We start from the raw sequence: 57671 nt of genomic DNA on the forward strand, positions 1-57671 counted from the left end.
CTAGGACCACCCGCAATGCTTAGACCATCATTGTTGATGGTGGTATCACCTGCCTTAACACTGTTCACATTCAGGTCTTTGGCAAGTTCAATTGCGACTTTTCCGTCTTGGACCTTGGTGCTGATGTTCTCATCTGCACCTACAACATCAACCGCTTCACCCAGTTTCTTCTGAACAGTGGTGCCATCTTGCGCGGTTAAGCCAAAGCCTTTGTCTGTTAAGTCCTGCCCTGCTTTATCTAATTGGCCTTTGTTCACCGCATCACTGGCTTCAGTTCCGTCTGCAACGTTCTTGACTTTATTGCCAGCCGCATCGATACCTGATTTAGTGACACTTGGACCACCAACAATGCTCATACCATCATTGTTGATCACGGTATCACCTGCAGTGACGCTATCCACTTTCAAGTCACGGTTCAGGCTGTACTTAATGTCGTTGCCTTCTTTGGTTACTTGTAAGTTTTCTTCGCCATCTGCTGTACCAATATCAACTGTATCACCTGCTTTCACAGCGCCAGCATTTTCTCCATTACTTTGTAGTGTCCAGCCTTTATCCAATGCTGTAATCGCATCACCGACATTGTTCACGGTATTGCCATTTACATTGTAGTTTGGGGCAGTCACAGCACCTGTTGCAGGATCATAGCTTGAACCTCCACCCAAAGCATCCGCTGTACTTTCACCCAGTTGGTCAACGCCATCCTGAACATTTTTTAATTGGCGGACGTTGACGGCATCTGTATCGGCTGCACCATCTGATAAGTTCTGGATACGTCTTTCATTGCCTGCTGTACCGACTGATACCACAGAAGCGGGGGCTGCTGTGCCTGTTCGATACGCTGCGCCTGTTGCAGTACTGGTTTGGCTCCCTGCACCTAATGCAACATCTTCGGCATTGGTTGCTACCGCATTCGAACCCAGTGCAATGCCTCTTGATGCCTGTGCATTGGCTGCATCACCGAGTGCAATCGCACCTGCCGCCGCAGCAGTGGATCGATTCCCCAGTGCAACTGATCCCTGACCAATGGCTTTGTTTTCATTACCCAATGCAACTGCACCATCTGCAGCAGTTGAAGCTGCATCATTACCCGCAGCAGTATTATTACGGCCCACCGCAACTGCACCATTACCATTGGCATTGTTGGGATCACCAATCGCAACCGCACCATCGCCTGCTGCTTTTTGATCACGTCCTATTGCAACCGCACCTCCATCCGCTGTGCCTGCATTGGCTGTGGTGGTCCCTGAACCCATTGCAACGTTCTGGCCTGTACTTCCTGTGGTAACCCCATTACCAACGGCAATGTTATTGCTTCCTCCACTGGCAGTAGCGGCATTACGACCCAGTGCAATATCGTTATCACCTTGTGCTTGCGAGTTGTCTCCAACAGAAACTGAGGATGCACCTTGAGCATTGGCTTGGTTTCCATATGCTGCTGAATTATTGCCTGTGGCTTTGGCCTGACGTCCAACAGCTGTCGTTTGATTACCTGCTGCTTTTGCACCAGTACCTACAGCCACTGAGTCAGCCCCATCGGCATTGGCGGCAGTTGCAGGATCATATTGAGCAGGACCTCCTGCATCCGAACCTGTACTACTACCAATCGCAATACCTCGTATTCCCGTGGTCGTAGCCGAATGGCCCAGCGATATAGCACCTGTCGCACCTTGAGCGACCGTAGCAGCATTCCCTTGTGCAATAGAAAAATCAGCATCCGCCCAACTTAGTCGCCCCATAGCAATAGACGTACTACCACGTGAACGGTTATTTACACCGATAACAACATTAGAGTTACTGGTCGAGACGTCGTTACCCACCCCAATAGCAGTGTTATAACCAGCCCCACCAACAAGATTTCCCTGACCAACGCCTATATTATGAAAACCATTTCCCTCTGAAATATTACTTGTACCAACTAGCGTTGCACCAGCCAAAGAATTTCTTACAATATTATCTTTACCAACTGTAGTTGCAGAACCCAAAACTTGTGCTTGCCCAGTTGGATAATTATTGTTTCCAGAGCCTCTCCGATTGAATAAAGCCTGTCCTCTAGTCGCATCGACTCCGCTAATATTATTTCCACAGCCTACCGCTAATCCACTGTTACCATTAACTGAAGCTTGACCACCGCTGCCACACTGTTGAGCCGTTGGTGAAATCGCCATACTGCTACCGTTACTATTACTAACAGCTCCACCACCTGTATTCACTTCGGCAAAAACACTACCACTAAAAAAAGCGGAGCTAATCGTCAGTGCAATTAAGGTCGGTTTAAGTTGAGATTGTTTAGATATCTCACCACAGGAGACAGCTGTTTTAATTGATGTATTTGTTGTTACATTCCGTTTTTTGGTTACGCCACGCGCATTTTCTGAAACGACAGTCCATAGACTTAAGCTTTTGTTCCAGACCAATCTGTATATTTTATTCATGAAATAAGTGCCTATAAAAAGGATTTAAGCACCTATAAAACTAAGCAAATAAAGTCGCTATACACTTAACAATTAAGACTAACTTTTAACAATTAGATCACTTTTTATCAAAAATCCATTGATTATTCCTCTAAAGAATACTAATAAACACTTATATCCAAAATTTTTAACAAAACAGGACTTTTAGCGAAGAATACTTAAAAATATATTTAGCTGCTGTATAACTGCTTTTAGATTAACATTTTATTTTTTGTCACGGAAAGCATGAAAAAACAACCACTTAGCATTTATAATGATTATCTAAAAATACTCGTAGATACAGCCACGACATTTGGAATTCCCAAAGGTGAAATCATTCGATATTGTCAGATTCCCTTATCTTTGCTAACGGATAACAACAACAATGATCGGATTTTTTTTGACCAATGGATTGATATTGTCACTCGGTTATTAGAGCTGATTCCAAATAAGGGACTTGGCTATCAATTTGGCTTAAATTGTAAATTGACTGTACACGGCGCACTTGGGTTTGTGCTCATTAGTAACAGCACTATCGGTAGAGTCTTAATTGACATGCAAAAATATTATAGTATGCGTGTCCATAAAATGGATTTATCCATTCTAAATAAAAACAATAAGATTATCCTTCGACTTAATCCACTGTATCAATTGCCCGCACATCTCAATGAAAGTAAAAAAAATATTGTCAATAAGTTCTTTCTTGAGAGTGCCCTGATTGATATTACAACCAATTTACAAATGATCACCAATTATAATCTTACTGGCGTCAATATTAATGTCGCTTGGGAACAAGAAGATTATCATTTGCTTTATGAAAAACGCCTCCCTATTATTCACTTTAACCAAGATCATAATCAAATTAGTTTCGACCTCAAGTGCTTAGATCTTCCTTTAACCTTTAGCTCTACAACAGCCTATGTACTTGCAATGGAGTTAGTCAACAAAGAATATCTTTTTTACCAAGATCAAGACAATAAAATCATTTTAAAGGTAAATCAACAGCTTAAATTCACTCCTGGTGTTGGCTTTCCAAGTTTGATTGATGTTGCCAGTAAATTAAAAATCTCTGAAAGAACTTTAAAAAGAGAGCTAGCCAATGCGAATACAACGTTCTCTTCATTACTGCAATCCAAAAAATTTGAACTTGCAAAAAAACTGATCGACTCCAATCGAAATATTCAAGAAATATCTGACCTGCTCGGTTATAGCCATATAAGCGCTTTTTCAAGAGCTTTTTTTGGCTGGACGGGGAAGAAACCAAGTGAATATATTCGAGAACAAAGAATATCAATAAAAAACTATTATCTTAAAAAGACTAAATATTAGATTTTAATAGCACCACAAAACATTAAGAACCTTAATTATTTACATTTAATGCATTTTAAACAAAAAACATTCCATTATTTAAAAAACAGAGATACATTATAAAAAAGCTTTCCCCCTCAGTTGCTGATACCCCGATTAGGCAACTGAGGCTTTTTATTTTATATATTATGCAATCTTTTATTCTATTAAATAATTACTTTCCTATATTTTAAAAATACTTTTTCCTTAACCATAACGACACACTTACCAAGGCAATTAATACAGGTACCTCAACCAAAGGCCCAATCACTGTGGTAAAGGCCACAGGCGAAGCTAAACCAAAAGTTGCAATTGCGACTGCCAATGCGAGTTCAAAATTGTTGCCTGCCGCAGTAAAAGAGATGGCCGTGGTTTTAGCATAATCATTTCCCATCCATTTGCTCATAAAAAAGCTTATAAAGAACATCACAACAAAATAGATGGTCAGTGGTATCGCAATACCTATCACATCTAAAGGTAGGCTGACGACATCTCCCCCTTTTAGACTAAACATCGCCACAATCGTAAACAGTAGTGCAAGCAGACTTAATGGGCTGATCTTCGGTAGAAAAATTTTGTTATACCAATCCAGACCTTTGGCTTTTACTAACACCAGACGGGTCATAAAACCCAAAAAAAATGGAAGACCTAAATACACCAAGACCGCATGTGTAATGGTCCAAAAATCAACATGGATCACTTGTCCAGCAACGCCAAAATACGGTGGTAAATAAGTCAAAAATAGCCAAGCATAACTACTAAAAAATAGAATCTGGAAAATACTGTTAAATGCCACCAGTGCAGCAACATATTGGTTATCACCACAAGCTAAACCATTCCAGACCAATACCATAGCAATACAACGTGCTAAGCCTATCAAGATCAGTCCAGTCATATATTCTGGGTAGCTGTGCAGAAAAAGAATTGCCAGTGCAAACATTAAAACTGGCGCAATCACCCAGTTTTGCACCAGTGATAAAGCCAAGGTTTTTTTGTCTTTGAATACTTGTGGCAATACAGCATAGTCCACTTTAGCTAAAGGTGGATACATCATCAAAATCAAACCGATCGCAATTGGAATATTAACGGAGTCAATACTCATTTCATTTAGCGTGGCTGAAGCTTGCGGGAGAAAAGTAGCAATCGCAATGCCCAAAGCCATGGCAATAAATATCCACAGAGTTAAGTTACGATCTAAAAAAGATAAAGTTTTCATACATTTTATTCACAACAACTTTTTATTACACGGCTTTGTAGCATTGGAAATACCGCCGAGTTTTGAGCATTCAACACCGCTAAAATCTCAGCACACCATGTAGGTAATTGGTCAGCAATACGGTAATAGACCCATTGCCCTTGACGGCGATCCTGCAATAATCCTGAAGTGCGCAACAAAGCTAAATGTCGAGAAATTTTTGGCTGACTTAACTGAAGTTTTTCGGTCAAATCACAGACACACAACTCCTGATGCTCTGTAACCAGCATGACAATATTCAGCCTTGTTTCATCAGATAAGCATTTAAAAAACTCAACAGCGTCCATCGCTCTTCTCCCCCTTGAATCGTTCATATCACAACGAGTATTTACTGAATTCGCTGACCATTTTGATCTATAACGTGTTCGCCATCTTCTTTGCTAAAAGCACCTTTTTGAGGAACAGGAAGAATATCAAGCACAACTTCTGAGGGTCGACAAAGACGTGTACCCAATTCAGTCACTACAAAAGGACGATTGATGAGGATTGGATATTTGAGCATAAAGGCAATGAGCTGCTGCTCTGACCAATCTTCACGCTCTAATTGCAAATCATGATAAGGGTCAACATTACTGCGAATTGCTTCCCTCACAGTTAAATTGGCATCCCGAATCAATCGGATCAACTCATCATGCATTGGTGGAGTAACAAGGTATTCAACAATGGTCGGTTCGAAACCTGTATTTCGAATTAAAGCCAACGTATTTCTGGAAGTACCACAAGCAGGATTGTGATAGATGATGATGTCAGTCATAAGGTGCTGATCTGATAAATTGAATAAAGCCAATATATATGATTTCCCATATATATGTAAATCCATATATTTAAATCCAATAACACACCTTAAAATATATGTTTAAAATTAGATAGATATGATTTTATAAGTTCTTAATTATTGTGCGCCTAAGACTACTTTTATATTTCAAACCGATCAAAGTGCTTACTAGAATGTGCTAAATCGTTCTAATTCATCAATCAGTTGTTTCTTTAGCTCATCATCATAAAGCTTGAATTTGAGTGTTTGGGTATAATTTTCAACAAAGATTAGACGACTAAACTCACTGTTCACTAGACCTTTAGCAACTAAGAATCCCTGATAGGCCGAAAGCAAGACATTCAATCGATGATTCAGCGGTTTTTGATCTCGTATTGTGAGCACTTTATTCTGCATATAAACAACTCCTCGATATTTTAAGCTTCCCCCTTTCATTGAAAATGATATAAAGTTCTTTGGATAAGTATTTTTCAATTTTTGTTGTTGCAATTTTATTATATAAATCACGATAATGTTTTTAGATGACGTTTTTATGACAGTTCTAACTTTCAGCAAAAATCAATGAACATCAGCTAGATAAGTTTTCCCTTATAGACTATGCTGCATAAGCCACTTAAAAGCGAAATATAGCAATGAGCGATACATGTCTTTTAACTGAATTAAATCTCATGATTAATTATTATGTTACGAGAAATGGCTATCGACCGACTCGAATTATTCTAGGTTATAAAACCTATGGCGCACTCATGCAAGATCAGGGGTTTGCCGATGAAGTCTTAAACTCAGCTCTTGATCCAAATAAACGTAAATATAAGAAACTTAAGATTAAAGTCACTAAAGATGATCATCAAATTGAGCTTGAATAAGCCGTATCTTCCCTTACACCATCATATCGACAGCTTCATCAAATACTCACTATAGAAATTGCTGCTGAAATACTACAAAATTGACCATGTTAAAGATCATCATCCAAATGAATACATGATTATAAAAGCGACCCAACAAGACCATTCGACCTTATTGGAAATATGGGAAAAATCGGTGAGAGCCACACATGACTTTTTACCGGAAGCCATGATTCATCAATTGAAACCATTGATCATGAATGAATATTTTCATCATGTTCAGTTGAATAAATACATGATTGATCAACAGATTGTAGGGTTTCTAGGTACTAGTGATGACAATATTGAAATGTTATTCATTCTGCCAGAATATCGTAGATCTGGAATTGGTCAGGCCTTAGTAAATTTTGCAATTCAACAACTTCATGTTTATAAAGTTGATGTGAATGAGCAAAATATTCAAGCGGTTAACTTTTATAAGAAAATTGGATTTCAAACTATTGGTCGTTCTGAGCTAGATGGCCAAGGTAATCCTTATCCACTTTTACATTTACATACCACACCAACGAAGGAAGAAAATCAATCCTCCTCTCTATAAAGTATTCCTTTACTGATTTTTAATGCATGTTTTAGCCGAATTGATCATTTTGGAAGAGAAGTTCAGCAAATGAGTCACTGAGCAAAATTATTTTTTCTTCTAATATGCGGCTATTGAATAGCAACCTTAGAGTTTTAGGTTCACATGACTCAATTGCCAAAAGTTAAACGTGGTTTTCTTAACTCGAAAACTGCGAAAAAAATACTCAATAGTCGCAACGGACTTCAAGCACGACATATCCTCTCGAATGCGACAGATCGTATTTTGCGAGGACAACAACTTGCGCTTTCTGGACGAACACCTTTTGATATTGTTTACCAACGTGAAATTATCAGCCTACGTCATTACACAACAACGGATACCGCAACAAAACACCGTATTCCTTTAGTCATTGTGCCACCTTTAGCAGCGAATATGCTGATTTATGATTTATTTCCAAACCGCAGTCTGATTCGTTATTTTTTAGCGCAAGGTTTTGATGTGTATCTGATTGACTGGGGTACACCAAGCCTACGCCAAGCCAAATATAATCTGGGCACGTATGTAAAAACCTTTATGCCTGACTTTATCGAAAAAATTCGTGAGCATAGTGGTCAACAACAACTTTCGCTTTATGGCTGGAGCTTAGGTGGCGTACTGTCACTGTGCTATACCGCCTTATTTAAAGATAAAAATATCCAAAATCTGATGATTTTGGCATCACCAATCAATACCCATAAATCAGGTTATATGGGTAAGTTTTACCAAAGCCTTACGGCTCCTGCACAATGGATTCGTAGTAATACTAAATTCCGTATTCATCAAGTGCCAAGCCGCGTATTCCATATTCATGGATGGCAAAATACCTTGGGGTTTAAATTGACTGATCCTATTGGTAACTTTAAAAATTACTGGGCATTGTTAAGAAACCTAAATGACCGCCAGTTTGTAATTAACCATGCGACCTCAAGCTCTTTTGTAGACAATATGCTGGCTTATCCAGGTGGTGTAATGCGCGATATTATTCTTCGCTTCTGGATCGACAATGAACTATCTACAGGTTCAGTTCAATTTGGCGAGCAAAGTGCAAATTTAAAAGACATCGATTGTTCGATGCTTGTCGTGGGTGGGAGTACTGATATTATCGTCACGGCTGAAGCCGTTCGACCACTGATGGATCTCGTCAGCAGTCATGACAAGCAATTTGAAATTGTTCCTGGCGGTCATATGGGCTTAGTGGCAGGTAATCAGGCACCTCAGTCTGTTTGGCCCGTAGTTACACAATGGTTAGCACAACGCTCGCAATAATTAGCTCAATAAAAAGGCTGTCCATTTCGTAAAAGACAGCCTTTTTTCAATCATTCATTAATCATGCAAAGTGTTGATAGCGATGTAGCAACAATCCTTCAACGTTGACAGGTGTGCCTAATAAATAGCCCTGTAACTGGTTGCATCCCAAACTGGTCAATATGTCCGCTTGCTGTTGGGTTTCCACCCCTTCAGCTGTGACGACCAAACCTAATTTGGCAGCAAGATGAATGATACTTTCTAGAATTGCTTCTTCTTTTGAATTAGGTTTAAGGTCAATCAAGAAACCACGATCAATTTTGAGTTCATCAACAGGTAAGTCTTTAAGATATAAGAAGCTTGAATAACCTGTGCCAAAGTCATCAATCGCAATGCGAATCCCTAGCTTACGTAATCGTTCTAAGGTCCGAATACTGGAGTCGATATGATGCATTGCCGTGGATTCAGTAATTTCAAGGATGAGATGATGCGGTTGAATTTGGTATTGTTCTAATAATTGTTCTAATACGCTAATAAGTTTCTTATTTTCAAATTGTAATGCAGATAGATTGACAGCAATTGGATAAAAAGGACTGTTGCTCCGCTCCCATTTCTGGATTTGTTGACAGGCTTGTTCAAGTGCCCAATATCCCATTGGAATGATCAAACCCGTTTTTTCAGCCCCCTCAATAAACATCTGCGGTGTCAGCAGTCCTAAATTTGGGTGCTTCCATCGAATCAGCGCTTCGACACCGCACACCTCATAATTCGATGTAAATTTAGGTTGATAGAACAAGACAAACTGTTGTTCATCGACCGCTTTATAAAGATCATTGATCAGTTTTGACTGACTGCGCACATCTTGCTGATCCGACATCGAGTGGAACATCGTATATGTATTACGCCCCTGATCTTTTGAGATCAGCATCGCTACATCTGCATTAATGAGTAGGTCTTGAACATTCAAACCATGCTCAGGATACATCGCAATCCCAACACTGGCAGAAATATTAATATCTTTTGCAGCGATCAAATAGGTTTCTTGGATGTAATGCAAAATATCTTCTGAAAGCTGCATTGCATCATTAATGTCAGTATTTTCAGAGATTAAAACAAATTCATCACCACCAATACGAAATAATTTATGGCTTACACCGAGTTTATTGTGTAAACGGTTCGCCATCTGTATCAGTAGCTGATCGCCAACATGATGCCCAAAGGCATCATTCACTGATTTAAAGCGGTCCAAATCGATATAGAGGAATGCCGCTTTTTGCTCGTGTAGGCGATGGTGGTTAAATACTACTTCTGCATGTTCAGTAAGATATAAACGATTCGGTAACTTGGTGAGAGTGTCATGTAAGGACTGTATTGCAAGTTCTTTATTGATCAGCGTTAATTGCTCATTACGTTCTTCTAAACGTGCCTCAAGAACTGCAACCGCAAAACCTGCAACTAAAACCAGACTGGTAATAAAAATAATCGTGAACAGTAAAACACTTTGTTCGGTCTGCTCAGAGGTCAGGATCTGCGCCAGGCTTTCGTCAAAGAAAGTCGCTGCCATACCCGTATAATGCATGCCCACGATGCTTAAAGCCATTAAGATCGCAACAACTGCTTTAAGTAACGTACGGTATGTCGCGGCAGTTTTATATTTAAAAATGAAAAAGAAACTTAGTCCCGAACCACTAATCGCGATGAGTACAGAACACAGCACCAATAAAGGATCATAATGCATTGCATGATGTTCAACAGTCAATGCTGCCATACCCGTATAGTGCATACCTGATATGCCTAGCCCCATGAATACCGCACCAAGAATCAGCCGCGGTATCGGTAAAGTCGGTCTTGAAGTCAACCAAACGGCAAAAATCGAAGCTGCTGCACCAATTAAGTAGGACAGTACAGTTAAATTAACATCAAAAGAATAGCCTTCTGGCAGATGGCTAGCCAGCATTCCCACAAAGTGCATTGACCATATCGCTAACCCCAAGATTAGCCCACTCGCAATTAAAATGCTTTTTTCAAACTTTTTATAAGCACCTTTAAAAACGAGTTCTTCCATCGAAACTGCAGCGTAACATGTCGCGACTGCAACCAAAATGGAAACGATGACCAATGTGCTATCGTAATCAACGTGAACCATAAAGGACTTCCATGATTATTCAGTACTTTTTTTTATATGATGAGCAAAGTGCTCGAAATCCGAACGACGTTTTACACACAAAAAAGCCATGAATATTGTATTCATAAACTTTCCTTAACAATAACATCATCTAGCATAAGGTCAAGTCTTTTTCACTTTATAAATCAATAGAATAAAAGCACATTTTCATTTCAAACCAATGAAAAGTCTTGTTTTTTTTATTACTGTTTTTTTACCAAAAGACTCATTTATTTTTACTAGATCATTTTAATTTTTAAGTCATGACAATTTGTTTGTTTTTAATCGTACAGATACCCCAAAGCATACAACACTTATTTCACTTAATCAGAAGCATAAACAACCAGCAACATGATCAAAACATAAACAATATAAGCTTATTTTTTCATCTTTATTGTTATAACTCTGTTATCAACACACATAAAAAAACCTTGTCAAATAGACAAGGTTTTTTTAACGCAGCTAAAGGAAATTAGTTCTTCTCTTTATCTACAATCTTGTTCGCTTGAATCCAAGGCATCATCGCACGTAACTTATTACCTGTTACTTCAATGCCATGCGCTGCGTTTTGACGACGACGAGCAGTCATTGATGGATAGTTCAACGCACCTTCTTGGATGAACATCTTCGCATATTCACCAGATTGAATGCGTTTTAAAGCATTTCGCATTGCTTCACGAGACTGTTCGTTGATCACTTCAGTACCAGTCACATATTCACCATACTCAGCATTGTTAGAAACTGAGTAGTTCATGTCTGCGATACCGCCTTCGAACATCAAGTCAACAATTAACTTAAGTTCATGCAAGCATTCGAAGTAAGCCATTTCTGGTGCATAACCCGCTTCAACCAAAGTTTCGAAGCCCATTTTAACCAATTCAACTGCACCGCCACAAAGAACTGCTTGCTCACCGAATAAGTCAGTTTCAGTTTCTTCACGGAAAGAAGTTTCGATGATACCTGTACGACCACCACCTACGCCTGAAGCATAAGAAAGTGCAACGTTACGCGCATTGCCAGACGCATCTTGGTGGATCGCGATTAAGTCAGGAACACCTGAACCACGTTGGTATTCAGAACGTACGGTGTGGCCTGGTGCTTTCGGCGCAACCATGATCACGTCTAAGTCTTTACGTGGAACAACTTGGTTATAAAGAATAGAGAAACCATGAGCAAATGCTAAAGTTGCGCCTTCTTTGATGTTTGGTTCAATCACATCACGATAAAGTTGAGATTGGAACTCATCTGGAGTCAAAATCATGACTAAGTCAGCTTGAGCAACAGCAGCTGGAACTTCAGATACTTTAAGACCAGAGTTTTCAGCTTTTTTCCAAGAAGTAGAACCAGCACGTAAACCAACAGTTACGTCTACGCCAGAATCTTTCAAGTTAAGTGCGTGCGCATGACCTTGTGAACCATAACCAATGATTGCAACTTTCTTGCCTTGGATGATTGATAAGTCACAGTCTTTATCGTAAAAAATTTGCATCTGTTTTCTCCGCTAAAATTTTTGTCATTTCCCTTGTTCTGCAAGGACAGATCTTTTGTAGGCTCCCCCACGATTACCGTTTAAGGTGATCTCGCTCTTTTCAAAGAGGGTTGGGGAAGATTTTTAAATTGTTAAAACTTTTTCACCACGTGCAATACCTGATACACCAGAGCGCACAACTTCAAGGATGGTATTTTCTGCAAGTGCATCAATAAAGCCATCAATCTTGTCGGTTGTACCTGCAATCTGAATAGTATAGGTCGTTGGTGTTACATCAACGATTTGCGCACGAAAGATGTCAGCTGTACGTTTAATTTCAGCACGAGCTGCACCTAAGGCTTTGACTTTGATCAACATCAATTCACGTTCAATGTGTGAACCTTCAGACAGATCAACGACTTTTACCACTTCAACCAATTTGTTGAGTTGTTTGGTGATCTGCTCAATCTTGTGATCATCACCATAAGTCGTTAAGGTCAAACGCGATAAAGTTTCATCTTCGGTTGGTGCAACATTCAGTGTCTCAATGTTGTAATTCCGTTGAGAAAACAATCCCACCAAACGAGAAAGCGCACCTGCTTCATTTTCAACGAGTACAGAAATAATATGTCTCATTATGTACGCTCCCCTTTGCCTAACCACATATCCTTCATCGACTGACCAGCGATCAGCATTGGATAAACATGTTCTGTGCGATCAACCATGACATTAATGAATACACATTTATCATTAATTGCCATCGCTTCAGCTAATTTAGCGTCTAGCTCATCAGCATGATCAATCTGAATACCCACGTGTCCGTAAGCTTCCATTAACTTGGCAAAGTCAGGTAGTGAATCGACATAAGAACTTGAATGACGTCCTTCGTAGTTCATGTCTTGCCACTGTTTTACCATACCTAAAGCTTGGTTGTTTAAGCAAAGGATCTTCACATTCAAGCCATATTGCTTACATGTCGATAATTCTTGGATACACATCTGAATCGATGCTTCACCTGTAATACAAACGACTTGCTGGTCTGGGAATGCTAACTTTGCAGCCATCGCATACGGCAAGCCAACACCCATGGTGCCTAAGCCACCAGAGTTAATCCACTGACGCGGACGTTTGTATTTATAATAGTTCGCACCAAACATCTGATGCTGACCGACGTCTGAAGTAATGATGGCTTCACCATTGGTCACACGATCTAATGCCTCAACCACTTGCTGAGGTTTCATTACACCATTTTGACCTGCTTCATAACGTAAGCCATGTACCTTGCGCCACTCATTAATCTGAGACCACCATGCAGCAATAGCTTCTGGGTTTGGCTTAGACACATTCATTTGTTTCAATTGAGCCAACATTTCTTGAAGTACTGGCTCTACCGCACCCACGATCGGGATGTGCGCCATAATCGTCTTCGAAATGGTTGCTGGATCAACATCAATATGGATTACTTTGGCATTGAGACAGAATTTTGCAGGGTTATTGGTTACACGGTCATCGAAACGTGCCCCAATCGCCAAAATCACATCTGCATTATGCATGGCCATATTGGCTTCATAAGTACCATGCATCCCTAACATCCCCACGAATTGTGGATCGTTACCTGGGAAAGCACCTAAGCCCATCAAGGTATTCGTTACTGGATAACCCAATAAATGTGCAAGTTCAGTCAATAGACCAGATGCATTACCTTGAACAACACCACCACCCGTATAAATCATTGGGCGTTTCGCAGTGATCAACTCATCAATTGCTTTACGAATTTGACCTGAGTGACCACGTGAAGGTGGTTGATAAGAACGCATCTTCACTTTTTCTGGGTATTCGTAGGCAAACTTTTCTGCAGGATTAGTCGCATCTTTTGGAATATCAACAACCACTGGACCTGGACGGCCAGACGAAGCAATATAAAATGCTTTCTTAATAATGGCAGGAATTTCACTCGCGTGACGCACCTGGAAACTGTGTTTTACGATTGGACGAGAAATACCAACCATATCTGTTTCTTGGAATGCATCCTCTCCAATAAGATGGCTTGCAACCTGACCAGACAAAATCACCATTGGGATTGAGTCCATGTAGGCTGTTGCAATTGGAGTGACGGTGTTGGTCGCGCCTGGTCCTGAAGTGACCAGTACAACGCCTGTCTTACCAGTTACGCGTGAATATGCATCTGCCATATGACCAGCAGCTTGCTCATGACGTACGAGGTAATGATTAATTTTGTCTTGTTGAAATAGCGCATCATAAATATGTAATACAGCGCCGCCTGGATACCCAAAAACATGCTCTACGCCTTCGTCCGCAAGGGCACGAACGAGCATTTCACCACCAGATAAAAGTTCCAACGTGATTCACCCTAGTATTTGCACAATTTATGGGAGACATAAATTGTGTTTCATTCATTAACTTTATGCACTTTTTATAAGTGTGCGTATTCTACTCGTTTTTGCTGCAATAGGAAAAATTTTCTGAGACTCATCAGCCGTATAAACTTGATGACATCTCGAATCAAAATGTGCTGGGATAAGCATATTTCAAAACAGCATTCTCTCGGCTAGAAAGAATGTCCATTGCAAGCCATGACATTTATTCGAAGGGTGATCAAATAAGCGCATATAAAACTTGAGAAAGCATTCTTGTTTCTTTCATAAGCAAAGTCAAGAACAAAGAAAAGGTTTTTAACGAATATTTTTTGGCTGTTGTTTTTTTAAACACATTTCACGGAATAATTTGGTCTTTTTAAACGCCCATTTATCACAAAACTATTTTCTTTTTATTGAAAAATAGGCATTGTAAACTGCTTATTTAGGCACTTTGATCGAATATAGACAACATTCTCTTGGGGAGATCAAACATGAAGTCATCTTATTTAAAAACAAGCTTATACACTATTTCAACAGCGGTCCTTTTGCTTTGCTCTAGCCAAAACTATGCACAACAATATTACAAATGGGTCGATGCCAATGGTTCAACTCACTACACCACAACACCCCCACCGAAAGGTTCAAAACGTTTGGATAAAGTTTCTACGTATGGCAATAGCCATCAAACAACGCCCCCTAGCACTCAGCAAGGACATCAAGCCACGCCAGACGTGACACCAAATGAACCTCAACATGCACCTCAAGCTATGCCAGAAGTTCCAGCACACACGATGAAACCGCAAAGTCCACCGCCAGCTTCAGCACCATCCAACCGCTAAACAAATGCATGATCCTGCAAGGCCCTACTCTACACTGCGGCCTTGCAGATAAAATCCCGATCTAAAAACTGACATTTCCTGCAATTTTGCGCTATGCTGTGCAGCAATCTTAACTTTACTTTTTTGTTGTATCGCATATCCCTATGACGACTTCTCACATTGACTCCGAATATCAAGCAAGTGCCATTGAGCCTCAAGTTCAACAAGACTGGGACAATCGCAAAGTTTTTAAAGTTGCAGACACTGTAGAGGGCAAACATCGCTATATCCTGTCGATGTTCCCGTACCCAAGTGGCAAACTGCACATGGGGCATGTGCGTAACTATACTATTGGTGACGTGATCAGCCGTTTCCATCGCTTAAAAGGTGAAACAGTACTACAACCAATGGGTTGGGATGCTTTTGGTTTGCCCGCTGAAAATGCAGCGATTGCACATCAAGTTGCACCAGCAAAATGGACTTTTGAAAACATTGCGTACATGCGTGACCAATTAAAAAAACTGGGTCTGGCTGTCGATTGGGATCGTGAATTTGCAACCTGTACACCAGAGTATTATCACTGGGAACAATGGTTATTCGTACAGCTTTATAAGAAAGGCTTGATCTATCGTAAGCTTTCAACAGTGAACTGGGACCCAGTAGACCAAACTGTGTTGGCCAACGAACAAGTTGAAAATGGTCGTGGCTGGCGTTCAGGTGCATTGGTGGAAAAGCGCGATATTCCAATGTACTACTTCCGCATCACCGACTATGCACAAGAATTATTAGACGATCTAGATACCTTGAAAGATGGCTGGCCACAACAGGTCTTAACCATGCAACGTAACTGGATCGGCCGTTCGACAGGTATGGACATTACCTTCCCTTCTGCAAATCCAGCAATCTATGCAGATGGGCTAACCGTTTATACCACGCGTGCAGATACTCTAATGGGTGTGACTTATGTTGCTGTTGCAGCAGAACATCCTATGGCACTCAAAGCTGCTGCCCTTCAATCAGAAGCAGGCAATCCTGAACTTGCTACATTTATTGAAGAATGTCGTATGGGTTCAGTGGCAGAAGCCGATCTAGCCACTGCTGAAAAGAAAGGTATGGCAACAGGTTTGTTCGTAAAACACCCTGTAACTGGTGAAGAGCTTCCTGTCTGGATTGCAAACTACGTATTAATGTCTTATGGTTCTGGCGCTGTAATGGCGGTTCCTGCACATGACGAACGTGACTTTGAATTTGCAAACAAGTTCAATTTGCCAATCAAACAAGTGATTGATGCTAAAGGTTCTGACGATGCAGATTATTCTGCAACTGAATGGCAAGAATGGTACGGCTCTAAAGACGGTAAATTGGTGAACTCTGGCGAGTTTGATGGTTTAGCATTCCAAGCTGCTTTTGATGCCTTTCTTGCAAAATTAGAACCACAAGCTTTAGCAAATTCTAAGGTTCAATTCCGTTTACGCGACTGGGGTGTTTCTCGTCAGCGTTACTGGGGTTGCCCAATTCCAATGATCAACTGTAATAGCTGTGGTCAAGTCACCGTTCCAGAAGATCAACTACCCGTGGTCTTACCGACCGATGTTGTTCCAGATGGTTCGGGTAACCCATTGAACAAGATGCCTGAATTTTACGAAACCAAATGTCCAAGCTGTGGTGGCGATGCACGCCGTGAAACTGATACCTTGGATACCTTTGTAGAATCATCTTGGTACTATGCGCGTTATGCATCTCCAGACTTTACTGGCGGTATGGTCAAACCTGAAGCAGCGCAAAGCTGGCTTCCAGTAAACCAATATATCGGTGGTGTTGAACATGCGATTCTGCATTTACTTTATGCACGTTTCTTCCATAAGTTGATGCGTGATGAAGGCGTTGTACAGGGTAACGAACCATTTACTAACTTGTTAACGCAAGGCATGGTTTTGGCTGATACCTTCTATCGTGAAGCAGAAAATGGCAAGAAAACTTGGTTTAACCCTGCTGACATCGAATTAGAACGTGATGAAAAAGGCCGTATTCTGTCTGCAAAATACTCAGGTGATGGTCAGGAAGTTGTGATCGGTGGACAAGAAAAAATGTCCAAGTCGAAAAACAACGGGATTGATCCACAAGCGATTATTGACCAATACGGCGCTGATACAGCACGTGTATTTATGATGTTCGCTGCACCACCAGATCAGTCATTGGAATGGTCTGATGCAGGTGTTGAAGGTGCAAACCGCTTCTTGAAACGCGTTTGGCGTTTAGCAGCTGGCTTCCTTGAAAAAGGTAATCAAGCGACTGCGATTGATACTACGAACTTGTCGAAAGATGCACAAGACTTGCGTCGTAAAACCCACGAAACCATCCAGAAAGTGGGTGATGACATCGAACGTCGTCATGCATTCAATACAGCCATTGCAGCATTGATGGAATTACTCAATGCCAGCAACAAGTTTGAAGCAAAAGATGATAATGATGTTGCTGTCGCACGAGAAGCGATCACGACGCTCCTTACCTTGCTTGCACCATTTGCACCGCATTTAAGTCAAACCTTATTGACTCAATTTGGTTTGGAACTCACCACTGTTCAATTCCCGCAAGTCGACGAATCAGCGTTAACCCGTAATACGCAAACGATTGTTGTACAAGTGAATGGTAAACTTCGTGGTAAGTTAGACGTCGCAGTCGATATCTCTAAAGATGACTTATTGGCTTTGGCAAAAGCATTGCCAGAAGTTCAACAATTCTTAACGGGTCCAACCAAGAAAGAAATCGTTGTTCCAAATAAACTCGTTAATTTAGTGGTTTAACATCGCTCCTGAGGAACATTGTTCCGCAACTCCGTTTATGCAAGGGAGAAGTACCCCTCTTTGAAAAGAGGGGTTCAGAGAGATTAAGCAATAGAGGAATAAATATGCACTTAGCGCAACGTGCAGCTGCTATCGTTCTCACTTTAGGCCTAAGTGCAGGTTTAGTCGGCTGTGGCTTTCATTTAAAAGGAAGTAACCCAACAGCGGCGCCACTGGTCTATAACAAGTTAACGCTTGCAATGCCTGCAAATACGGGCGAACTGGAAAATAAACTCAGTGTTTATCTCAGTGCTACAGGGGTTCAACTCAGTAACGCCAATGATGCTTATGTACTGCGCATTTTGGATTACACTCCTCGCCGCCAATTACTCAACGGTAAATTGACTGAAGTACTGTTGCGTTTAACCGTAACCTTCCAGATTGAAGATCGACAAGGTAAGAAAATTACCGAACCTCGTACTTTAACAGCCTCACGTACCTATCAATACGACGTTGCAACGGTGAATACTGATAACCAACAAGAAGCTTATCTGAATCGTATTGTAATTGATGACGTTGCCCAACAAGTGACTCGTCAAATTGCAGCCAATCGTTTACCTAAAGCTCAACCATAATCACGCATTATGAAACTGGACTATGTTCAAGCGTTAAAACGTGTTGGTGAGGCTCGCGGTGCATGGATCATGCATGGACAAGAGCCTTTGCTTGAACAAAACCTGCTCGATACCTTCCGTAAAAGCTGGCAACAACAAGAAGTTGAGCGCCAGCGCTACGACATCAGTAGCGTGAATGACTGGAAAAATGTCTTTAATGCACTGAATAGTCTGTCGCTATTTTCGCAACAACTCGCGATTGAAGTGCACGGCAACATCAAACCTGATGCCAATGGCTTAAAACTGCTTAAAAGTTATATTCAGCATAATGAACATAACTTACTACTCATTGTTCTACCAAAACAGGACAGCAGCAGTTTAAAGTCAGCCTTTTTCCAGGTAGTTGAAGCCAATGGTGTGGTGGTTCCACTCACTGCGACCTACCCACAAGATCGTCAGCGGATCTTAAGCATAGAAGCAGAAAAGCTCGGTATCCAGCTGAATAATGATGCTTGGCAATGGTTGATGCAGCATCACGAACATAACCTGCTCGCTGCAAAAAATAGTTTAATGCGTGTTGCAGACACCTTCCCAGATATTCAACAAATTCAGATTGAACAGCTGTACGCCTGCTTACAAGATCAGTCTCGCTATACCACTTATGATTTAAGTGATGCCTTGCTTGCAGGAAACTTGGCACAATCGGTCAAGATTTACCAATATCTGATTGCTGCGGGTGAACCTGATAGTTTGATTTTATGGACACTGAGCAAAGAAATGCGCTTATTGATGCAGTTATTTGAGCAACCGCACAATGCCATCCAGCTCGGGATTTGGAAAACCAAGGTTTCACAATATCAACAAACCCTGCGCCGTTTAAATCCAAGACAATTTTTAACTTGGCCTGATTTATTATTGCGTATCGATGCTTCAATCAAAGGGATGTCGAAAGAAAATCCAGAACAGTTAATGTTGCAAGCTTTAGCTGAACTCTGCGGCACAACTTTATTTACGCAACCTGCTTAAACACTAAAAATTAAATCATAAAAATAATGGATTGCCCTATGCCATTTCATTTAAATCCAAACCAAATCGAACATATACAACGTCTATTTAAACATGCAGACAGCCTGATCATCAGCGCAGGTGCAGGTATGGGTGTCGATTCAGGTTTACCAGATTTTCGTGGCAATCAAGGCATGTGGCAAGCTTACCCAGAGCTTGGTAAGCAACGCATCGATTTCACCGAAATTGCCAATCCAGCTGCTTTTAAACGCCATCCACGTTTAGCTTGGGGATTTTATGGACATCGTTTAGATCTCTATCGTCAAACCCTACCCCATCAAGGATTTCGTTTACTGCGGCAATTAGCTAAAACATTAGAACTGCCTTATTTTGTATTTACCTCAAATGTCGATGGACAATTTCAAGAAGCTGGCTTTGATTCCAAACAGATTTATGAATGTCATGGTTCAATTCATCATTTGCAATGTCTTGCCACATGTCAACAAGAGATCTGGCCAGCTGATGAATTAGCACCAGACATTGATCAGCAAGATTGCCAATGGCTAGGCCAACTGCCCTTGTGTCCAAACTGCGGACATTTAGCTCGACCCAATATTTTGATGTTTGATGACTATGCATGGCTCAGCCAGCGCCAAAAACAACAAATGCAGCGTTTAGACACTTTCCTAAAAATACATCACCAACCACTGGTGATCGAAATAGGGGCTGGCACCGCAATCCCGACCGTACGTTATTTTAGTGAACGCTTTGCCCCTGATTTAATTCGGATCAATCCCCGTGAATTCGCACTGCCCACTCAAGGAGGCATCGCACTTGCAACAAATGCTGAATCGGGCATCCACAGTATTTATCGGATATTTATAGAATAACTCAGCAGAAAAATAGAAAATAATTCTCATTCTAGATTAAAAATATTCACGCTTTATCCTTATTTCACTTTTATACTAACTCCAGTTTTCCACTTTTGACCTGTCGCCATGCCAAAAACAACCATTAAAAAAATCCAGCCTCGCAAAATCATTATGATTGCTATCGGAGTACTGATCATTGCAGTACTCGGATGGATGTTCTTTAAACCGAAAGCTCAAGCACCCCAGTATATTAGTGCCGAAGTCTCCAGAGGCGACATTGAAAACTCTGTATTGGCAACGGGTGTGCTTGAAGCGACCAAGATGGTGAGTGTCGGTGCACAGGTATCAGGTCAGGTGAAGAAAATGTATGTGCAACTAGGTGACCAAGTCAAACAAGGTCAACTAATCGCGCAAATTGATTCGATTCGTCAAGAAAACGAACTCAAAACAGCAGATGCCAGTATTAAAAACCAACAGGCACAACTCGCAGTACAACAAGCCAATTTAGCAAAAGTTGAAGCAGAATATAAACGTCAACAAGCCATGTTTAGTCAAGATGCGACTTCGCGTGCTGAACTTGAAAGTGCTTTGGCAAACTTCAAAACGGCACAAGCTCAGATTGCCTCGATTAACGCACAAATTGAACAATCTCGCCTCACACTCGCAACAGCTAAAGAAAATTTAGGTTATACCCGTATTGTTGCGCCCATGGATGGCACTATTGTGGCGATCGTGACTGAAGAAGGCCAAACTGTAAACGCCAACCAAACTGCACCGACCATTGTGAAATTGGCCAAATTGGACACTATGACCATCAAGGCTCAGATTTCTGAAGCGGATGTCATGAAAGTTGAAAAAGGCCAAACCGTATATTTCACGACTTTAGGCAACAGTGATAAAAAACATTATGCAAAACTACGCCAAGTGGAACCTGCACCGAATTCAATTAATACCGAAACCAGCAGTAACAGCAGCTCCTCAACCTCGAATGCAGCGGTTTACTATAATGCTTTATTTGATGTTCCCAATGAAGATGGTCAATTACGTATTGATATGACAGCACAAGTTTATATTGTGTTGGCAGAAGCAAAAAATGCACTGACCGTTCCTGCGGCAGCAATTCAAACTCAGCGTGGTAATCGCAGCAAAGATCATCAAGGCAATGCTTCAGCTCAGCAAGCGAAAAAATCAGAGAGTGAAAAAGCACAACGTCCAAAACGTCTTGAACTGAGTGAAGAAGAAAAAGCGCTGGTCGCACAAGGTAAAGCATCAACAGGCATGGTTCGTGTATTACAAGCTGATGGTACGGCTCAACCACAACCTGTATTGATTGGTCTGAATAACCGCGTTACAGCTCAAGTGCTTAAAGGTTTAAAACAAGGTGATCAAGTGGTCATTGCCGATGCTTCTGACAGTTCAAACGAATCAGCAAAACGCAGTAATCAACGTGCAATGAGAATGTAATATGACGCAAAATCAAACACATTCATCACAGCCATTGCTTGAGGTCAGCAACCTTACTCGCGAATTTCCTGCGGGTGAAGGAACTGTACAAATCCTCAAAGGGATTGATTTAAAAATTTATGCAGGTGAACTGGTTGCCATTGTTGGTCAATCAGGTTCGGGTAAATCCACCCTGATGAACATCTTGGGTTGCTTGGATAAACCGACTGAGGGAAGCTATCGCGTCAGTGGTCGAGAAACGCGACAACTTGAACCGGATGAACTAGCCCAATTACGCCGTGAATATTTTGGTTTTATTTTCCAACGTTATCATTTGCTTGGAGATTTAAGTGCCGCAGGTAACGTTGAGGTCCCAGCAATTTACGCAGGCGTCGACAGCCATATGCGTCAGGAACGTTCTGCGGAACTGTTATCTGAGTTAGGGTTAGAAGAACGGTTGCATCATCGACCAAGTCAGCTTTCTGGTGGTCAACAACAACGTGTCTCCATCGCCCGCGCCTTGATGAATGGCGGCGATGTCATTCTTGCCGATGAACCAACAGGTGCATTGGATAAGAATAGTGGTATTGAAGTGATGCGCATTTTACGTGAGCTGAATGCCAAAGGTCATACCATTATTCTGGTCACCCATGATCTCAATGTCGCTAAAAATGCGACCCGAATTATTGAGATCAGTGATGGTAATATTATTTCAGACCGTGCCAACGTGCCTGAAAATGCAGATTCCGATTTAGAACATCAAACCCTGCAACGCACACCGCAGAAAAAAACCTCAGCTTGGCGCTCTTTCTTTGATCGTCTCGGTGAAGCATTCCGCATGGCACTGCTTGCCATGAATGCCCACCGTATGCGGACTTTCCTGACCATGCTCGGGATTATTATCGGGATCGCATCCGTGGTCTCGGTGGTTGCACTTGGCAATGGCTCACAAAAACAAATTTTAGAAAATATCAGCAGCCTCGGTACCAATACCATTACCGTGTATCAGGGTCGTGGTTTTGGTGATAACTCGCGTGCTTCACAAGTCAAAACACTGGTTCCAGCTGATGCAGAAGCATTGGCAGAACAGCCTTACGTCGATGGAGTCAGTCCGTCCGCCAATACCAGTGTGACACTTCGCTATAAAGATACTGAAGCATCGGCAACAGTAAATGGCGTCAGTGCTGATTTCTTCTATGTCCGTGGCATGACCTTTAAATCAGGCCAGCCTTTTGACAAGAGCAGTGTTACTCAGCGTACTCAAGATGTGGTCATTGATACCAATACCGAAAAAACCTTTTTTGCAGATGGGACCAATCCCGTTGGCCAAGTATTGTTATTGGGCAGTGTACCCAGCCGTATTATTGGAGTCATTGATGCCCAACAAGGCTTTATGGGAAGTTCAGATAGCTTGAACGTTTATCTGCCCTACTCCACAGTGATGAGTCGTATGTTGGGTCAATCCAATGTACGTAGCATCATTGTCCGGATTAAGGATGAATACCCAAGTAGTGCCGCTGAAAATGCGATTCTCACCTTACTGGAACAGCGTCACGGTGCACAGGACGTGTTTACCCAAAACTCCGACAGTATTCGTGAAACCATCCAACAGACGACGGCAACCATGACTCTGTTAATTTCTGCAATCGCCGTGATTTCTTTAGTCGTTGGTGGGATTGGGGTAATGAACATTATGCTGGTTTCTGTGACTGAACGAACTCAAGAGATTGGCGTACGTATGGCGGTCGGTGCTCGACAAAGTGACATTTTGCAGCAATTCCTGATTGAAGCAATTTTAGTCTGCTTATTGGGCGGTGTACTCGGTGTACTGCTTTCTTTAGGGATTGGACAAATCATTGGCCACTTCGCCAAAGGCATCATTGAAATGAGTTATTCAACTACGTCCATCGTAGCGGCCTTTGTGTGTTCAAGCATGATTGGTATTGTATTTGGCTTCTTGCCAGCACGAAATGCAGCACAACTCGATCCAGTTGCTGCTTTAGCGAGAGAATAAGGAATTTGAGTATGTCTTTTCAATTCACAAAATTAGGACTTGCACTGGTACTCACTGGTTCCTTAGCTGGCTGTTCTGCTGTGGTGAAAACCCCCTATAACGCCCCAACAGTCCAAGTGCCGCAACAGTTCCAATACGATGCACAAAAAAGTAAAAATGTGAATCTAACTGATCAGTGGTGGACATTGTTTAATGACACCCAGTTGAATCAATTGATCGATCAGGTTCTCGCTAAAAATAGTGACTTAAGTGTCGCAGGGATTACCCTTAAACAAGCTCGTTTACAGGCAGGTCTGGCTGAAAATAAACAAGGGATTCGAACCAGCTCAAGTGTTTCAGCAGGTCATAATTATGATCTGCGTTCTGGCGATGGCTCTGATCGTGGTTTATCGACTAGCGTTGGCGTCAGCTATGAACTCGATTTATTTGGTAAACTTGCTAGTCAAACTGAAGCAAGCCGATGGGAAGCTTTAGCCACTGAACAAGATTTACAAGCCACAGCTCAAAGCTTGGTTGGCACAACAGCAAAACTGTATTGGCAGTTGGGCTATCTGAATGAACGCTATCAAACCATTCAGCAAAATTTAGCCTCAACTCAAAAGACCTATTCTTTGGTACAGTCACAATATAAAGCAGGTGCAGTATCGGGTTTGGACTTAACACAAGCGGAACAATCGGTACAAAGCCAAAAGGCTAGTCTGAGTCAGATTGAACAGCAACGTGTTGAAACCCGTACTGCCCTTGCCGTTTTACTGCATGAGCCAGTGCAACAATTGAATATCAAAGAACCGGCACAATTACCGCGCAATGCTTTGCCAAGTATCGCTGTCGGACTCCCTGCTGATATTCTATCGCGTCGCCCCGACCTACAAGCATCTGAGTTACGCTTGCGTAAGACCTTAGCAAATAAAGACGCAACCAAAGCCAGCTACTATCCTTCGATTAATTTGACTGGAAATGTTGGTTCTTCCAGCACTTCTTTAACGCAATTGTTAAAGAACCCTGCTTTAACTTTAGGCGCAAGCTTAAGCCTGCCTTTCCTTCAATATAATGATATGAAGAAAGACATTGCGATCAGTGATCTTGAATATGAAAAAGCCATTACCCAATACCGTCAAACCATGTATCAAGCATTTGCTGACGTGGAAAATGCTTTGTCAAACCGTACTCAACTGAATCAGCAAGTACAGTTACAGCAACGTAATGTTGAGCTGGCAGATAAAACCGAACGTTTAACCGAAGTGCGTTATCGCAATGGCGCAATTGCCTTAAAGAACTTACTGGATGCGCAGGAAACTACACGTAATGCACGACTCAGCTTGGTCGAAACCAAGCAGAATCAATACAATGCGTATGTGACATTAATGCAAGCACTCGGCGGCAGTCCTGTAAAAGAACTATCAAAACAATAGCCCTCGCGCTATTGTTTTGCGCGCTTATTCTTTCACCAGATCTGGATTATTCTGGATCTGTTGAATACGTTTAATCTTGTCCTGATCATCAAAAACAACCTCATATGAAAGTTGCTGACCATTGAAATACATCTCGGTTGGAGAGCCAATCACTTCCCATAGACCAATGGTGGCTATATCTGCAGTCGTATGCCATAACGTTCGGCTGATTCTAGCTGCTTTTGAGTAGCCTTGCTGGAAGGTATAAATCTCTTTACGTTCGCCATTCACGGTTTCTGAAGTAACGGGTGCACCCAATTCAGAAATCACATAATTTCGATGTTTCCCCACTTCTAAAACCGTCATATTCTTTTTATGCGGTTGATTACTTGCCATCACTGCGGCACAACCTTGAAGTGAAAGAAGAGTGACTAATCCCAAAACAACAGCTATTTTCTTCACGTTTGAATGACCTACCCCAGAAGCTAAAAACAATATGTTTATCGATATTTTCTTTAAAAATTTTCGATTAAACAAAAAACCAGCCTTAATTAGCATATAAAGGATAGGATGACAAATGGTTAGTTATATTCGTCAGTTGATTTTTTAATATATTTCTAACACTGATAGAAATATGTCATATCTAGAACAGTAATAAATTTCTTTATAGAGATCGAATATGGATGAAAAAGTTAAGGCATCTTGGGAACGAGCACTTCATCCTACAACACTTAAAACGAATATTATTACTGCATCAATATTTTCAATGGCTTTCGAAATACTCAAAAGCAGTATTATTGAAAAGATTGAGAGCTTCTTTACAAATGGATTTAATGAAAATGGAATGATTGTTGATCCAGAATATAAAGAAAAGGTACTTTCACTCAATAGAAGTCCTCTATACGCATCATTGAAATGGTTGCAAGATATGGATGCCATTGATGATAATGACTTAGAGAGATTCGAGCATATTAAAAGATGCCGTAATACCTTAGCTCACGAAATGCTTACCTTTGCCTCATCAGGAGTCGACTTTGATGTAACGGAGGCATTTGATGAGATGATCGGCCTACTACGTAAAATTGAAATTTGGTGGTTTGAAAACTTAGAAATGGCAATCACCCCAGAAGCTTACCCTGAAGACCTTGACTTAGATCTAGTGATACCAGGTCCAGTATGGACTCTTCAAATGCTTATTGATGTAGCACTTGGTCCAGAGGAAGTTGCGAGAAAATATTATGACTACTTTGTCGAAAATGCAGATAAAACTTAACAAGGGGCTGCAGTCAAACAGACTTCCTCTACATAATTAAGTTTTTTCTAAAAAACAAAGCCGCTATAAAAGCGACTTTATTAAATCATTTAGAGCAATCTAATTATTCATCATCCATCATCGACTGGCTCATACCGACCGTATTAAAACCACCATCGACATACATGATTTCACCCGTAATACCGGAAGCCCACGGCGAGCACAGGAATAATGCTGCATTGCCCACTTCTTCAATGGTCACATTACGTTTAAGTGGAGCAATTTTTTCATTGGCATCTAACATTTTACGGAAAGACTTGATGCCTGATGCTGCCAAAGTACGGATTGGGCCCGCAGAAATCGCATTCACACGAATACCATCGACGCCTAAGCTTGATGCTAAATAACGAACGCCTGCTTCTAACGATGCTTTCGCCATACCCATCACGTTATAGTTCGGCATCACACGCTCAGAACCTTGATAAGTCAAAGTCAACAAACAACCTTGGCGTGCTTGCAATAATGGTTTTGCAGCACGAGCCATCGCGATAAAGCTATACGCGCTAATGTCATGTGCAATTTTAAATCCGTCACGATCCGTTACGTCAGTAAAGTCGCCATCAAGCGTATGCGCAGGTGCGAAACCAATCGAATGCACCACACCATCCAAACCATCCCAGTGTTTTGCCAACTCGACAAAAGCATTGTCAATTTCTGCGTCAACAGCAACATCACAAGGAAAAACCAGTGTTGAACCAAACTGTGCTGCAAAATCATCGACACGCTTTTTCAGCTTTTCATTTGGATAAGTAAACGCAAGCTCAGCACCTTCACGGTGTAACGCAGAAGCAATACCGAAAGCAATCGATAATTTACTTGCAATACCTGCAATTAAAAAACGTTTACCAGCTAAAAGTCCTTGTGACATCTTATTCTCACTCGAAAAATTTTCACCACATGATGCCAATAATCAGCGCATTGCGGAATTGCATAATCCATCTTTTTTACAATCTTGCATAAAAAAATCGCCTTCACTTGAAGACGATTTGTATTTTTACTTGAATCAGAACTTAATCATCACCGCGGAGCAGACTCAATAAACGGAGGAATGAGTAATACATCCACACCAAAGTCGCCAATAAGGCAATCGCACAGATCCATTCAAATGCTTTTGGTGCACGTTGCGCAGCCGCATTTTCAATCAAGTCAAAATCTAGGATCAGATTCAATGATGCAATCACAGCAACAAAGGCAGCAAAGCCAATACCCAACCAGTTACTTTCAAAGATATAAGGAATGCTTGAACCAAATGCTAAACGTAGAATGATTTGCACCACAAATACCAAGGCAATCGCAATCGAAGCTGAAATCACAACTGCTTTAAACTTTTCAGTGGCACGAATGATCTGAAATTTATACAAAGCAAACAGCACCAAAGTCGTCACGAATGTTGCCAATAATGCCTGTAAAGGAACACCTGGATATTTCAACTGGAAAATAAACGAGACACCACCTAAAAATGCCCCTTCAAATAAAGCATAAGGAATGGCCAAAGCTGGTGCGGTATTCGATTTAAATGTAGTAATGAGTGCGAGAATTAAACCACCGACTGCACCAATAATTGTTGCAGCGTATGCAATCGAAAGATTCGCTGTCATCGCACAGTAGAAAAATAAGGCCATGCCTAAAACGGCAGCAATCACGGTTAAAAGTACAGATTTTTGAATTGCACCTTGAATGGTCATTGGCTCAGCCAAATCTTGATAGGTTTCTACCCGCGTTAAAATGGGATTGGTACTTTGCATATAGACTCTCTTTTTTTATAGTTTGCAATTAAAAGCCGAGTTTAAGCGATTTTTTGATCAAGCCCAAACTTTTTTAACCCATTAAAAAAGGAGCCTTAGCTCCTTTTATGTATGATTCAATAATCGATTACTTATCGTTATTCATGATAAAAAAGTATTCACGGTAATATTTCAATTCTGCAATCGAATCACGGATGTCATCCATGGCTAAGTGCGACGCATTTTTCTTTAACCCGCTCATAATTTCTGGTCTCCAGCGTTTAGCCAGCTCTTTTACAGAAGACACATCCAGATTACGATAATGGAAGAATTGTTCCAGTTCGGGCATCAAACGATGCAAGAAACGGCGGTCTTGGCAAATTGAGTTACCGCACATCGGGGAAGATTTTGGACTCACCCATTTCTTCAAGAACTCAAGGGTTTGCTGTTCTGCATCTTCAGCCTTTAACTTACTACGGCGTACTCGCTCAATCAGACCCGACTGGCCATGTTGTTTGGTATTCCACTCATCCATCGCATTTAGAATCAAATCAGATTGATGTACCGCTAAAACAGGTCCTTCAGCCAAGATATTCAAATGGTCATCTGTAATAATTGTTGCAATTTCAATAATCTTGTCGTTATCGGTATCGAGGCCTGTCATTTCCAGATCGATCCAAATTAATCGTGTATCAGGGGTGCTACTCATGGATGGCGATTCTAAAGTGCTTAAAAACATCAATAGTAGCAAATTAATTACATCTTGGCTGTAATTCTATAGTGGCTTCGTGCTATTTTTGCGGTCTTCAAAGTGTGGATTTTTTGGGATATGAATGGCTTTAATTCGTAAGCGTCGTTTAACCGAACAACAGCAGCGTCGTATTGAGAAACAGCATAAATCGCGTCAAGACGACATTGATACATCGCAAGATTTAGATGGACTGGTTGTTCAGCATTATGGTCGTCAACTCGAAGTACAAGCCTTATCTGTGCCTGAACAGCACCCTGAAAAACCACAAGTGGCTGAAGGTGAGCCAGAACCGTTCTGGAAACCAATCGAACTCAACAGTATTTGGCGTTGTCATACACGTACCAACTTAGAACTGTTGGTAACTGGAGATCGGGTAAAATGGCAAGCAGATCCAATTACAGGTTTAGGGATCATCACTGCGATTTATCCTAGACAATCGTTACTGACCCGCCCCGATCGCTATCACAAAGTGAAGCCTGTTGCGGCGAATATTAGTCTGATTGTGATTGTGTTCGCGCCTTTACCAGAACCTGCACCCACATTGATTGACCGCTATCTGGTGGCATGTGCCGATGCAAATATTCCAGCGTTATTGGTGCTGAACAAATCCGACTTGCTCACTGAAAATGATCCGATTCTTACCCTACTCAGTGAATATGAATCTCTAGGCTATGAAACCTTAATTTGTCATTCACAAGGTGACTTATCTGCACTTTCAAATCGCATTGATAATGAAACCGTTGCCTTTGTTGGGCAGTCTGGGGTTGGAAAAAGCTCACTGATTAATACCATCGTTCCTGATGCAGCACAGAAAACCAATATCATTTCTGAGAACTCTGCACTCGGACAGCACACCACAACCTCAACACGTTTGATTAAATTTGGAACAAACGGTGCGTTAATTGACTCTCCTGGAATCCGTGAATTCGGTCTATGGCATCTCAGTTTAGAAAAGGTCCGCACAGGTTTTCCAGAGATTGAAGCACATTTGGGCCTATGCCAGTTCCGTAACTGCACCCACACGCATGAGAAAAATTGTGCGCTGAAACAAGCGGTTGATGCAGGTGAAATTTTACCGCGTCGCCTCGAGAGTTATTTACGACTGCTCGATGAAATTCAAGAAGCGCAGCAAAAAAGTTAATTTTCTTCGCCATTTGCCCTTGAACTAAAGTTTTTGATCACCATTGAGATAAGTTATACTCAGGGTCAATTTTGATTTTAACTTTAGGTGACTTGTGGAACGCTGGTTAGAGTTTATGGGGAATCACCCCTTCTTATTTGGTGCGCTCGGCGTGTTAATCGTGTTGTTCTTTGTTTTAGAAGGACAACGCAACGGTCGTAAAATTTCACCACAATCTCTAGGTATTTTGGTCAAGGCAAAAAATGCTATTTTGATCGATTTACGTGATGGAAAAGATTTCCGTGATGGTCACATCAGCGGCAGTCGTAACATTCCGTATAGCCAAATCACCAGTCATTTAGATGAATTAAAAGCAAGTGATCGTCCACTGGTCTTTATTTGTAACTTAGGGCAAGTTGCAGGCTCAGCATTGCAAAAAGTTGGTCATGCCGACAGCTACCGTTTAGATGGCGGTATCAGCAATTGGAAAGCTCAAGGCTTACCTTTAGTGAAAAGCAAAACCAAAGCTTAAGGAGAGATAAAATGACTACTCAAAACGTCACCATTTATTCAACGCTTTCTTGCCCATATTGCGTACGCGCAAAACAATTACTTGAGCGCAAAGGCGTTGCTTATAAAGAAATTAATCTTTCCAATGAAGCACCAGAAGTTCGTCTTGAGTTAATGCAACGTACCAATCACCGTACTGTGCCGCAAATTTTTATCAAAGACCAATTTATTGGCGGTTTTGACCAACTTTATGCTTTAGAGCGTGAAGGCAAACTCGACCAATTATTAGCTTAACAACATCTAAATCCAAGATTTAAGGAAAAACAATGAGCGAAGAACAAGTTCAACCACAACTCGCGTTAGAACGTATCTATACAAAAGACATCTCTTTTGAAGTTCCTGGTGCGCAAGTATTTACTAAGCAATGGCAACCAGAGTTGAACATCAATTTATCTTCTGCTGCAGAAAAAATTGATGCTACTCACTATGAAGTGTCTTTAAAAGTTGTGGTTCAAGCAAACAACGAAAATGAAACTGCATTCATCGTTGATGTCACACAATCAGGTATTTTCTTGGTTGATGGTGTAGAAGAAGATCGCCTTCCATACATCTTAGGTGCGTATTGCCCAAATATCTTGTTCCCGTTCTTACGTGAAGCGGTAAATGATTTGGTTACTAAAGGCAGCTTCCCACAATTGTTGCTTACACCAATCAACTTTGATGCTGAGTTTGAAGCAAACATGCAACGCTTACAAACTGATGCAGACGCTCAAGGTCAAGCATAACGCTTGTATCGAGAAGCAAAAAAACCACAGCATCTGCTGTGGTTTTTTATAATAATAAAACAATATCAATAAAAAGAGAATCAGCCATGACCACGGCACTTTATCAACTTTGCCATCAGGTCTTTCCTGAACTTGTCCAAGTTCCTGAGCCAACTCATCCACACAACTTTTATCAATTTATGAATTGGTCCAATACTTTACACTCAAATATCCAATATGTTGAGTTAAAAGAATATTACGATAATGGCACGGACAAGTGTTATCAATTACAACAAGCTCAAGTTGATATCGAACAACTGAATAACCGGATTGAAGCAGAAGTTGAACAACTCTTTGCAGAATATACCGATACAACAGCGGATGAGCAAAATGAGATTGATTTTGCTGAACATATCTATGCCATCTTATTTAACAATATCTATGCAGTTGCGGAACAACATGGTCTAGCTCTGTTGTTGATCTCAAATGAAAATCCTTATTGGATGCTGGTTCCCGACCTTACTGAACAGATTGATCGTCTGATTGAAGCATTTAATGCGACTTTTTCTGATGTTGAACTTTATCATTATGTCTAATCTGAAAATAGGCTTATTCCACAATGGTTCTAAACGTCAGATTTACCCGTGCAGTATTGACTTTTTGGGTCGGCGGCAATCGATGTAACCAGTAAGTTTGTGTGGTGTCTTTCATCACCAATAAACTGCCATGCTCTAAATAGAGTTCAACTTTCTCTTTGCTCTGCTTATGTTTAAAAGCAAATTTTCGCTCCGCACCAAAGCTTAATGAGGCAATCGCACCATCTTTTTTGAGATCGGTTTCGCCATCACTATGCCACGCCATTCCTTCATCACCACTATGATAAAGATTTAGTAAGCATGAGTTGAACGTTTCACCTGTCAGCCGTTCAACCAGCTGTTTTAATTCAAGCAATTCCTTGGTCCACGGCAACGCATATTTATTCATATTGGAATAGGTATATTGAAAACGCTGATCCCCATACCAAGCCACTTTACGCTTAGTGATGAGCAATTTTCCAAAAATCATAGCCTGATCATTTTCCCATGCAATCGTCTGCATCAGTTGATCAAAATAATAATCAGCTGCCGCTGTCTGCACCACTTTGCCGTAGTACTGTACAGTCCCATCATAGGGTAAATGATTGTGGTTTGGATCAGCTTCAATATCAAATAGTTGCATCTTTCCACTTCTTATAGGCTTGCTTCATACAATGTGCGCAAGGCCGATAACCTTGTGCAATTGCTTCATGTTCATCAACAAAAAATACCCGATTCTTTTTCAGCATGCGCTTACCTGAAGCACAGGTCAATCTGCCATAAATCTTAAGCTGTACATTGCCTGCAAATACAATCTGGTGCTGCTTCAGTTTCTGGTGTAACTCGGTCTGCGTTAATTCACCATGTCGCCACATCAGACTAACTCACAGCATCATGGAAAATAATGCCAAGACTATAGCGTTCGCCTTGGTGAATTGGGCTCACCCCATGCTTGATATTGACCCGATAATACCCCTGACTGCCTTTTTCAGGTTTAAATTGAGTGGTGAAAATCAGCATATCGCCTTGTAGGGGCTGTATCACCACTGCTTTAGACTGTGCTCTTGGGTTTTGTTGAGTAAAGACCAGTTCCCCACCTGTAAAATCGACATTGGGCTGACTCAGCACTATCACCAACTGTAAAGGGAAATAAACCTCACCATATAAATCCTGATGCAGCGTATTAAATCCGCCCTGCCCATATTTCAAGATCAGTGGTGTTGCGAGCATTTGTCCATATTGTTGGCATTGCAGTAAAAATTCAGGATGTGATGATGGAAATGAACGTTCTAGCTTCAATACCCTAAACCATGCATTGGCGATCGGCACCAAATAGGGATAGATCTCATGTCGTATCAGTTCAACCAAACTCGGCAAAGGATAGGTAAAATACTTGTATTCACCTCGACCAAAGCGATAGCGTTGCATCTCAACAGTTTTACGATACAGCTCCGTTTGCGGATATGCCTGTTTCAGCATTTCACACTGCTCGGTCGATAAAATCTGCTCAATCAAGACAAAGCCCTGTTGGTGCATTTTTTCAGTAATATCATCCCAATCCGCTGCTTGAATCTTATCGATCACCGCTTGGATTTGAGCGAGTTCAGATGGTTGCATGTGTTTGCGCACCTTCCCAACCAATCAATGCTATTTTACGAATAGTTCCCCATTCGTATCCACCCAATGCACCTGAAGATTGGATGACACGATGACATGGAATCAAAAATGCCACAGGGTTACTGCCAATCGCTGTACCAACAGCTCGTGCTGCTTTTGGATGATCAATGGCCTTCGCCAAATCGCCATAAGTGGCCAACTGTCCCATTGGAATTTTAAGTAAGCTTTGCCAAACCTTGAGCTGAAATTCTGTACCTTTTAAATGCAGTTTAATATCAGACAGTTGCTGTTGATCCTTTTGAAAGAAGGCTAAAGCACTTTGTTGAAAAACATCAGTCTGCTCAATAAATACTGCTTGCGTAAATTGTGCTTTTAACTGAGCAAAGGCATCGGTTCGATTATTCACAAAACTTAATGAACAGATTCCTTTATGAGTCGATGCAATCAGCACTTCACCAAATAAGGTTTCTGCAAACTGATAATGAATCGAGAGGCTTTGTCCACCATGTTTATATTCGGCTGGGGTCATCCCTTCAATCTGAATAAACAGATCATGTAAACGACTGGTGCTGGACAATCCTGTTGCAAATGTTGCATCGAAAATACTGCCCTGCTCTTGTTTCAAAATCTGCTTGGCATGTTCAATACTTATATACTGCAAAAACTTTTTAGGGCTGGTGCCAACCCATTCAGTAAATAAGCGCTGAAAATGTGCTGGACTTAAATGGATATGTGCTGCAACTTCATCCAGTTGCGGTTGCTGCTGAAAATTCTGTTGGATATAAACAATTGCTTGAGCAATACGATCATAGTTACGCTGTTGTGAGGACATATCATCACCTCTCATCATTCATATTTTCACTGTAGCAACTTTGCCATTATGTGAAAATCTGAATCATGCTCAGTCTCAATTTGATGTTCTACTTGCCTAAATCCTGATAAAAAAGCTGCACTCTTTGAGTACAGCTTCATCGTTTTATCACCTATCACTTACATATTATTAGTGGGTGTAATACTTATGTCCTTGATCACGTAATTCAGCAATCTTCTTACCTTGTTTCTTAGCTTCATCCAACTTTCCGGCTTGTACTAAGAGTTTGGCTTTATCAATTTCAACCACAATCTGGTCAAATAAAGATGTTGAGCTGGATACTTTGTCCGTGGTATTTGGAGCCAGTTTATACTGTTTTGAATGCACGGCAGCTGCGCGCATGTTATCCAAAGCTGCTGTTGCAGCCTGTGGGTTTGCAGCTTGGTTAAACGCTTTATAATTCTTTCCCAACGTTTTCATATCATCTGCTAATCCAGCAGCCATGGCTGTATGGCTGAATGCAAAAGCAGATAACATGACAACTGTGGCTAAAGTTTTTTTAATCATTAGGATATCCTATCAAAAACTGTGGCTATGCTTTATTTGTTTAGGCAAAACATGGTGCATTGGCTTCAAAGCAACAATGATCATTGCTGCTTTAGCATACATAAAAAATGCAACGAAATCGTTGCATTTTGATAAAAAAGATCACGTACAGGTTTTACAAACGACGACGTAAAGCATCCGCAATCGATTCAACCAATTGCTGCGAAATCTCCTGTTTCGATGCTTTTTCAAGTTCACGCTTTTTCATATGATATGACTGGGCAAAGAACACGGTCATGGCATTTTCATCTGAGGCAAAACCAATATCTGGACGTGACACATCATTACACGCAATCATATCCAGCTTTTTCGCAACCAGTTTGCCTGCTGCATATTCCTCAACATTTTGCGTTTCAGCAGCAAAGCCGACCATAAATGGACGTTCTTCTTGCTGAGCAATCGTCGCCACAATATCTGGATTTTTGACCAATGCGACAGCAAGTTCATCACCTGCTTTCTTAATTTTATGTTCTGCAACTTGAGCGACACGATAGTCTGCGACTGCTGCAGTCGCAATAAAGATGTCACAGCCTTCTTTAAGCTGATTCATACTGACATCCAACATTTGCATGGCAGAACTGACATTCATACGTTGCACACCATTCGGTGTATCCAAACTGACGGGACCTGCAACCAAAGTGACTTTAGCCCCTGCAGCATAACATGCTGCTGCCAAAGCAAAGCCCATTTTACCAGTACTGTGGTTTGAAATATAACGAACTGGATCAATCGCTTCACGGGTCGGCCCCGCGGTAATGGTGACTCGCTTACCAGCCAATAGACCAAACTTTTCAGCAAGTGCACGTTGTGCCTTATGGAAATAAGCCGCAACTTGGCGTGCCAAATCTTCAGGCTCAGGCATACGACCTAGACCCACATCACCACAAGCTTGCTCACCTGCATCTGGCATGATCACATGAATGCCATCTTCAACCAATGTTTGTAAATTGCGTTGTGTCGCTTTGGCCGCCCACATTTGCTGATTCATGGCAGGCGCAACCCAGACAGGTGCTTTGGTTGCCAAATATAAAGTACTCAGCAAATCATCGGCCAAACCATTGGCAAATTTTGCAATCGTGTCACAACTGGCAGGCGCAACCAGAACTAAATCCGCCCAACGCGCCAGTTCAATATGCCCCATGCCTGCTTCGGCTTCAGGGTCAAGCAATTCGGTATGCACAGGATTACCTGAAAGTGCCTGAAAAGTGAGTGGGGTAATAAATGCTTGTGCGCCATGTGTCATGACCACACGGACATCAAAACCGAAATCTTTTAAACGGCGTACCAGAATGGCACTTTTATAGGCAGCAATACCACCTGTAACCGCTAATATAATGTTTTTATGGGGAATAACACTTAGATCAAAGCTCACAAACAGGATACCTTACTGTTGCAGTGGCGCTCACAATAGCATTAAATAAGTTGATACCCAAGTAGCACCATCAACATTTCCCTCAAACTGCCGATAGAGAATATTATTTAAATGGCAAAAATTAAAAGGAAATTATCCCTGATATTTTTTGTCTATAAAAATAATAATCATAATAAAATCAAAGGAAAATAAAACAGTGAGTCAATCAATAAAAACATGGCCTGAGCAAGAACGCCCAAGAGAACGATTGTTATCACAAGGCGCACAAAGCTTATCCGATGCAGAATTGTTGGCGATTTTTCTACGTTCAGGCTCAAAACAACACTCTGCGGTGGAATTGGCGCGTATTTTGATTCAACACTTTGGTGGACTTAATTTGATCTTTGATGCCAATCTTGAGGATTTATCACAATTTAATGGGATTGCTTCAACCAAATATGCACAACTGATGGCCGTGAAAGAATTAGGACGTCGTTATCTGAATAATCATTTCCATCAACAACGACTTTGCCTCGATACATCGACATTGGTCCTCGACTATTTACGTTATGAGCTTCTGGGTGAGAAACAGGAAGTTTTTGCGGTACTCTGCTTAGATGCTGAACTCAGAAAACTACATTTTAAAAAGCTGTTCTTTGGCTCTCAGCATTCCTGCAGTGTTTCACTTAATCAAACCTTGCGTTATGTGCTGCAACATCAAGCCAGCCAAATCGTGGTCGCACACAATCATCCTTATGGAATTGCCCAACCGTCATCTGAAGATATGTATCTGACCCAGCAACTCAAACAAGCCTGTCAACTGCTGGAAATCCATCTGATCGACCATTTTATTATTGCACCCGAAGGGCATTTTTCCTTTTCTGAACAACAACTGCTCAACCCTATTAAAATCAAGCAATCTAGCCTTGACAAAGCGTAAATCAAACAGGAATATCAAGACATAAAATTAATGATTCAAATAACATGATTGTCCGTGACCAGCCGAGTATTTTCAAAGTTTTATTCTCATGGCGAGGGACGATTTTACCCAAAATTTTACCCTCTCTCGGTTTCGTCATGTTGATCTCCGCCATTATTGGTGGTGTTGAATATGTCAATCTGTACCGTTTCCCCGAAATCCCTTTAGTTGGCTTCACTTTGATTGGTGTAGTGCTATCTATTTTCTTGGGATTTAAAAATACCGCCTGTTATGATCGTTGGTGGGAAGCACGTAAACTTTGGGGCGTTTTAATCGCGACTTCTCGTCATTTCGACCGAGATTGTCGTGTACTCACCCAAGCACGACGCGAACGTATCATTCAAAATGTCATTGTGTTTGCCAACGTCCTGCGTGACCGTCTACGCCATCAAACTGCCAATCCAACTGAACTGACTGAAACCAGTGGCCTCAGCCAACAAGCATTGACCCAACTGTATCAACAGCACAATGCACCGCAATACACCTTGAGCCTGATTCAATGGGAGCTGTTGCAGGCGATGAAAGAAGGTGAAATCTCGGATATCATTTATACTCAAATGAACCGTCATGTCGCAGCACTCAGTGAAATGCAAACCGGCTGTGACCGTATTGCCAATACCCCGATTCCATTTGCCTATTCGGTTTTGCTGAATCGTACTGTGTATTTCTTCTGTTTTATGCTGCCTTTCAGTCTTGGTTCACTCTTAGGTTTGGTCACACCGCTGCTGGTGGGTATCTTGGCCTATACCTTTCTGGGTCTTGATGCTTTAAGTACTGAAATTGAAGAACCGTTCGGAACACAAAGTAACGACTTGCCACTGGATGCGATGGTCCGTTCGATTGAAATTGAACTACTGGGCACTTTAGGCCGTCCAACCCCACCACCGATTCAGGCCCATGACCATAACTTACTCTAATTTCAATGCCCTCCAATGAGGGCATTTTTATTCAAGTTTAATTGCTTATATAAACTGTGAGTTGACGATGGATTTAAACCGTTCCGTAAATTGCCCATTCCAATAGGGATAATACGGATATGGCGGATAAATCGCACTGATCTGATTTAAACGCTCAGTCTGCTCACCACTCAGTTGAATCTCTTTGGCCTTGAGATTATCTTGCAGTTGGATTTGATTACGCGCACCAATCAACACACTCGATACGGTCGGACGTTGTAATAACCAATTTAAAGCGATCTGAGGAATGCTATATCCCGTTTCTGCTGCAACCTGTTTCAGCACATCAATCACATTATAGAGGTGCGCTTCATTGACTGGCGGTGCAAACTGAACGGTGTCATGCAGACGACTTTGCGCTGGAATCGGATTTTCTCGGTCAAATTTTCCCGTTAATCGCCCCCAACCGAGCGGACTCCATACCACCGCACCCATTTGTTGATCGTCATTCAAAGGCATCAGCTCCCATTCATAATCACGCCCAATCAAAGAGTAGTACACCTGATTGACCACAAATTTCTCATAGCCGTATTGTTCTGCAATCGCTTGTGCCTTCATCAATTGCCAACCCGAAAAATTCGAAGCACCGATATAACGCACCTTACCGCTACGAACCAGTTCATCGAGGGTTTTCATCAACTGTGGTAATGCAGTAAAGCTATCAAATTGATGCAATTGCAACACATCAATATAATCTGTTCCCAAGCGGGTTAATGACTGTTCAACCGCAGACAATAAATAACGCCGACTAAATCCTGCATCATTCAAATGTTCTGAACTACGAATGCCCACCTTGGTTGAAATAATTGTATGCTGTCGTTCTGATGCCAAAGCCTTGCCCAACATGCGTTCAGATTCTCCATCCGAATACACATCTGCCGTATCAAAATAATTAATGCCCGCATCTAAACCAGCACGAATCATTTGATTGGCTTCAGTTTGGCTGGCCTGTCCCCACGCAGCAAAGATTTGTCCCTGCCCACCTAAAGTTCCTGCACCAAATCCCAACTCCGAAACTTTTAAACCAGAGTTTCCTAAGAAATGATATTTCATGATCTATCCCTTCAACATGTTTTTGCTTAAATACAAAAATAGCGCTAGGGATTTATTTAAAAAACCACAATAATCAAAAAATACTTTTCTGATTTTATTGATAATGAATACAGAAGATTTCCAGTTTTTTATTCGAGTCGCAGACCTAGGTTCGATCAGCAAAGCTGCGCAAGACACCAATATCTCGGTTTCAGTCGCAAGCCAAAAATTGCAACGCTTAGAACAAAATCTACAATTGCGTTTATTTCACCGTACCACGCGAAAACTTACCTTGACGGAAGAAGGTCGTGCTTTGCTTGAACATGGGCGGCCATGGATTGCTGATTTTATTCATCTGCAAGAGTCATTCAAGCTTAAAGATCAAGCACTGACAGGCACACTTCGGATGACCACCTCTGCCACCTTTGGCACAAAAATTTTGATGCCTGTTATTGCCGAGTTCTCTCGCTTACATCCTGAACTCAAAATGTATTTAGATCTCAATGACCAAAATATCGATCTCATTCAACATGGGATGGACTTGGCGATACGTATCGGGCAGTTAAAAAGCTCAAGCTTGGTAGCCAAACAATTGTCCCCGAATCCACGTTTGCTCTGCGCGTCTCCAACCTATCTAAAACAATATGGTGTGCCAGAGACTTTAGCCGATCTGAAATTACATCGTTGTATTTTGCAACAGCATGGGCATGGTCTCACCGATCAGTGGCACTTTATCAATGTAGAAGGAAAAATTGAACAGATTCATGTTGAGGGATATTTTGCTACCAACTCAGGTGAAGGTGTCAGGCAAGCCGCTTTAGCGGGCCTCGGAATTTCTAATCATTCGATATGGCATGTAGCAGATGATCTTGCCACAGGAAAATTGGTACAGATCCTGTCAGATTACCCGGTTGCTACAACTGCCATTTATGCAGTATTTCCACATCGGGAATTGATCGCTCCCAAAGTCCAGCGCTTTTTGGATTATTTAGTCGACCACTTCCAACAGCGTGATCACTAAAACTGCGTACACGCAGTAAAGTTCTCATTTTTATATAAGGGAAGATTTAAAGCTTTCCCAAATTCCTTTCTGACCATCATGAACGCGTGGCGTTTGTCCGAGTTTGATCCACGGCATATTGTCACCATGAAAATCACTGCCAATCGACACAGCTAAACCAAATTGTTGAATCATACGATCCACCATTTGTCGTGTGGAAGCAGGTTCGATATTGGGTGGTAGTTCAACCGCATCACCACCTGATTCTGCAAAGAGTTCAATCAAATAACGGATATTGGTGGCAGACAGGTCATAACGGGTTGGATGAGCCAATACAGCGAAACCTTGACTGGCATGAATGGTCTCAATCGTTTCTTTGAGTCCCATCCCTTCAAATTTCACAAAGGCCTTTTTCCCTTCTTTCAGAAAGCGATCAAAAGCCTGCTGTGGACGACTGACAATATTCTTCTCAACTAACGCTTTGGCAATATGGGTGCGGGTAACCCGATCGGCTTGCCCATCGACTTGAGCAATCACATCTGGATAAATATCAAAATCGATACATTTTTCTAAAAGCTGACAAATCACTTTCGCCCGTTCAGCACGGACTTTTTTCTGTTGTTCCAACATGGCTCTGATTGGTGTTTCATCTTGCATATTCAAGGCGACAATATGTACACCATAGCTCTTTTTGGTATTTGGTCGTGACCATTGACTGGACACTTCCACTCCAGAAATGATTTGAATATCATGGTCTTGTGCATAATTCTGAGCGCGTTCCAAACCATCCATAGTGTCGTGATCAGTCACGGCCAAGGTGTGTATTTTTAGGTCCACGGCGGCCTGTACCAGTTGCTCAGGAGAGAAAGTACCATCGGAAATGAGTGTATGTGTATGTAAATCGACACCGAACATGGTTTGTATTATGCTATCTGACCTATTTCATCATCGTACTGTAACATGAAAGCGTTGCTCGACTATCTTCCGATTATTATCTTCTTTTATTTTTATAAAACCACCGATCCTAAAGATAGTCATCATCCCCTATTACAGTTAGTGGGTAGTGCGGGAAATACCGATCAAAATCATATTCTTGTTGCGACATGTGCCCTCCTCATTGCCACATTGGTGGTTTATGGCTGCCTGTTCTTTTTCCAAAAATTCAAACTGGAAAAAATGCAGTGGTTTATTGTCGTAATGTCTGTCGTTTTTGGTGGAATTACCCTGATCTTTAGTGATGTGACCTACATCAAAATGAAGGCAATTATCATCAATGTCGGGATTGGATTAGGCTTCCTCGTGACCCCACTATTTAATAAAGAACGTATGCCAATTATCCAAAAACTTTTAGGTTCGTTGTTAGAGCTCAGTCCTAAAGGCTGGTTAAAGTTGAACTGGGCATGGTGTGGTCAATTCTTTTTACTCGCAGCACTGCATTTCTTCTTTGGTTTTGTCTATATGCAAGGAAAATATTGGGGCGAATTCACGGCTTTTGGCGATATTATCGTTTCTATCAGTTACCTAGCTGCTATACTCTTTTTCTTAAGAAAGCATTTTAAAACCACTGAATAGATTTTAAATCATCGAGCTACTGCCATGCCATATTTTGTGCTGACTTGTACTGATCGCGAAGGTACTTTGGAAAAACGTTTAGCAACCCGCCCACAACATATTGAACGTCTACAAAAGTTAGATGATGAAGGACGTTTAATTACAGCTGGTGCACATCCCAAAGACCCAAATGATCCACAAGCCGGTTTTTTGGGCAGTACCATGATTGTCGAGTTTGACAGTCGTGAAGCACTGGATGCTTGGATTCAGGAAGAGCCATTTTTAAAAGAAGGGATTTACGCCAGTATTGATGTAAAACCTTTCAACAAAGCTTTTCCAAAAGGGTAAATCATGCAAGTTGTCCTTAAAAGCGTACTGGCTTTATGCCTACTCAGTTCTACTGCTTGGGCCGTTGAACCTACCACACCTACGGCTGCAACCACCACCACAGCGCAAACTCAATCCTCTACCACAACGCCTGTTACAGGCAATGCCACAGCGACAGTGGCTAAACCATTGACGGCTGAACAAATTGCCAAAGCCAAGCAACAGCAGGATGCCAAAGTAAAAGCCATGATTCAAGATCAAGCCAGCCGCTTGAAACAACTTGAACATGCCAATCTTGAAGCACTCTCGCAGAACCAAGAGTTGCAATTAAAAAATGACAATTTAACCGTTCAAGTTCAGGTATTACAAAGTGAACGCAGTGCGCAAATGTTTTTATACGGTGCGATGACCATTGCCGTCGGTGTCATTCTGGGTTTCCTGATTGCCAGCTATATTCACACTAAACGCCGCCGCCAGTGGTAAAATCACCCTCAATTTATGTCTCACTCAGCAAAATTACAAACAGCCGAATTAGACTGGGAACTGGTCGATGGTATCGAAGTTCCCATTTCTAAACAATTTGGCGATGTCTACTTTTCTAAAGATAACGGTTTACTTGAAACACGCCATGTGTTTTTAAATGGTAATGACTTAACTGAACGTCTGTCACAACTGAAAGACTACCAATACTTTTGTGTGGGCGAAACTGGTTTTGGCACAGGCTTAAACATTCTCACCTTGTGGCAGCTTTGGCAGCAGATTCGTCCAGGTAACCACAGTCATTTACATGTGGTGAGTGTAGAAAAATTTCCGCTCAGTAAAGCCGATCTAATCCGTGCACTCAATGTCTGGACGGAGCTAGAACCTTTAGCTGAAAAACTGATTCAACAGTATCCTTTACCGATTGCGGGTTGTCATCGTCTCAGTTTTCCTGAAGAACGTTTTAGTATTGATTTATGGTTAGGTGATGCGCAAGACATTTTCCCTGGCATCCCTAAAACACAGGCGATCAACGCATGGTTTCTTGATGGCTTTGCCCCTTCATGCAATCCAGACATGTGGCAAGAAAATGTGCTGAATCATATTGTCCGGCTATCAGACTTTGGAACCACATTTGCCTCATTTAGTGTTGCGGGTGTACTCAAACGTGGGTTAAAGCAACATGGTGTGCACATTAGCCGTCCACGGGGGTTTGGTCATAAACGTGAAATGCTGAAAGCCATTTGGCTAGACCCGTCATCCACAGCGTCTGACCTAGCTGATTCAGAGCAAAGCCATGTGACCTCGCAATCTGCTTTGCAACCCAAACAGCGTCAAATTGCGATTATTGGCGCGGGAATCGCAGGTTTAAGCACCGCATGGGTATTTGCCCAACGTGGTCATCAAGTCACGATCTACGAGCAAAATGAGCCACTTTCAGGTGCATCGGGTAATCCCCTCGCCTTACTCAATCCAAAACTCTGCCCAATTGAACAAGCACATGAACACTTGATGACCTTGAGCTGGCAACATGCATTGAATTTTTATCCTAGATTCAAAGCATTTAGACCCATTCAAGTGCAGCAGCTTGCCTTAAAAAATGCCGATGAATTATTAGAGCTGGCAGAGCAGTATCCTGAAACGGTGTTATCAGTACAGTTAAAGCAGCCACAAATACCGAATACTGAATTTCCAAGTTTATTTTTAAATCAAGCTGGTGCAGTTTCCCCACAACAGCTACGTGATGAAATTTTACAGCACCCCAATATCTCGATTCAAAAAGCAAAAATTTCTCGCTTAAATGCAGGTGAGAACCAAACTGAGCTTTGGCAAGATCAACAGCTCATCGCAACAGCCGATGATGTGATTGTTTGTTGCGCCAAGCAAAGTGCTGAATTATTTGACAACTACCCAGTGTTAAAACCAATCCGTGGACAAGTCAGCTGGGTTGAGAATCGCGAGCAACCTTTAGCTTTAGATCAAGCCTATAGTTATGGCGGTTATTGTATGCAATTGGATGCAGCACAATTAATTTTAGGTGCCTCTTTTTATCCCAATCGAGACGATATTGAAGTTTTAGCTGAAGATCATGTGCATAACTACGAACTTATCCACAGTGTCTTCCCTGAATATGCGCAACAATTAGCATCCACCGAAACATGGCAAGGCCGTGCATCTGTGCGTGCACAAAGTCTGGATTACTTTCCTCTGGTCGGGAAAATGCAAAATCACCAGCAAATCTATACTTTTGCAGGTTTAGGTTCAAAGGGATTCTTATTTGCACCGTTGTGCAGCGAAGTATTAGCAGCTTTAGTACTCGGAGAACTTTGTCCAATTCCGCAATCGTTATTGAATAGACTCAACCCACAGCGTTTTCACAAGAAGACTAAAGCAAAGAAACCGTATTATTCTGGTTAAATATCTTTTAATTTTAAAATAACTGAAATCTAAAATTTTGAATTGGCCAAAATACAGATGTATTTTGGCCAATCTTTTGAGTGCTTTAAGCGCCTTGTTCTAAAGGTAAGCCTGCATCACGCGCTGCGCGTGTGCCACCCATTAGCACAACATATTCACGAGAACCATCCATGCCGTCTAATAGCTCTGCTGCACGCGGTGCTTTACTTCCGCCACCACATAAAATATAAATCGGCTGATCCGCTGCAACTTGAGTCAAACTATCCGCAGTGATATCAGTAATTGGACGATTCACCGCCCCTTTAACATGAGCCTCTGTATACGCTTTAGTATCTCGGACATCCCAGATGACAGCGCCTTCTGGGAACTCAAATGTTGTAATTTCTTGTTTACGGATCATTGTGCACTCCTTTGATGTAAACAACACTTGGCAAATGAAGAAAACCCCCTTAGCATCTCAAATATTCTTTCCCTTTGTAAAGGTCTAACCATGCCTTCTTTTGATATTGTTTCTGAATTAGAGTTATTTGAAGTTAATCACGCTGTACAAAATACAGAAAAAGAGATCGCAACACGTTTTGACTTTCGAGGACAAGACGTTTCAATTGAGTTAAATGAGAAAAATAAAGAAATCAAAATCTCAACTGAAAGCGATTTTCAATGTGAGCAAGTGTATACCATGCTCGAGAACCATTTCTACAAGCGTAAAATTGATGTACAAGCATTAGATCCACAAAAAGCCACAGCTTCTGGTAAGAATGTCGTACAAGTGATTAAACTTAAAGATGGTCTTGACTCAGATACCGCAAAAAAAATTAATAAAGCCATTAAAGAAAGCGGTATCAAAGCGCAATCTTCTATCCAAGGAGACAAAATCCGTGTCACGGATAAAAAGCGCGATACTTTGCAACAAGTGATGAACTTTTTACGTGAACAACAATTTGGTCTACCACTCCAATTTAATAATTTCAAAGACTAAGCAATAGGTTCACTATGGCAAAAGATAACCGCCTTTATAAGCTGGTTAAAACCACCTCTAAATTTCCAAAGGGCATTCGCAGCACCTTATGGAGTAAAGCCTTTGGACGTGTGGTTCCAATGGTTGGAACAGCAAATATTCGCTATTTAGAAGTAGATAAAGATCACGTCACTGTCCGCATTGAAAACCAACGCAATATGCAAAATCATATTAAAGGGGTTCATGCTGCAGCGATGGCTTTATTGTCTGAAACTGCAACGGGCTTTTTAACCGGTTTACATGTACCAGACGATCGAATTCTGTTGATCAAATCATTGCATGTCGACTATTTAAAAGTTGCTCAAGGCGGTTTAACGGCAACAGCAACATTATCAGCAGATCAACAAAAGTTTATTGCAGATAATGATAAAGGCGAGTTATTGGTGCCAGTAACAGTGATTGATGATTCAGGCAATGAGCCAATCCAATGCCAAATGCTTTGGGCTTGGCTGCCAAAACGTAAAAAATAGTATTTGAATCAAAAATAAAGCCCAACGTCATGTTGGGCTTTATTTTTACATCTCACCTTTAAATAAATGTTTCAATCACGGTGATCAGCTGTTTCAAATATTCTGCATCAATCTCATCAAATTGATTCAACTCATCACTATCAACATCCAACACGCCAACGCACTGACCATTTTTCATGATGGGTAAGACAATTTCAGATTTAGATGCAGAACTGCATGCAATATGTCCAGGGAATTGATCTACATCTGGTACGATAATCACTTGCTGTTGTTGCCATGCAGTTCCACATACGCCACAACCTTTGGCAATACGGGTACAAGCTATCGGACCTTGAAATGGCCCTAAAACGAGTTCACTGTCTTTTACAAGATAAAAGCCAATCCAAAACCAGTCAAATTGCTGTTTCAATGCCGCACAGATATTCGCTAGATTCGCAATCACATCCGTTTCATCTTCAACAATTGCCTGAATCTGTGGAATGATATTTTGATATTGCTCAGCTTTATGACCTTGCTGCAAAACCAGCTCTTCTGCCATCGTCTGTCTCTACCTTTTGAATAATAAATATAATTAAACTAAACAATTTTGCTGCTTAGTTTTATGCCGTTGCAATAAATGCCTGTTTAATCTCTTCAGAGATTACGCGCTTGTTGCCCTTCACATCGACTGCAACAAACGTGAATACACCTTCGGTAATACGAACTGGTTCACGTGAATCATCATGGCTATTCCATACTTCGATTTGCACTTGTACCGAGCTGCTTCCAACTTTCAAAATTTTGGTATAGCAACTAATTACATTACCAACCTTCACAGGAACGAGAAACGTCATCTGATTAATGGCAATCGTGGCACAACGACCTTTACTAAAACGCTCAACGTGAATGGCACCAGCGAGATCCATCTGAGAGACAATCCAGCCTCCAAAGACATCACCACTCCAATTGGTATCTGCGGGCATAGCAATATTTTGTAAAGATAAAGTCCCTTCTGGATGATTTGGACGTTCCGTCATATCAATGTCCTTGATGCTGCTGTAATTGCTGGTCTAACCATTGTTGTAACTCTGGCGTACGTAATGCTCCACTGATTCTCGCCAATTCTGTAGTTTTATTCATAAGAACCAAAGTTGGAATACTTCGTACATTAAATGCAGCACTTAAACGCGGATTGGCTTCTGTATCAATTTTTGCAAAAACCACATAAGGATTCTGCTTAGCCACCTGAGCAAAATGCGGTGCCATCATCTTACATGGGCCACACCACTCCGCCCAGAGATCAATCAGCACAGGCAAATCACTATTGCTAATGAAATTGCTAAAGTTTTGCTCATTCAGCTCAACTGGGGCTCTGGTTAACAAGGCTTGATGACATTGCCCACAATTCGGATCTACTGCCAATTTTTCTTCAGGTACACGATTTTTTGCACCACAGGATGCACAGACAATAATCATTTACATCACTCCGATATGTTGATGTAAAAATTCTAATTGGGTTGTGACTGCTTTTTCAAACCAAGAATCATGATAAACATCAAAATGCTTCATTTCCCACTCATGATAGCTCACAAATGGCGCAATATTGGTCGCTGCTTCCCGACTAGATGCAATGGGAATCAACGTGTCATGCTTTGCCGCAATAAACAAAACAGGAATATTAATTTTACGGACAAATTGGATCGGTCGATAACGCATTAAGTTAAAAAATACACGCGCTGGAACTTCTCCACTCCAGTAATAATCTGGATTTACAATCGAGAGATAACCGTAGTAACTGTCCGAGGTTGGTAGAAAGCACAATCGATATTGATCGACGACAGGTAAGGTTTTAGGAACTAAGCCCATTTTAGAGCCCATATAATCCTGACTGGAGCGTTTCAATGCTTCAGGATAGCGTTGTAAAGGATAAAGCTTGGCCGTCTCAGCACCATCGACATAAGGCACTTGTACCATCACTGCTTGAATATTTTTCAGGTCTGTTGCCAGACTTAAGGCATATCCACCACTGAGTGAGGTTCCCCATAAGATAATCCGTCGACTATCAATCAGCTTGCAATTTGAAGCATATTGAACAATGGTTTTCCAGTCATCGAGCTGAGCACTTAATGAAACCAATTCACGTGGTTTCCCTGTACTGCCACCCCAATAGCGATAATCAAATAAAATCACCGCATAACCTGCTTGAACAAAACGCTGTGCATATTGAACCAGTTTAAATTGACGCAAGCCCGCAAAACCATGTGCCATGATAATCACGGCAGGTTTGATATTGGTTTTGGGTAAATAGAAATCCGCAGCGATGGTTTCATCGCCACTGGCAACATACAACGGCTCAACAGTATAGGTGTGCATGCGCGCTCCATTGCGTTATCTTTTATTTATCATCATTTATTTACTATAGACATTTAAACTCAAGATCGAGCTTAATGCTATGATAGAGCATAAAATGTTTTGTTTGTTTTTGGAGTGACAAGATGACAGAGAATGTTGGTTTTGCAGGTCAAATCGGCCCTGAGCATGTTGAGCAAGTGGTTGAAAAAGGATTTAAATCGATTATTAATAACCGTCCAGATCTGGAAGGTGGTCCTGAGCAACCTACAAGTGCCCAAATCGAAGAATCTGCACGCAATGCAGGTCTAGACTATGTCTATCAACCTGTTGTTGCAGGCCAAATCACTGAGTTAGACGTACGTACTTTTGCAAATCATTATAATGAACTGCCAAAACCAATTTTAATGTTCTGTCGTACTGGTAACCGTTCAAATAATTTATATCAAATCGCAAAACAAATGGACTTACTGGACGATTAAATTCATTACATTTCATTACCTGATCAAAATAGTTAAACCTTTGTTTTTATAAGATGATGGTTCTTTTTCACAAGACAAAGAACCATGCACAAACTCACCATTATTATTTTATGCCTTATCTCACTTTCAGCGTGTAGTTCTTTTCAAGTTCGCCCAACAGCAACAGTGAGTATAGGTACTACCCTATAAAAAAACAGCACCGAAGTGCTGTTTTTTTATACATTAATTATTTACAAGAGTTAAGAATTCCATAAGGACTCTTATTGTTAATTGATGGTGTGAATGCCCAATCCGTCTTATCAAAATCACTAGAGACTGTTGGTAAAGAAACCGTTCGATAACCATGTATTGGTGTATTCGCCAATGTTGCTGTCGCCCCGATCTGAACAGATAACCATGAAGCATATGCTTTTGGATAACGTATTTGGAAATCAAACTTACCTTCTTTATCTGTTGTATAAGTTGCCGTATATGGATTTGAATCACTTGCACCAATAAAACGTACAACATTTAAAGTTTCAAGAACATCGCTACCATTTCTATCTTTTTCACCAGTAATTGTGACATTGCGATCATCATAAGATGTTGAAGGATCATCTTTCGTCGGAATTGCACAGACTAATGGAGGCGTTAGTAATGGTGGTAAATGTTGAGTCCAGAATTTTGCTTTTGTAATCGGGTCTTCTATAACTGTCCAAGCACCACGAGAAAATTCAACAGCTCTAACATCCATCGTGACGTTTTGATTCGCTACAGGTCGACCATCTAAATCTGTCACTTGTACTGAAGCATTCCAATTATAATAAATGCCCGAGTTATCATCGATACCCACTTTATTTGGATTCATGGCAACAGTAATAGAACCTTGTGTTACAGGGACATCAGCAGCAATAATATCAGCTAAATAACTCTGACGTCGTTCCGTTCCATTACTATCTTTAACTAATGCCTCTACACGTAGGTCATCTGTAATAAACTGAGCTGCACTATAACCTTGAGCGCGTAAATTTTCATCCACAACAACGGTAAATTTTACCCAACCATTTTCATCACTTTCTACTGTGGATGCTCCACGGATATAAGCACCATTTTTTTGATAATCTGGAATTGTTAATGTCACTGCTTTTCCAGATTGACTCGAGCCATTGATATCTGTGACTAATACAGAAACATCAACAGCATCACCGCGTACATGCAGTTTATCTTTGGATGCCTTTAGTTTCAGATCTAATTGTGGAGCTAATGTTGTTGGTGAATTAACAGATATTTGTGAAACTTGCTGTACTACAGCTCCCTGCTCATTAATATGAGATGCAATCAAAAGAATAGGATCAGTATTCGTACCGCTACTCTGTTTCATATCCAAAGTAAATACAGCTTCACCAAATTGATTTGTTACTACTTGTGACGCACCTTTAATCGATGTAGCATTTCTTGGATCGACAATACTCAAGGTCACTTGCTGATTTGCAATGCCCCCCTGATTAACATCTAAAAGTTTGACTGTAGCAAGAGCTGAATCACCAGCCGTACTAAGTGAAACTTTATTGCTATCAATCGTTAAATGATTTGTATTGATTGGCGCTACCACAGTAAAACTTAGAGTACTTTTTAATTCTTCACCTTTAGGATTTTTAATTACACCAATCACTTTTATACCAGCTGTCAATAAAGCTTGTTTAGCAGTATTAGACATATCTTTAGGGATGGTAATAGAAATCGGTACTGAACCATTTGCAGTTGTTAATACTGAATCTGCATTCAATTTAACACCAGCGCTCACTGCCTCTTGATTTAAAGAAAGATTAACGGGATAAGCCGTATTTGCACCTAACTCATCTTTTACAGCAACCTGAACTTGATAAGTTTGACCAATTTCCAGATCCGTTTTATCTGACGTTAAACGTAGGTTGACAGAGTCTTTTGGTATAGCAACCTGGATAGTACCTGTTTGTTGAATACGATCACCATTATTAAGGTTTGTTCCAACGATAGCAAAAGTGATGCCATTTTTAATCAGGCTTGCATCATATGTACCTTCTGAGACCTTAACTGTAAATTCCGCTTCGCCTTTACTATTGGTTGTCAATGCAGAATCGGATAAAGATACTCTAGAGCCAGTTAAACCAGCAAGAGCAATGGCAATAGGAGTATTGGCAACTATATTCCCGGCACTATCTTGGGCAATTACTTTAACTCGAACATCACCGCCCAATACAGATACGGTTTGGACATTATATGAAAGTACCAATCCAGCTAAGCTTGGCAAGATTACAGGTGGACGACTCACATCAATCTTACGTGTCAATGTATAAGCTGAACCATCTCTACGAGCTCCCTTAACCGCGACAGTAATTCCATTCGCAATTAGGTTCGTTAATTCAGTCTGACTGTTTGCCTTCACCTTTAAACTGAAAGTGACTTTACCATTTTCTGTAGAAAGAGCAGATGCTGTAGCAAGACTAACCCCATTGCCTAAAGCTGCTTCATTTAAACCAATTCCAACTTTTTGACCAGATAACGATTTTCCATCAGTACCTGTCGCATTTACAACTACGTTGATTATTTGTTCAACACCAGAAGTTAAAACAACGTTGCCAGGCATCTCTACAGCCAAATAATCTAGATCAATCTCTGTCTGATCGGTAGGAGCTTTAAAGTTCACTGTTGTTGTTTGCTGAGAAGCATTTGATGTAGTTTGCGCTGTGATTCTAATACCATTTGCAACTAATTGCTTTTGTCTATCTGAACCATTCGCTTTAAATTCGTAAACGAAAGTCGCATACCCTGTCTCATCCGTATTTTTAGAAGCTTGGCCCGTTAAGCTTAAACCAAGTGCTTGCAAATCTGTACTCGTTAATGTTGGAAGCGATATTGAAATATTCTCACCTTTTAAAGCACTTCCTTTCACGCCAATTGCTTTAACTTTGACAGTAATTGTTTGATCTTTTGTATAATCAAAAGCATTATTAATTGGATCAATTGCTAAGTAGCCCACGGCTTCTTCAGATTTTTCTTCGTCTGCTACAGCAATTTTAATACTGTTGGTTAAGTTATTATCTGTTTTAAAAGTTGCTGTAATACCTGATTGGACTAAAGCAGCAACTGCAGCCTCTGTTTTTGCATTGGTACGCAAGGTATATGTAACGTATCCTCCCGCCGCAGTACTAAAATCTCGTTCAGCACTACCATCAAATGTTACTCCATTAGAAATAGCCTCATTATTTAAAGCTAAAGTTACTTTTCCTTTGGTCGCAGCTTCACCTTTATTATTAATTCCCTTAACAGTAATCGTCACTTGATCATTTTTTGCATTGATCTTGTAAGAGGAAGCTATTTCTAAACGCTGTAAAGCCAATTGATCAGCTGCATTTGAATCTGCAGTAATTACATTAATCGTATCCTGAGCGAAAACATCCAAACTGTCAGAATAAACTGCTTTTAGATTAATTCCCTGCTGAGATAAAGCGATTGGATAATTTGAATTTGCCTTAATTGTAAAGGTTGCATAACCATTCGCATCTGTTATAGCTTCAGCTTGATCTAAGCTAACTCCATAAGCATCACTTTTATCAGTAAAAATTAATTTTACTTTCTTATTTGCTAAAGCAACATCATTACTATTTTTTGCACGTACCTTTACAGTTGTTGTTCCATTCTGAGCTATTATCGGAGCATCCGCTTTAATAATTTCAAGTTTTTGTACAATCTGAGAGATATCTTTAAATGTAATTGCAGCTTTAACAGTTTTTTGAGCTTTAAATTCATCGACCAATTTAAATTCCAAACTTTGAGAAGTCGCAACAAGTTTCTGGATATCCTCTGACGTCAAATCGGCACTCGCTGCAATAGTAAATGCTGCATTACCATTGTTATCCGTAGTCAGTGATGAACCCGATGAAATGAAAAATTTACCTTGCATCTCTGCTGGCAAAACTAAACTGACATTTTGCCCTGCTTTAATTCCACCATTTGGGTCAGTAACCTGCGCATTAATTGTTGCAGTACCCTTAGGTAGGTTTAAAACAACGCCTTGTTGGATATTTAAATTATAATTACTTTGAACAGTGCTCGTTTTAGTAATATTTAGTGTGTAAACTTGTTTAATTGATGTCCCATCAACAGTAGCAGTTAATAATACTTTTCCAGATGCGGTTGAAATAGAAGGTATATTAAGCTCAAATCCAGCTATACCACCATCAGCAGTTTTAACTAATGAAACTTTGCTGGTCACCCCCAATTTATCATTATCTGATATTGATAAACGAACATCTTTATCAGCTATTCCACCTTGATCTTTATTCAAAACCTGAACTGAAAACTTTACAACAGAATTATCATTGGCATTAACAATAGTTTTATCTGATGCATCCTTTAAATCTAATACTTTAATACTTTCAGCCACTTTAGAACTATCAGTAGAAGAATTATTTCCAGTGTTGGAACCACCTTCATTGGTGTTGCTGCTTCCACTATTTCCATAATAGCCACCCCCGCCTCCACCACCACAAGCAACTAGCGCAACTGAAGTAGCTAAAAGCGTAGAGTTAACCCCTAATTTTTTTAAATTAATTAAATATGTCATGGTAGTGTCCATTTTATGTAATAATTCAGCCCTAAATACTCTTACGGCTTTAACACAAAAATTTACTAGAAATAACATATTTTATCAATCTGCAACTTTCTCTTTATTAACATATAAAGAGAACCATTTGGCAGAAACCATCTTTTTTTAATTATAAATTTTCTCAGATAACTACATATTATTTTATAACGCCTAAATATTTTCTATCTCAATTCTATTTCCATCCGAGCAATAAAAACACCCCTTAACGTTAGCTAGGGGGTGTTTCAAATTTAAAAGCTGGCGATGACTTACTCTCACATGGCAAGTGCCACACTACCATCAGCGCTAAGAGGTTTCACTTCTGAGTTCGGGAAGGGATCAGGTGGTTCACTCTTGCTATTGTCGCCAGCAAACTGTTGTGGTGCTTTCGGGTCTTATTTGTAGTGTATTCACCACATGCCTTACTTACGATCCAAAGAGTTATTAACGGATTAGATTATTGAGTCGAAGTTTATTGTTTAGCAATCACTAAATCAAGTTCTTTGTTCAAGATCAGCTTCAACTGATCTTTTATGAATCGATTATCAGCTTTACATACAACTGCTTGGGTGTTGTATAGTCAAGCCTCACGAGCAATTAGTATTGGTCAGCTTCACACGTCACCGTGCTTCCACACCCAACCTATCAACGTCCTAGTCTCGAACGGCTCTTTAGAGGAATAAATTCCTAGGGAAATCTTATCTTGAGGTAGGCTTCCCGCTTAGATGCTTTCAGCGGTTATCCCTTCCGAACATAGCTACCCGGCGATGCGACTGGCGTCACAACCGGTACACCAGAGGTTCGTCCACTCTGGTCCTCTCGTACTAGGAGCAGATCCTCTCAAATTTCCAGCGCCCACGGTAGATAGGGACCGAACTGTCTCACGACGTTCTAAACCCAGCTCGCGTACCTCTTTAAATGGCGAACAGCCATACCCTTGGGACCTGCTTCAGCCCCAGGATGAGATGAGCCGACATCGAGGTGCCAAACACCGCCGTCGATATGAACTCTTGGGCGGTATCAGCCTGTTATCCCCAGAGTACCTTTTATCCGTTGAGCGATGGCCCTTCCATACAGAACCACCGGATCACTAAGACCTACTTTCGTACCTGCTCGACTTGTGGGTCTCGCAGTTAAGCGCGCTTTTGCCTTTATACTCTACGCGTGATTTCCGACCACGCTGAGCGCACCTTCGTACTCCTCCGTTACTCTTTAGGAGGAGACCGCCCCAGTCAAACTACCCACCAGACATGGTCCTCGCCCCGGATTACGGGGCAGAGTTAGAACCTCAACATTACCAGGGTGGTATTTCAAGGACGGCTCCATTAGAACTAGCGTTCTAACTTCAAAGCCTCCCACCTATCCTACACAAGTAAGGTCAAAGTTCAATGTCAAGCTGCAGTAAAGGTTCACGGGGTCTTTCCGTCTAGCCGCGGGTACACCGCATCTTCACGGCGAATTCGATTTCACTGAGCCTCTGCTGGAGACAGCGCCGCCATCATTATGCCATTCGTGCAGGTCGGAACTTACCCGACAAGGAATTTCGCTACCTTAGGACCGTTATAGTTACGGCCGCCGTTTACTGGGGCTTCGATCAAGAGCTTCGCTTACGCTAACCCCATCAATTAACCTTCCAGCACCGGGCAGGCATCACACCCTATACGTCCACTTTCGTGTTTGCAGAGTGCTATGTTTTTAATAAACAGTTGCAGCGGCCTGGTTTCTGTGGCTGCCAATAGCTCAGGGAGCAAGTCCCATCACCGTCAGCAGCGTACCTTCTCCCGAAGTTACGGTACCATTTTGCCTAGTTCCTTCAGCAGAGTTCTCTCAAGCGCTTTGGTCTACTCGACCTGACCACCTGTGTCGGTTTCGGGTACGATTCCTGTGTAACTGAAGCTTAGAGACTTTTCCTGGAAGCATGGTATCAGCCACTTCACTGTACAAGTACAGCTTGCTATCAGCTCTCAGCATAGAGCACCCCGGATTTGCCTAAGATGCATGCCTACAGCCTTCCACCTGGACAACCAACGCCAGGCTGACTTAACCTTCTCCGTCCTCTCATCGCATTACACAGAAGTATTGGAATATTAACCAATTTCCCATCGACTACGCCTCTCGGCCTCGCCTTAGGGGTCGACTCACCCAGCCCCGATTAACGTTGGACTGGAACCCTTGGTCTTTCAGCGAACGGGTTTTTCACCCGTTTTGTCGTTACTCACGTCAGCATTCGCACTTCTGATACCTCCAGCATACTTCTCAATACACCTTCATCGGCTTACAGAACGCTCCCCTACCACTTACGCTAATGCGTAAATCCGCAGCTTCGGCACATAGTTTTAGCCCCGTTACATCTTCCGCGCAGGCCGACTCGACTAGTGAGCTATTACGCTTTCTTTAAAGGGTGGCTGCTTCTAAGCCAACCTCCTAGCTGTCTATGCCTTCCCACATCGTTTCCCACTTAACTATGATTTTGGGGCCTTAGCTGGCGGTCTGGATTGTTTTCCTCTTGACTACGGACGTTAGCACCCGCAGTCTGTCTCCCGGATAGTACTCATTGGTATTCGGAGTTTGCATCGGTTTGGTAAGTCGGGATGACCCCCTAGCCGAAACAGTGCTCTACCCCCAATGGTATTCGTCCGAGGCGCTACCTAAATAGCTTTCGGGGAGAACCAGCTATCACCAGGCTTGATTAGCCTTTCACCCCTATCCACAAGTCATCCCCTGGCTTTTCAACGACAGTGGGTTCGGTCCTCCAGTTAGTGTTACCCAACCTTCAACCTGCTCATGGATAGATCGCCTGGTTTCGGGTCTATACCCAGCAACTAAACGCCCTATTAAGACTCGATTTCTCTACGGCTCCCCTATTCGGTTAACCTCGCTACTGAATATAAGTCGCTGACCCATTATACAAAAGGTACGCAGTCACCGAACAAGTCGGCTCCCACTGCTTGTATGCATGCGGTTTCAGGATCTATTTCACTCCCCTCACAGGGGTTCTTTTCGCCTTTCCCTCACGGTACTGGTTCACTATCGGTCAGTCAGGAGTATTTAGCCTTGGAGGATGGTCCCCCCATATTCAGACAAGGTTTCACGTGCCTCGCCCTACTCGTCATCATTGTGTGTGCCCTTTCGTGTACGGGAATATCACCCTCTACGTTCGCACTTCCCAGAGCGTTCCACTAGAACACACACAACTTAATGGGCTGCTCCCCGTTCGCTCGCCGCTACTAAGGGAATCTCAATTGATTTCTTTTCCTAAGGGTACTGAGATGTTTCACTTCCCCTCGTTCGCTTCATAAGCCTATGTATTCAGCTTATGATACCCGCCTTATAGCGGGTGGGTTCCCCCATTCAGAAATCTCCGGATCAAAGGATATTTGCCGCCTCCCCGGAGCTTATCGCAGGCTATTACGTCTTTCATCGCCTCTGACTGCCAAGGCATCCACCACATGCACTTAATTACTTGACTATACAACCCCAAACAGTCGTTAACACATACAAGTGAGTGTTATCGTTGCAAACTTAATTGCTACTATCTGTTGTCCTGTGAATTTAATCACCGTACAGCTTCAATCTAATTCATATACCAAAACGCTTGATTCAGTTAATTTGCTAGTTCTCGGATTAAATATCTTCTTAACAATTGCTTGTTAAGCTTATATCTAATCGAGTTTGAACAATTTATTTCAGACTCAATTTTCTAATCTGTTAATGATTAACTACCACCTCGTCGGTGACTAGTAAACTGTGATAAATCACAGAACTTAATAAGCTTTTAACTTACTAAATTCTATAATCTATTTTAGCTCGTACTCTTTAAAGTACGTGGTGGAGACTAGGAGAGTCGAACTCCTGACCTCCTGCGTGCAAAGCAGGCGCTCTACCAACTAAGCTAAGT

General features: G+C 41.4%; 55 protein-coding genes, 1 tRNA gene and 2 rRNA genes (1 of these 58 only partly in view). 28 read left to right on the top strand and 30 right to left on the bottom strand.

From position 1 onward, the window contains the following. A partial coding sequence (locus tag F909_RS15430) for an ESPR-type extended signal peptide-containing protein (protein ID WP_005146831.1) occupies positions 1-2432 on the bottom strand: 2432 nt, incomplete at its 3' end. A 264-nt stretch (positions 2433-2696) separates the two neighbouring features. On the opposite strand from F909_RS15430, the gene F909_RS15425 reads away from it, so the two are divergent. Next, entirely contained in the window at positions 2697-3779 is a 1083-nt protein-coding gene (locus F909_RS15425) for an AraC family transcriptional regulator (protein WP_005146832.1), read from the top strand. 208 nt (positions 3780-3987) lie between these two features. On the opposite strand, the gene arsB is transcribed toward F909_RS15425, so the two are convergent. From arsB to F909_RS15405, 4 genes are all read right to left on the bottom strand, one after another. Beyond that, positions 3988-5013: an ACR3 family arsenite efflux transporter gene (arsB, locus tag F909_RS15420; RefSeq protein WP_005146834.1), complete on the bottom strand. Its 1026-nt coding sequence runs from the start codon at positions 5011-5013 to the stop codon at positions 3988-3990. 5 nt (positions 5014-5018) lie between these two features. Continuing rightward, positions 5019-5339, bottom strand: a complete 321-nt coding sequence (locus F909_RS15415) for a metalloregulator ArsR/SmtB family transcription factor (RefSeq protein WP_005146837.1) — start codon at positions 5337-5339, stop codon at positions 5019-5021. Positions 5340-5380: 41 nt separating this feature from the next. Beyond that, the gene (arsC, locus tag F909_RS15410; protein ID WP_032877760.1) at positions 5381-5806 is read right to left on the bottom strand and encodes an arsenate reductase (glutaredoxin); all 426 of its coding nucleotides are present in this window, start codon (positions 5804-5806) and stop codon (positions 5381-5383) included. A gap of 189 nt (positions 5807-5995) precedes the next feature. Beyond that, positions 5996-6223, bottom strand: a complete 228-nt coding sequence (locus F909_RS15405) for a hypothetical protein (protein WP_005146843.1) — start codon at positions 6221-6223, stop codon at positions 5996-5998. Positions 6224-6459: 236 nt separating this feature from the next. Here F909_RS15405 and F909_RS21390 point away from each other — a divergent pair, with 236 nt between their 5' ends. The 3 genes from F909_RS21390 to F909_RS15390 all read left to right on the top strand — a co-directional run bounded on the left by F909_RS21390 (position 6460) and on the right by F909_RS15390 (position 8557). After that, positions 6460-6693, top strand: a complete 234-nt coding sequence (locus F909_RS21390; protein ID WP_005146845.1) for a hypothetical protein — start codon at positions 6460-6462, stop codon at positions 6691-6693. Positions 6694-6808: 115 nt separating this feature from the next. After that, a complete protein-coding gene (locus F909_RS15395; protein WP_005146848.1) occupies positions 6809-7270 on the top strand; it encodes a GNAT family N-acetyltransferase in 462 nt (153 codons plus the stop codon). Positions 7271-7414: 144 nt separating this feature from the next. Continuing rightward, positions 7415-8557: an alpha/beta fold hydrolase gene (locus tag F909_RS15390; protein ID WP_005146850.1), complete on the top strand. Its 1143-nt coding sequence runs from the start codon at positions 7415-7417 to the stop codon at positions 8555-8557. Between the two features lie 61 nt (positions 8558-8618). Here the strand turns inward: F909_RS15390 and F909_RS15385 are convergent, their stop codons facing one another. The 4 genes from F909_RS15385 to F909_RS15370 form a co-directional block, all read right to left on the bottom strand. Then, positions 8619-10682 (bottom strand): putative bifunctional diguanylate cyclase/phosphodiesterase, encoded by a 2064-nt coding sequence (locus tag F909_RS15385; RefSeq protein WP_005146852.1) that lies wholly within the window; start codon positions 10680-10682, stop codon positions 8619-8621. A gap of 490 nt (positions 10683-11172) precedes the next feature. Then, positions 11173-12189, bottom strand: coding sequence for a ketol-acid reductoisomerase (ilvC, locus tag F909_RS15380; RefSeq protein WP_004655853.1), 1017 nt, complete (start codon positions 12187-12189; stop codon positions 11173-11175). A 123-nt stretch (positions 12190-12312) separates the two neighbouring features. Then, a complete protein-coding gene (ilvN, locus tag F909_RS15375; protein WP_004804329.1) occupies positions 12313-12804 on the bottom strand; it encodes an acetolactate synthase small subunit in 492 nt (163 codons plus the stop codon). Then, a complete protein-coding gene (locus F909_RS15370; RefSeq protein WP_005146854.1) occupies positions 12804-14528 on the bottom strand; it encodes an acetolactate synthase 3 large subunit in 1725 nt (574 codons plus the stop codon). The genes ilvN and F909_RS15370 overlap by 1 nt, the downstream gene beginning before the upstream one ends. Positions 14529-15037: 509 nt before the next feature. Here F909_RS15370 and F909_RS15365 point away from each other — a divergent pair. The 8 genes from F909_RS15365 (at position 15038) to F909_RS15330 (ending at position 25507) form a co-directional block, all read left to right on the top strand. Beyond that, positions 15038-15385 carry a DUF4124 domain-containing protein gene (locus tag F909_RS15365; RefSeq protein WP_005146856.1) on the top strand — a complete coding sequence of 116 codons (348 nt, stop codon included), beginning with the start codon at positions 15038-15040 and terminating at the stop codon, positions 15383-15385. Between the two features lie 143 nt (positions 15386-15528). Then, a complete protein-coding gene (gene leuS / locus F909_RS15360) occupies positions 15529-18168 on the top strand; it encodes a leucine--tRNA ligase (RefSeq protein ID WP_005146858.1) in 2640 nt (879 codons plus the stop codon). A gap of 104 nt (positions 18169-18272) precedes the next feature. Continuing rightward, a complete protein-coding gene (gene lptE, locus F909_RS15355) occupies positions 18273-18782 on the top strand; it encodes an LPS-assembly lipoprotein LptE (protein WP_005146860.1) in 510 nt (169 codons plus the stop codon). 9 nt (positions 18783-18791) lie between these two features. Beyond that, the gene (gene holA, locus F909_RS15350) at positions 18792-19787 is read left to right on the top strand and encodes a DNA polymerase III subunit delta (RefSeq protein WP_005146862.1); all 996 of its coding nucleotides are present in this window, start codon (positions 18792-18794) and stop codon (positions 19785-19787) included. A 38-nt stretch (positions 19788-19825) separates the two neighbouring features. Further along, entirely contained in the window at positions 19826-20656 is an 831-nt protein-coding gene (locus F909_RS15345) for an SIR2 family NAD-dependent protein deacylase (protein WP_005146864.1), read from the top strand. Between the two features lie 108 nt (positions 20657-20764). Further along, complete coding sequence (locus F909_RS15340; RefSeq protein WP_005146866.1) at positions 20765-22102, top strand: MacA family efflux pump subunit; 1338 nt, start codon at positions 20765-20767, stop codon at positions 22100-22102. 1 nt (position 22103) lies between these two features. After that, the gene (locus F909_RS15335; RefSeq protein WP_005146869.1) at positions 22104-24095 is read left to right on the top strand and encodes a MacB family efflux pump subunit; all 1992 of its coding nucleotides are present in this window, start codon (positions 22104-22106) and stop codon (positions 24093-24095) included. 11 nt (positions 24096-24106) lie between these two features. Continuing rightward, positions 24107-25507, top strand: coding sequence for an efflux transporter outer membrane subunit (locus tag F909_RS15330; protein WP_005146872.1), 1401 nt, complete (start codon positions 24107-24109; stop codon positions 25505-25507). A gap of 24 nt (positions 25508-25531) precedes the next feature. Here the strand turns inward: F909_RS15330 and F909_RS15325 are convergent, their stop codons facing one another. Then, positions 25532-25948, bottom strand: a complete 417-nt coding sequence (locus tag F909_RS15325; RefSeq protein ID WP_032877683.1) for a hypothetical protein — start codon at positions 25946-25948, stop codon at positions 25532-25534. A 217-nt stretch (positions 25949-26165) separates the two neighbouring features. On the opposite strand from F909_RS15325, the gene F909_RS15320 reads away from it, so the two are divergent. Next, positions 26166-26759, top strand: coding sequence for a hypothetical protein (locus F909_RS15320; protein ID WP_005146877.1), 594 nt, complete (start codon positions 26166-26168; stop codon positions 26757-26759). A gap of 103 nt (positions 26760-26862) precedes the next feature. On the opposite strand, the gene F909_RS15315 is transcribed toward F909_RS15320, so the two are convergent. The 3 genes from F909_RS15315 to orn form a co-directional block, all read right to left on the bottom strand. After that, on the bottom strand, positions 26863-27666 hold the full coding sequence (locus tag F909_RS15315) for an enoyl-ACP reductase FabI (RefSeq protein ID WP_004655876.1): 804 nt from the start codon (positions 27664-27666) through the stop codon (positions 26863-26865). Positions 27667-27808: 142 nt separating this feature from the next. Beyond that, entirely contained in the window at positions 27809-28543 is a 735-nt protein-coding gene (locus F909_RS15310; RefSeq protein WP_005146880.1) for a Bax inhibitor-1/YccA family protein, read from the bottom strand. 127 nt (positions 28544-28670) lie between these two features. After that, a complete protein-coding gene (gene orn, locus F909_RS15305; RefSeq protein WP_005146882.1) occupies positions 28671-29231 on the bottom strand; it encodes an oligoribonuclease in 561 nt (186 codons plus the stop codon). 124 nt (positions 29232-29355) lie between these two features. Between orn and rsgA the strand changes: the two genes are divergently transcribed. From rsgA to F909_RS15280, 5 genes are all read left to right on the top strand, one after another. After that, positions 29356-30414, top strand: coding sequence for a ribosome small subunit-dependent GTPase A (gene rsgA, locus F909_RS15300; protein WP_005146885.1), 1059 nt, complete (start codon positions 29356-29358; stop codon positions 30412-30414). A 94-nt stretch (positions 30415-30508) separates the two neighbouring features. Continuing rightward, a complete protein-coding gene (locus F909_RS15295) occupies positions 30509-30925 on the top strand; it encodes a rhodanese-like domain-containing protein (RefSeq protein WP_005146887.1) in 417 nt (138 codons plus the stop codon). 11 nt (positions 30926-30936) lie between these two features. Then, positions 30937-31197: a glutaredoxin 3 gene (gene grxC / locus F909_RS15290; protein ID WP_004804307.1), complete on the top strand. Its 261-nt coding sequence runs from the start codon at positions 30937-30939 to the stop codon at positions 31195-31197. Positions 31198-31229: 32 nt separating this feature from the next. Beyond that, on the top strand, positions 31230-31688 hold the full coding sequence (gene secB, locus F909_RS15285; protein ID WP_005146893.1) for a protein-export chaperone SecB: 459 nt from the start codon (positions 31230-31232) through the stop codon (positions 31686-31688). 86 nt (positions 31689-31774) lie between these two features. Continuing rightward, entirely contained in the window at positions 31775-32263 is a 489-nt protein-coding gene (locus F909_RS15280) for a hypothetical protein (RefSeq protein WP_005146896.1), read from the top strand. Between the two features lie 13 nt (positions 32264-32276). On the opposite strand, the gene F909_RS15275 is transcribed toward F909_RS15280, so the two are convergent. The 6 genes from F909_RS15275 to coaBC form a co-directional block, all read right to left on the bottom strand. Further along, positions 32277-32885 (bottom strand): alpha-ketoglutarate-dependent dioxygenase AlkB family protein, encoded by a 609-nt coding sequence (locus F909_RS15275; RefSeq protein ID WP_005146902.1) that lies wholly within the window; start codon positions 32883-32885, stop codon positions 32277-32279. Next, positions 32872-33117 (bottom strand): Ada metal-binding domain-containing protein, encoded by a 246-nt coding sequence (locus F909_RS15270; RefSeq protein ID WP_005146905.1) that lies wholly within the window; start codon positions 33115-33117, stop codon positions 32872-32874. Before F909_RS15270 ends, F909_RS15275 begins: the two co-directional genes overlap by 14 nt. Positions 33118-33121: 4 nt before the next feature. After that, complete coding sequence (locus F909_RS15265; protein ID WP_005146907.1) at positions 33122-33859, bottom strand: 2OG-Fe(II) oxygenase; 738 nt, start codon at positions 33857-33859, stop codon at positions 33122-33124. After that, a complete protein-coding gene (locus tag F909_RS15260) occupies positions 33846-34691 on the bottom strand; it encodes a methylated-DNA--[protein]-cysteine S-methyltransferase (RefSeq protein WP_005146909.1) in 846 nt (281 codons plus the stop codon). The genes F909_RS15265 and F909_RS15260 overlap by 14 nt, the downstream gene beginning before the upstream one ends. Positions 34692-34859: 168 nt before the next feature. Continuing rightward, positions 34860-35237: a cytochrome b562 gene (locus F909_RS15255; protein ID WP_005146911.1), complete on the bottom strand. Its 378-nt coding sequence runs from the start codon at positions 35235-35237 to the stop codon at positions 34860-34862. A 154-nt stretch (positions 35238-35391) separates the two neighbouring features. Further along, a complete protein-coding gene (gene coaBC, locus F909_RS15250) occupies positions 35392-36648 on the bottom strand; it encodes a bifunctional phosphopantothenoylcysteine decarboxylase/phosphopantothenate--cysteine ligase CoaBC (protein ID WP_005146914.1) in 1257 nt (418 codons plus the stop codon). Positions 36649-36844: 196 nt separating this feature from the next. Between coaBC and radC the strand changes: the two genes are divergently transcribed. Together radC and F909_RS15240 are read left to right on the top strand one after the other, a co-directional pair. After that, positions 36845-37567, top strand: coding sequence for a RadC family protein (radC, locus tag F909_RS15245; protein ID WP_005146917.1), 723 nt, complete (start codon positions 36845-36847; stop codon positions 37565-37567). Positions 37568-37611: 44 nt separating this feature from the next. Then, positions 37612-38523, top strand: a complete 912-nt coding sequence (locus tag F909_RS15240) for a bestrophin family protein (protein WP_005146919.1) — start codon at positions 37612-37614, stop codon at positions 38521-38523. A gap of 45 nt (positions 38524-38568) precedes the next feature. Here the strand turns inward: F909_RS15240 and F909_RS15235 are convergent, their stop codons facing one another. After that, positions 38569-39615 carry an aldo/keto reductase gene (locus F909_RS15235; RefSeq protein ID WP_005146922.1) on the bottom strand — a complete coding sequence of 349 codons (1047 nt, stop codon included), beginning with the start codon at positions 39613-39615 and terminating at the stop codon, positions 38569-38571. Positions 39616-39718: 103 nt separating this feature from the next. Between F909_RS15235 and F909_RS15230 the strand changes: the two genes are divergently transcribed. Further along, positions 39719-40615, top strand: coding sequence for a LysR family transcriptional regulator (locus F909_RS15230; protein WP_005146924.1), 897 nt, complete (start codon positions 39719-39721; stop codon positions 40613-40615). Between the two features lie 30 nt (positions 40616-40645). Here F909_RS15230 and F909_RS15225 read toward each other — a convergent pair whose 3' ends face one another. Beyond that, a complete protein-coding gene (locus F909_RS15225; protein WP_005146927.1) occupies positions 40646-41509 on the bottom strand; it encodes a PHP domain-containing protein in 864 nt (287 codons plus the stop codon). Positions 41510-41554: 45 nt separating this feature from the next. Between F909_RS15225 and F909_RS15220 the strand changes: the two genes are divergently transcribed. Genes F909_RS15220 through mnmC form a run of 4 tightly spaced genes read left to right on the top strand, consistent with a single transcriptional unit; the run spans position 41555 to position 44869 of the window. Next, positions 41555-42166 (top strand): septation protein IspZ, encoded by a 612-nt coding sequence (locus F909_RS15220; protein ID WP_005146929.1) that lies wholly within the window; start codon positions 41555-41557, stop codon positions 42164-42166. Positions 42167-42190: 24 nt separating this feature from the next. Beyond that, entirely contained in the window at positions 42191-42493 is a 303-nt protein-coding gene (locus F909_RS15215) for a YciI family protein (RefSeq protein WP_005146931.1), read from the top strand. A gap of 3 nt (positions 42494-42496) precedes the next feature. Continuing rightward, complete coding sequence (locus tag F909_RS15210; protein WP_005146937.1) at positions 42497-42955, top strand: SH3 domain-containing protein; 459 nt, start codon at positions 42497-42499, stop codon at positions 42953-42955. 15 nt (positions 42956-42970) lie between these two features. Next, a complete protein-coding gene (mnmC, locus tag F909_RS15205; protein ID WP_005146938.1) occupies positions 42971-44869 on the top strand; it encodes a bifunctional tRNA (5-methylaminomethyl-2-thiouridine)(34)-methyltransferase MnmC2/FAD-dependent 5-carboxymethylaminomethyl-2-thiouridine(34) oxidoreductase MnmC1 in 1899 nt (632 codons plus the stop codon). A gap of 85 nt (positions 44870-44954) precedes the next feature. On the opposite strand, the gene F909_RS15200 is transcribed toward mnmC, so the two are convergent. Beyond that, positions 44955-45269: a rhodanese-like domain-containing protein gene (locus tag F909_RS15200; protein ID WP_004804287.1), complete on the bottom strand. Its 315-nt coding sequence runs from the start codon at positions 45267-45269 to the stop codon at positions 44955-44957. 90 nt (positions 45270-45359) lie between these two features. On the opposite strand from F909_RS15200, the gene F909_RS15195 reads away from it, so the two are divergent. Next, positions 45360-45848, top strand: a complete 489-nt coding sequence (locus F909_RS15195) for a YajQ family cyclic di-GMP-binding protein (RefSeq protein ID WP_004655922.1) — start codon at positions 45360-45362, stop codon at positions 45846-45848. 14 nt (positions 45849-45862) lie between these two features. Then, a complete protein-coding gene (locus F909_RS15190; RefSeq protein ID WP_004804285.1) occupies positions 45863-46357 on the top strand; it encodes a DUF4442 domain-containing protein in 495 nt (164 codons plus the stop codon). Between the two features lie 58 nt (positions 46358-46415). Here F909_RS15190 and F909_RS15185 read toward each other — a convergent pair whose 3' ends face one another. The 4 genes from F909_RS15185 to F909_RS15170 all read right to left on the bottom strand — a co-directional run bounded on the left by F909_RS15185 (position 46416) and on the right by F909_RS15170 (position 48709). Then, on the bottom strand, positions 46416-46895 hold the full coding sequence (locus F909_RS15185) for a GAF domain-containing protein (RefSeq protein ID WP_005146940.1): 480 nt from the start codon (positions 46893-46895) through the stop codon (positions 46416-46418). Positions 46896-46956: 61 nt separating this feature from the next. Continuing rightward, positions 46957-47373 carry an acyl-CoA thioesterase gene (locus tag F909_RS15180; RefSeq protein WP_005146941.1) on the bottom strand — a complete coding sequence of 139 codons (417 nt, stop codon included), beginning with the start codon at positions 47371-47373 and terminating at the stop codon, positions 46957-46959. Between the two features lies 1 nt (position 47374). Continuing rightward, positions 47375-47812 (bottom strand): thioredoxin TrxC, encoded by a 438-nt coding sequence (trxC, locus tag F909_RS15175; protein ID WP_005146943.1) that lies wholly within the window; start codon positions 47810-47812, stop codon positions 47375-47377. Continuing rightward, on the bottom strand, positions 47813-48709 hold the full coding sequence (locus F909_RS15170) for an alpha/beta hydrolase (protein ID WP_005146946.1): 897 nt from the start codon (positions 48707-48709) through the stop codon (positions 47813-47815). It abuts the gene before it with no gap. 122 nt (positions 48710-48831) lie between these two features. Between F909_RS15170 and F909_RS15165 the strand changes: the two genes are divergently transcribed. After that, complete coding sequence (locus F909_RS15165; RefSeq protein ID WP_005146948.1) at positions 48832-49167, top strand: protein tyrosine phosphatase family protein; 336 nt, start codon at positions 48832-48834, stop codon at positions 49165-49167. A 226-nt stretch (positions 49168-49393) separates the two neighbouring features. Here the strand turns inward: F909_RS15165 and F909_RS15160 are convergent, their stop codons facing one another. From F909_RS15160 to F909_RS15145, 4 genes are all read right to left on the bottom strand, one after another. Then, the gene (locus tag F909_RS15160; protein WP_005146950.1) at positions 49394-53752 is read right to left on the bottom strand and encodes a hypothetical protein; all 4359 of its coding nucleotides are present in this window, start codon (positions 53750-53752) and stop codon (positions 49394-49396) included. A gap of 277 nt (positions 53753-54029) precedes the next feature. Then, positions 54030-54144: ribosomal RNA gene (gene rrf, locus F909_RS15155) — 5S ribosomal RNA — on the bottom strand. A 205-nt stretch (positions 54145-54349) separates the two neighbouring features. Next, positions 54350-57242: ribosomal RNA gene (locus tag F909_RS15150) — 23S ribosomal RNA — on the bottom strand. A gap of 357 nt (positions 57243-57599) precedes the next feature. Further along, positions 57600-57671, bottom strand: a tRNA-Ala gene (locus F909_RS15145); it runs 4 nt beyond the window's last position.

The organism is Acinetobacter sp. ANC 3929, assembly GCF_000369405.1.
Classification (GTDB): domain Bacteria; phylum Pseudomonadota; class Gammaproteobacteria; order Pseudomonadales; family Moraxellaceae; genus Acinetobacter.

Bases quoted from the DNA above. Each gene is read 5' to 3' on its own strand.
- F909_RS15385 (WP_005146852.1), bottom strand. From the start codon at position 10,682: ATGGTTCACGTTGATTACGATAGCACATTGGTCATCGTTTCCATTTTG.
- arsC (WP_032877760.1), bottom strand. From the start codon at position 5,806: ATGACTGACATCATCATCTATCACAATCCTGCTTGTGGTACTTCCAGA.
- F909_RS15165 (WP_005146948.1), top strand. From the start codon at position 48,832: ATGACAGAGAATGTTGGTTTTGCAGGTCAAATCGGCCCTGAGCATGTT.
- F909_RS21390 (WP_005146845.1), top strand. From the start codon at position 6,460: ATGAGCGATACATGTCTTTTAACTGAATTAAATCTCATGATTAATTAT.
- leuS (WP_005146858.1), top strand. From the start codon at position 15,529: ATGACGACTTCTCACATTGACTCCGAATATCAAGCAAGTGCCATTGAG.
- F909_RS15335 (WP_005146869.1), top strand. From the start codon at position 22,104: ATGACGCAAAATCAAACACATTCATCACAGCCATTGCTTGAGGTCAGC.
- secB (WP_005146893.1), top strand. From the start codon at position 31,230: ATGAGCGAAGAACAAGTTCAACCACAACTCGCGTTAGAACGTATCTAT.
- F909_RS15310 (WP_005146880.1), bottom strand. From the start codon at position 28,543: ATGCAAAGTACCAATCCCATTTTAACGCGGGTAGAAACCTATCAAGAT.
- orn (WP_005146882.1), bottom strand. From the start codon at position 29,231: ATGAGTAGCACCCCTGATACACGATTAATTTGGATCGATCTGGAAATG.
- F909_RS15190 (WP_004804285.1), top strand. From the start codon at position 45,863: ATGGCAAAAGATAACCGCCTTTATAAGCTGGTTAAAACCACCTCTAAA.
- rsgA (WP_005146885.1), top strand. From the start codon at position 29,356: ATGGCTTTAATTCGTAAGCGTCGTTTAACCGAACAACAGCAGCGTCGT.
- F909_RS15280 (WP_005146896.1), top strand. From the start codon at position 31,775: ATGACCACGGCACTTTATCAACTTTGCCATCAGGTCTTTCCTGAACTT.
- lptE (WP_005146860.1), top strand. From the start codon at position 18,273: ATGCACTTAGCGCAACGTGCAGCTGCTATCGTTCTCACTTTAGGCCTA.
- F909_RS15405 (WP_005146843.1), bottom strand. From the start codon at position 6,223: ATGCAGAATAAAGTGCTCACAATACGAGATCAAAAACCGCTGAATCAT.
- F909_RS15255 (WP_005146911.1), bottom strand. From the start codon at position 35,237: ATGATTAAAAAAACTTTAGCCACAGTTGTCATGTTATCTGCTTTTGCA.
- F909_RS15270 (WP_005146905.1), bottom strand. From the start codon at position 33,117: ATGTGGCGACATGGTGAATTAACGCAGACCGAGTTACACCAGAAACTG.
- F909_RS15415 (WP_005146837.1), bottom strand. From the start codon at position 5,339: ATGGACGCTGTTGAGTTTTTTAAATGCTTATCTGATGAAACAAGGCTG.
- F909_RS15340 (WP_005146866.1), top strand. From the start codon at position 20,765: ATGCCAAAAACAACCATTAAAAAAATCCAGCCTCGCAAAATCATTATG.
- F909_RS15320 (WP_005146877.1), top strand. From the start codon at position 26,166: ATGGATGAAAAAGTTAAGGCATCTTGGGAACGAGCACTTCATCCTACA.
- F909_RS15195 (WP_004655922.1), top strand. From the start codon at position 45,360: ATGCCTTCTTTTGATATTGTTTCTGAATTAGAGTTATTTGAAGTTAAT.
- F909_RS15240 (WP_005146919.1), top strand. From the start codon at position 37,612: ATGATTGTCCGTGACCAGCCGAGTATTTTCAAAGTTTTATTCTCATGG.
- F909_RS15210 (WP_005146937.1), top strand. From the start codon at position 42,497: ATGCAAGTTGTCCTTAAAAGCGTACTGGCTTTATGCCTACTCAGTTCT.
- mnmC (WP_005146938.1), top strand. From the start codon at position 42,971: ATGTCTCACTCAGCAAAATTACAAACAGCCGAATTAGACTGGGAACTG.
- F909_RS15260 (WP_005146909.1), bottom strand. From the start codon at position 34,691: ATGTCCTCACAACAGCGTAACTATGATCGTATTGCTCAAGCAATTGTT.
- F909_RS15425 (WP_005146832.1), top strand. From the start codon at position 2,697: ATGAAAAAACAACCACTTAGCATTTATAATGATTATCTAAAAATACTC.
- F909_RS15200 (WP_004804287.1), bottom strand. From the start codon at position 45,269: ATGATCCGTAAACAAGAAATTACAACATTTGAGTTCCCAGAAGGCGCT.
- ilvC (WP_004655853.1), bottom strand. From the start codon at position 12,189: ATGCAAATTTTTTACGATAAAGACTGTGACTTATCAATCATCCAAGGC.
- F909_RS15275 (WP_005146902.1), bottom strand. From the start codon at position 32,885: ATGCAACTATTTGATATTGAAGCTGATCCAAACCACAATCATTTACCC.
- F909_RS15160 (WP_005146950.1), bottom strand. From the start codon at position 53,752: ATGACATATTTAATTAATTTAAAAAAATTAGGGGTTAACTCTACGCTT.
- F909_RS15185 (WP_005146940.1), bottom strand. From the start codon at position 46,895: ATGGCAGAAGAGCTGGTTTTGCAGCAAGGTCATAAAGCTGAGCAATAT.
- F909_RS15395 (WP_005146848.1), top strand. From the start codon at position 6,809: ATGATTATAAAAGCGACCCAACAAGACCATTCGACCTTATTGGAAATA.
- arsB (WP_005146834.1), bottom strand. From the start codon at position 5,013: ATGAAAACTTTATCTTTTTTAGATCGTAACTTAACTCTGTGGATATTT.
- F909_RS15315 (WP_004655876.1), bottom strand. From the start codon at position 27,666: ATGTCACAAGGACTTTTAGCTGGTAAACGTTTTTTAATTGCAGGTATT.
- trxC (WP_005146943.1), bottom strand. From the start codon at position 47,812: ATGATTATTGTCTGTGCATCCTGTGGTGCAAAAAATCGTGTACCTGAA.
- F909_RS15390 (WP_005146850.1), top strand. From the start codon at position 7,415: ATGACTCAATTGCCAAAAGTTAAACGTGGTTTTCTTAACTCGAAAACT.
- grxC (WP_004804307.1), top strand. From the start codon at position 30,937: ATGACTACTCAAAACGTCACCATTTATTCAACGCTTTCTTGCCCATAT.
- F909_RS15225 (WP_005146927.1), bottom strand. From the start codon at position 41,509: ATGTTCGGTGTCGATTTACATACACATACACTCATTTCCGATGGTACT.
- ilvN (WP_004804329.1), bottom strand. From the start codon at position 12,804: ATGAGACATATTATTTCTGTACTCGTTGAAAATGAAGCAGGTGCGCTT.
- F909_RS15170 (WP_005146946.1), bottom strand. From the start codon at position 48,709: ATGCACACCTATACTGTTGAGCCGTTGTATGTTGCCAGTGGCGATGAA.
- F909_RS15365 (WP_005146856.1), top strand. From the start codon at position 15,038: ATGAAGTCATCTTATTTAAAAACAAGCTTATACACTATTTCAACAGCG.
- F909_RS15215 (WP_005146931.1), top strand. From the start codon at position 42,191: ATGCCATATTTTGTGCTGACTTGTACTGATCGCGAAGGTACTTTGGAA.
- F909_RS15330 (WP_005146872.1), top strand. From the start codon at position 24,107: ATGTCTTTTCAATTCACAAAATTAGGACTTGCACTGGTACTCACTGGT.
- holA (WP_005146862.1), top strand. From the start codon at position 18,792: ATGAAACTGGACTATGTTCAAGCGTTAAAACGTGTTGGTGAGGCTCGC.
- F909_RS15235 (WP_005146922.1), bottom strand. From the start codon at position 39,615: ATGAAATATCATTTCTTAGGAAACTCTGGTTTAAAAGTTTCGGAGTTG.
- F909_RS15265 (WP_005146907.1), bottom strand. From the start codon at position 33,859: ATGCAACCATCTGAACTCGCTCAAATCCAAGCGGTGATCGATAAGATT.
- F909_RS15180 (WP_005146941.1), bottom strand. From the start codon at position 47,373: ATGACGGAACGTCCAAATCATCCAGAAGGGACTTTATCTTTACAAAAT.
- F909_RS15220 (WP_005146929.1), top strand. From the start codon at position 41,555: ATGAAAGCGTTGCTCGACTATCTTCCGATTATTATCTTCTTTTATTTT.
- F909_RS15345 (WP_005146864.1), top strand. From the start codon at position 19,826: ATGCCATTTCATTTAAATCCAAACCAAATCGAACATATACAACGTCTA.
- F909_RS15230 (WP_005146924.1), top strand. From the start codon at position 39,719: ATGAATACAGAAGATTTCCAGTTTTTTATTCGAGTCGCAGACCTAGGT.